At 67.0% G+C, this 57,671-nt stretch carries 47 protein-coding genes and 3 pseudogenes (1 of these 50 running past the window's edge); 24 read left to right on the plus strand and 26 right to left on the minus strand.

Annotated features, from left to right (window positions below; all coding sequences use genetic code 11):
* Positions 1 to 82: 82 nt before the first annotated feature.
* Positions 83 to 385 (minus strand): response regulator transcription factor, encoded by a 303-nt coding sequence (locus ASD90_RS21575; RefSeq protein ID WP_056761208.1) that lies wholly within the window; start codon positions 383 to 385, stop codon positions 83 to 85.
* 35 nt (positions 386 to 420) lie between these two features.
* Here ASD90_RS21575 and ASD90_RS21580 point away from each other — a divergent pair, with 35 nt between their 5' ends.
* Positions 421 to 975 carry a DUF4231 domain-containing protein gene (locus ASD90_RS21580; RefSeq protein ID WP_056761211.1) on the plus strand — a complete coding sequence of 185 codons (555 nt, stop codon included), beginning with the start codon at positions 421 to 423 and terminating at the stop codon, positions 973 to 975.
* An 803-nt stretch (positions 976 to 1,778) separates the two neighbouring features.
* Positions 1,779 to 4,883, plus strand: coding sequence for an NB-ARC domain-containing protein (locus ASD90_RS21585; protein ID WP_162260236.1), 3,105 nt, complete (start codon positions 1,779 to 1,781; stop codon positions 4,881 to 4,883).
* 1,129 nt (positions 4,884 to 6,012) lie between these two features.
* Here ASD90_RS21585 and ASD90_RS21590 read toward each other — a convergent pair.
* From ASD90_RS21590 to ASD90_RS21625, 8 genes are all read right to left on the minus strand, one after another.
* Entirely contained in the window at positions 6,013 to 8,061 is a 2,049-nt protein-coding gene (locus ASD90_RS21590; RefSeq protein ID WP_162260237.1) for an FRG domain-containing protein, read from the minus strand.
* A 377-nt stretch (positions 8,062 to 8,438) separates the two neighbouring features.
* The gene (locus ASD90_RS21595) at positions 8,439 to 9,815 is read right to left on the minus strand and encodes a helix-turn-helix domain-containing protein (protein ID WP_056761220.1); all 1,377 of its coding nucleotides are present in this window, start codon (positions 9,813 to 9,815) and stop codon (positions 8,439 to 8,441) included.
* Complete coding sequence (locus ASD90_RS21600; RefSeq protein WP_056761222.1) at positions 9,815 to 10,147, minus strand: hypothetical protein; 333 nt, start codon at positions 10,145 to 10,147, stop codon at positions 9,815 to 9,817. The genes ASD90_RS21595 and ASD90_RS21600 overlap by 1 nt, the downstream gene beginning before the upstream one ends.
* Before the next feature lie 28 nt (positions 10,148 to 10,175).
* Positions 10,176 to 11,624 carry a CHC2 zinc finger domain-containing protein gene (locus tag ASD90_RS23675; RefSeq protein WP_056761225.1) on the minus strand — a complete coding sequence of 483 codons (1,449 nt, stop codon included), beginning with the start codon at positions 11,622 to 11,624 and terminating at the stop codon, positions 10,176 to 10,178.
* On the minus strand, positions 11,621 to 12,286 hold the full coding sequence (locus ASD90_RS23680) for a hypothetical protein (RefSeq protein ID WP_056761228.1): 666 nt from the start codon (positions 12,284 to 12,286) through the stop codon (positions 11,621 to 11,623). Before ASD90_RS23680 ends, ASD90_RS23675 begins: the two co-directional genes overlap by 4 nt.
* 75 nt (positions 12,287 to 12,361) lie before the next feature.
* The gene (locus ASD90_RS21615) at positions 12,362 to 12,787 is read right to left on the minus strand and encodes a hypothetical protein (protein ID WP_056761231.1); all 426 of its coding nucleotides are present in this window, start codon (positions 12,785 to 12,787) and stop codon (positions 12,362 to 12,364) included.
* Entirely contained in the window at positions 12,784 to 13,203 is a 420-nt protein-coding gene (locus ASD90_RS21620) for a hypothetical protein (RefSeq protein ID WP_056761234.1), read from the minus strand. The genes ASD90_RS21615 and ASD90_RS21620 overlap by 4 nt, the downstream gene beginning before the upstream one ends.
* Entirely contained in the window at positions 13,181 to 14,938 is a 1,758-nt protein-coding gene (locus tag ASD90_RS21625) for a type IV secretory system conjugative DNA transfer family protein (RefSeq protein ID WP_056761238.1), read from the minus strand. The genes ASD90_RS21620 and ASD90_RS21625 overlap by 23 nt, the downstream gene beginning before the upstream one ends.
* 206 nt (positions 14,939 to 15,144) lie before the next feature.
* On the opposite strand from ASD90_RS21625, the gene ASD90_RS21630 reads away from it, so the two are divergent.
* From ASD90_RS21630 to ASD90_RS23210, 5 genes are all read left to right on the plus strand, one after another.
* Positions 15,145 to 16,098 (plus strand): hypothetical protein, encoded by a 954-nt coding sequence (locus tag ASD90_RS21630; RefSeq protein ID WP_056761241.1) that lies wholly within the window; start codon positions 15,145 to 15,147, stop codon positions 16,096 to 16,098.
* Positions 16,099 to 16,815: 717 nt separating this feature from the next.
* The gene (locus tag ASD90_RS23200; protein ID WP_162260238.1) at positions 16,816 to 17,748 is read left to right on the plus strand and encodes a RuBisCO large subunit C-terminal-like domain-containing protein; all 933 of its coding nucleotides are present in this window, start codon (positions 16,816 to 16,818) and stop codon (positions 17,746 to 17,748) included.
* Positions 17,745 to 18,413 (plus strand): histidine phosphatase family protein, encoded by a 669-nt coding sequence (locus tag ASD90_RS24795; protein WP_082588959.1) that lies wholly within the window; start codon positions 17,745 to 17,747, stop codon positions 18,411 to 18,413. Before ASD90_RS23200 ends, ASD90_RS24795 begins: the two co-directional genes overlap by 4 nt.
* Before the next feature lie 213 nt (positions 18,414 to 18,626).
* The gene (locus tag ASD90_RS23685) at positions 18,627 to 19,568 is read left to right on the plus strand and encodes a hypothetical protein (protein ID WP_157623251.1); all 942 of its coding nucleotides are present in this window, start codon (positions 18,627 to 18,629) and stop codon (positions 19,566 to 19,568) included.
* Between the two features lie 11 nt (positions 19,569 to 19,579).
* The gene (locus ASD90_RS23210) at positions 19,580 to 19,987 is read left to right on the plus strand and encodes an RpiB/LacA/LacB family sugar-phosphate isomerase (protein ID WP_369793645.1); all 408 of its coding nucleotides are present in this window, start codon (positions 19,580 to 19,582) and stop codon (positions 19,985 to 19,987) included.
* Between the two features lie 603 nt (positions 19,988 to 20,590).
* Here the strand turns inward: ASD90_RS23210 and ASD90_RS21640 are convergent.
* From ASD90_RS21640 to ASD90_RS21665, 6 genes are all read right to left on the minus strand, one after another.
* Positions 20,591 to 22,051 (minus strand): ATP-binding protein, encoded by a 1,461-nt coding sequence (locus ASD90_RS21640; RefSeq protein ID WP_235506868.1) that lies wholly within the window; start codon positions 22,049 to 22,051, stop codon positions 20,591 to 20,593.
* Complete coding sequence (locus tag ASD90_RS21645; protein WP_056761249.1) at positions 22,051 to 23,496, minus strand: SCO6880 family protein; 1,446 nt, start codon at positions 23,494 to 23,496, stop codon at positions 22,051 to 22,053. Before ASD90_RS21645 ends, ASD90_RS21640 begins: the two co-directional genes overlap by 1 nt.
* Positions 23,497 to 23,498: 2 nt before the next feature.
* Complete coding sequence (locus ASD90_RS21650; RefSeq protein ID WP_056761252.1) at positions 23,499 to 24,839, minus strand: type IV secretion system protein; 1,341 nt, start codon at positions 24,837 to 24,839, stop codon at positions 23,499 to 23,501.
* A complete protein-coding gene (locus ASD90_RS21655; protein WP_056761254.1) occupies positions 24,836 to 25,627 on the minus strand; it encodes a hypothetical protein in 792 nt (263 codons plus the stop codon). The genes ASD90_RS21650 and ASD90_RS21655 overlap by 4 nt, the downstream gene beginning before the upstream one ends.
* A gap of 1 nt (position 25,628) precedes the next feature.
* Positions 25,629 to 25,910 (minus strand): DUF6112 family protein, encoded by a 282-nt coding sequence (locus tag ASD90_RS21660; RefSeq protein WP_020145907.1) that lies wholly within the window; start codon positions 25,908 to 25,910, stop codon positions 25,629 to 25,631.
* A gap of 121 nt (positions 25,911 to 26,031) precedes the next feature.
* Complete coding sequence (locus ASD90_RS21665; RefSeq protein WP_056761257.1) at positions 26,032 to 27,111, minus strand: C40 family peptidase; 1,080 nt, start codon at positions 27,109 to 27,111, stop codon at positions 26,032 to 26,034.
* Positions 27,112 to 27,244: 133 nt separating this feature from the next.
* On the opposite strand from ASD90_RS21665, the gene ASD90_RS21670 reads away from it, so the two are divergent.
* On the plus strand, positions 27,245 to 27,685 hold the full coding sequence (locus tag ASD90_RS21670) for a hypothetical protein (RefSeq protein WP_157623252.1): 441 nt from the start codon (positions 27,245 to 27,247) through the stop codon (positions 27,683 to 27,685).
* On the opposite strand, the gene ASD90_RS21675 is transcribed toward ASD90_RS21670, so the two are convergent.
* Both ASD90_RS21675 and ASD90_RS21680 read right to left on the minus strand, forming a co-directional pair.
* Positions 27,625 to 28,050: a hypothetical protein gene (locus ASD90_RS21675; RefSeq protein ID WP_235506879.1), complete on the minus strand. Its 426-nt coding sequence runs from the start codon at positions 28,048 to 28,050 to the stop codon at positions 27,625 to 27,627. The genes ASD90_RS21670 and ASD90_RS21675 overlap by 61 nt on opposite strands.
* 5 nt (positions 28,051 to 28,055) lie before the next feature.
* Positions 28,056 to 28,466, minus strand: a complete 411-nt coding sequence (locus ASD90_RS21680) for a hypothetical protein (protein ID WP_020145911.1) — start codon at positions 28,464 to 28,466, stop codon at positions 28,056 to 28,058.
* A gap of 356 nt (positions 28,467 to 28,822) precedes the next feature.
* Between ASD90_RS21680 and ASD90_RS21685 the strand changes: the two genes are divergently transcribed.
* The 4 genes and pseudogenes from ASD90_RS21685 to ASD90_RS24800 all read left to right on the plus strand — a co-directional run.
* Positions 28,823 to 30,346 (plus strand): hypothetical protein, encoded by a 1,524-nt coding sequence (locus ASD90_RS21685; RefSeq protein WP_056761266.1) that lies wholly within the window; start codon positions 28,823 to 28,825, stop codon positions 30,344 to 30,346.
* Complete coding sequence (locus tag ASD90_RS21690; RefSeq protein WP_082588960.1) at positions 30,343 to 30,684, plus strand: signal peptidase I; 342 nt, start codon at positions 30,343 to 30,345, stop codon at positions 30,682 to 30,684. The genes ASD90_RS21685 and ASD90_RS21690 overlap by 4 nt, the downstream gene beginning before the upstream one ends.
* A gap of 1,002 nt (positions 30,685 to 31,686) precedes the next feature.
* Positions 31,687 to 34,638, plus strand: coding sequence for a MobF family relaxase (gene mobF / locus ASD90_RS21700; RefSeq protein ID WP_235506880.1), 2,952 nt, complete (start codon positions 31,687 to 31,689; stop codon positions 34,636 to 34,638).
* A 725-nt stretch (positions 34,639 to 35,363) separates the two neighbouring features.
* Positions 35,364 to 35,714: pseudogene (locus ASD90_RS24800) on the plus strand (SpvB/TcaC N-terminal domain-containing protein); the annotation flags it as partial.
* Positions 35,715 to 35,894: 180 nt separating this feature from the next.
* Here the strand turns inward: ASD90_RS24800 and ASD90_RS24485 are convergent.
* From ASD90_RS24485 to ASD90_RS23870, 6 genes and pseudogenes are all read right to left on the minus strand, one after another.
* A pseudogene (locus ASD90_RS24485) lies at positions 35,895 to 36,074 on the minus strand (transposase); the annotation flags it as partial.
* 385 nt (positions 36,075 to 36,459) lie between these two features.
* Positions 36,460 to 38,877, minus strand: a complete 2,418-nt coding sequence (locus ASD90_RS21710; RefSeq protein ID WP_157623255.1) for a caspase family protein — start codon at positions 38,875 to 38,877, stop codon at positions 36,460 to 36,462.
* Positions 38,874 to 39,989, minus strand: coding sequence for a hypothetical protein (locus ASD90_RS21715; RefSeq protein WP_056761282.1), 1,116 nt, complete (start codon positions 39,987 to 39,989; stop codon positions 38,874 to 38,876). Before ASD90_RS21715 ends, ASD90_RS21710 begins: the two co-directional genes overlap by 4 nt.
* Positions 39,986 to 40,894, minus strand: a complete 909-nt coding sequence (locus ASD90_RS21720; RefSeq protein WP_200958676.1) for a MoxR family ATPase — start codon at positions 40,892 to 40,894, stop codon at positions 39,986 to 39,988. The genes ASD90_RS21715 and ASD90_RS21720 overlap by 4 nt, the downstream gene beginning before the upstream one ends.
* On the minus strand, positions 40,891 to 41,820 hold the full coding sequence (locus ASD90_RS21725) for a hypothetical protein (protein WP_056761286.1): 930 nt from the start codon (positions 41,818 to 41,820) through the stop codon (positions 40,891 to 40,893). The genes ASD90_RS21720 and ASD90_RS21725 overlap by 4 nt, the downstream gene beginning before the upstream one ends.
* Complete coding sequence (locus ASD90_RS23870) at positions 41,813 to 42,874, minus strand: caspase family protein (protein ID WP_162260240.1); 1,062 nt, start codon at positions 42,872 to 42,874, stop codon at positions 41,813 to 41,815. The genes ASD90_RS21725 and ASD90_RS23870 overlap by 8 nt, the downstream gene beginning before the upstream one ends.
* 77 nt (positions 42,875 to 42,951) lie before the next feature.
* Here ASD90_RS23870 and ASD90_RS23875 point away from each other — a divergent pair, with 77 nt between their 5' ends.
* Positions 42,952 to 43,254 carry a hypothetical protein gene (locus ASD90_RS23875; RefSeq protein WP_162260241.1) on the plus strand — a complete coding sequence of 101 codons (303 nt, stop codon included), beginning with the start codon at positions 42,952 to 42,954 and terminating at the stop codon, positions 43,252 to 43,254.
* The gene (locus ASD90_RS23880) at positions 43,254 to 43,910 is read left to right on the plus strand and encodes a hypothetical protein (RefSeq protein ID WP_056761292.1); all 657 of its coding nucleotides are present in this window, start codon (positions 43,254 to 43,256) and stop codon (positions 43,908 to 43,910) included. Before ASD90_RS23875 ends, ASD90_RS23880 begins: the two co-directional genes overlap by 1 nt.
* A gap of 335 nt (positions 43,911 to 44,245) precedes the next feature.
* Here ASD90_RS23880 and ASD90_RS21745 read toward each other — a convergent pair whose 3' ends face one another.
* Both ASD90_RS21745 and ASD90_RS21750 read right to left on the minus strand, forming a co-directional pair.
* Positions 44,246 to 44,458 (minus strand): hypothetical protein, encoded by a 213-nt coding sequence (locus ASD90_RS21745; protein WP_056761299.1) that lies wholly within the window; start codon positions 44,456 to 44,458, stop codon positions 44,246 to 44,248.
* Between the two features lie 2 nt (positions 44,459 to 44,460).
* Entirely contained in the window at positions 44,461 to 44,718 is a 258-nt protein-coding gene (locus ASD90_RS21750) for a hypothetical protein (protein WP_157623256.1), read from the minus strand.
* A 449-nt stretch (positions 44,719 to 45,167) separates the two neighbouring features.
* Here ASD90_RS21750 and ASD90_RS23235 point away from each other — a divergent pair.
* A pseudogene (locus ASD90_RS23235) lies at positions 45,168 to 46,147 on the plus strand (IS481 family transposase).
* Positions 46,148 to 47,072: 925 nt separating this feature from the next.
* Positions 47,073 to 47,819 (plus strand): BTAD domain-containing putative transcriptional regulator, encoded by a 747-nt coding sequence (locus tag ASD90_RS21760; RefSeq protein WP_056761309.1) that lies wholly within the window; start codon positions 47,073 to 47,075, stop codon positions 47,817 to 47,819.
* A gap of 84 nt (positions 47,820 to 47,903) precedes the next feature.
* Here ASD90_RS21760 and ASD90_RS21765 read toward each other — a convergent pair whose 3' ends face one another.
* Entirely contained in the window at positions 47,904 to 49,397 is a 1,494-nt protein-coding gene (locus ASD90_RS21765; protein ID WP_157623257.1) for a hypothetical protein, read from the minus strand.
* Positions 49,398 to 49,865: 468 nt separating this feature from the next.
* Between ASD90_RS21765 and ASD90_RS21770 the strand changes: the two genes are divergently transcribed.
* The 8 genes in view from ASD90_RS21770 to ASD90_RS21805 are tightly spaced (at most 38 nt apart) and all read left to right on the plus strand, a layout consistent with a single transcriptional unit that may run on beyond the window.
* Positions 49,866 to 50,702 carry a BTAD domain-containing putative transcriptional regulator gene (locus ASD90_RS21770; protein ID WP_056761317.1) on the plus strand — a complete coding sequence of 279 codons (837 nt, stop codon included), beginning with the start codon at positions 49,866 to 49,868 and terminating at the stop codon, positions 50,700 to 50,702.
* A 16-nt stretch (positions 50,703 to 50,718) separates the two neighbouring features.
* Positions 50,719 to 51,321, plus strand: coding sequence for a DUF4255 domain-containing protein (locus tag ASD90_RS21775; protein ID WP_082588983.1), 603 nt, complete (start codon positions 50,719 to 50,721; stop codon positions 51,319 to 51,321).
* Entirely contained in the window at positions 51,318 to 52,202 is an 885-nt protein-coding gene (locus ASD90_RS21780; protein WP_157623258.1) for a hypothetical protein, read from the plus strand. Before ASD90_RS21775 ends, ASD90_RS21780 begins: the two co-directional genes overlap by 4 nt.
* 25 nt (positions 52,203 to 52,227) lie before the next feature.
* Complete coding sequence (locus ASD90_RS21785; protein WP_056761322.1) at positions 52,228 to 54,237, plus strand: phage tail sheath subtilisin-like domain-containing protein; 2,010 nt, start codon at positions 52,228 to 52,230, stop codon at positions 54,235 to 54,237.
* A gap of 12 nt (positions 54,238 to 54,249) precedes the next feature.
* Positions 54,250 to 54,708: a phage tail protein gene (locus ASD90_RS21790; RefSeq protein WP_056761325.1), complete on the plus strand. Its 459-nt coding sequence runs from the start codon at positions 54,250 to 54,252 to the stop codon at positions 54,706 to 54,708.
* Between the two features lie 38 nt (positions 54,709 to 54,746).
* On the plus strand, positions 54,747 to 56,843 hold the full coding sequence (locus ASD90_RS21795) for a phage tail sheath C-terminal domain-containing protein (RefSeq protein WP_056761327.1): 2,097 nt from the start codon (positions 54,747 to 54,749) through the stop codon (positions 56,841 to 56,843).
* Positions 56,836 to 57,342, plus strand: a complete 507-nt coding sequence (locus ASD90_RS21800) for a phage tail protein (protein ID WP_056761331.1) — start codon at positions 56,836 to 56,838, stop codon at positions 57,340 to 57,342. The genes ASD90_RS21795 and ASD90_RS21800 overlap by 8 nt, the downstream gene beginning before the upstream one ends.
* Positions 57,339 to 57,671, plus strand: partial view of a hypothetical protein gene (locus ASD90_RS21805; protein WP_056761334.1) — the beginning only. Its footprint extends 1,035 nt past the window's final position; the window shows 333 of its 1,368 coding nt (coding positions 1-333); it begins with the start codon at positions 57,339 to 57,341; its stop codon lies beyond the right edge, outside the window. The genes ASD90_RS21800 and ASD90_RS21805 overlap by 4 nt, the downstream gene beginning before the upstream one ends.

Consider the following 57,671-nt stretch of genomic DNA (forward strand, 5'->3'; position numbering starts at 1 on the left):
GTTAGGCAGCTTGGTCGCTACCGATCCTGAAGACCTCGACGCATCTATGCCCGGACCGCCACGCCGAACGCCTCACCCACGCTCAGATCCGAAGAGCCGGGATAGATCCCTCGGCGGCAGCGAGGTGATCGGCCGCGCGAGGAGTCCAGGCGGGCGCGAGCTCGACGGGGCGGCGACGAAGAACCGCGGCTGCGTCGGTTCGGGTAGGTGCGTCGAGCTTCGCCAGAATGCTGTGAACGTGGTTCTTCACCGTGGCCATCTGGATGGTCAGCCGGTTCGCGATCTGCTTGTTGGAGAGCCCTTCCTGCAGGAGCGCGGCGACCTCGAGCTCACGAGACGTCAGCCGTGAGCCATATTCGAGGGGTCCGAGGAGCGGCCCGATCATGCCGAGCCGGCGAAGCAAGCTGGCGGCGATGTGCGGTGGATGAATATGCCACGCTCGTCAACATGCGGAGCCAAGCTGAGGACAACCCAGGCAAGGGCGGCGGCGCCCACGGGTGGATGCGCGTGGGCGGTGCGTTGCCGGAGCCCCCGCGAGCAGAGGACCGCGACGATCCCCTGTGGCAAGAGTTGACGGCCGAGTTCAACTGGTATGACAGGGCCGCGACGCGAAGCCGAATCACCTATCAGATCCTCAAGTTGACAGCTCTGGTCGCAGGCGCCGCCGTGACCGTGCTTGCGGCCATCGCCGCGCCTCCAGCGCTCACCGCCTCGCTTGCCGGGGCCATCGTTGTCCTGGAGGGGGCTCAACAGATGTTCCAACTCCACTCGAACTGGATCTCGTATCGATCGACTTCAGAGGCCCTTCGCCGACACGCGTTCCTCTACGTTGCTGACGTCAGTCCGTTCAACGACCCGGCCACGCGCCGAGAGCGCTTGGCGGCCTTCCTCAAAGACCTCACAGCAAGGGAGAACACCAGCTGGACTGACACCATGAGGCAGATCGAGGCCCGCGGGAGCGGCCAGCAACGATAGAGCACCACTGGACGTCTCCTCGAGGGAGCGGGATCGGCACGGGCTTTCCGGGGCCGGGAAACGGCGGATGAACCAGATGATTCACATCGCCGCGATCAGTCAGATCTGACCCCACACCCGACGGATGGGCCTACCACCGGCGCAAGTGTGCTGAAGGCGAGAGACCTCTCGAGGACCTGCGGTGCCTCAAGCGCAGGATTTTCGATGCCCTCCACCGCCAGCCCGTGGCCGACACGACAGCCCCGATGACGGAGGCAGTGGAGGCCGGACCGGGAGGGCACTGCGGGGTCTCAAGAACTCAGCGCGGTTGACCTTGCCGCCGAGCCTCGACACTGCGGTTCAGCCAAATCCCGGGCGACCGCACAACCGGCGCTACGCCCGGCACCGACGCCAAGGGGACCGACATCGAGAAGACATCGAAGCGACCGCTTGACAACAGAAGGGGCCCGCATGCACGCAATCCTGGGACAGCTCGGGCGGCATGGCGGATGTCCTGTCAGGCCAGATTCGGTTCAAACGTCCCTGAGAGGATGCGGTCCATGTCAGGTGCGCTCGCCGAGTCGTGCTCCCAATGCCCGCGATAACGGCGACCTCGGCGTCGTCGATTCTCTCCCGCGGTCTACGTCTGGACCGCAGTTTGCGGCTTCAGAAGGGGCGCGGCACGGCGAACGGCTGCCTTGGACACCTGCCGCCAGGTGACTGCGCCGGCGGAGTTTCCTTGGTATAACGGGAAGTACGCGCTATCGCTGCCGCGCAAGGGGGCCCTCATGGGGAACGATGGAGCTGTACTGAACGACCTGCGCGTGCGTCTGCGCAAGAACCCAGAAAGTGTAGTATTTCTCGTGGGTGCCGGTGTCTCGATCCAGACATCCAAGCCCAAGAATGGCCCACCACTGCCGACCACGACTTGGCCCGGCCTGTTGGCCAGTGGAGTCACCTGGGCCCGCGACACACGCTTGGTATCCGATGGGGATGCAGACATCGCGCTGGCAATACTGGGCTCTGGCAAGGCTCCGACTACCAAAGGGCTTATGCGGGTCGCCGAGGACGTAAGCCAGTGGTTCAGCGGCGCCCCCGACGAGTACGGCGCCTGGCTGGAGGCGAGCGTCGGGCACTTGCCTATCCGGGACAAGGGGCCGATCCACGCCCTCGATGCGCTGGGAGGCATGCTCGTCACTACAAACTACGACGATTTGATCGAGCGGGTGTCGAGTCGACAGCGTGTCTTCACCTGGAAACAGGTACCCGATGTCAGGCAGACCTTCCTAGACGGCACTCCGTCGGTGCTGCATCTCCACGGGCATTTCGCGCAGCCGGACACCGTTGTTCTCGGCCCCAAGAGTTATGACCGCTTGCTTGCAGACAAGTCAGTGCGCCTGCTCCGCAATGCCCTGGCCTACGGCAAGCTGCTCGTCTTCGTCGGCTTTGGGGCCGGTATATCGGACCCCAATTTTGGTGACCTCCGCCGGTTGCTAACGGTTACGGACGCCGCTCGGGACATTACACACATTCGGCTGACCCTCGCCGATGACCTGCCAGCGCTTCGGCGCACGCACGCCAAGGACAACATCCATCCGGTGCCCTTTGGAACACGGTACTCAGATCTCGAGGTGTTCCTCAGAGGGCTCAAGCCCCATCGCAGCCCTGCAAAACGGCGGTGCAGCCCTGACATGCCGCCGGCCCAGCGCCTCGTCGGGACCGGGGGTATCGTGGACGACGTGGTGCAGCGGCTCCTCACCGGCACGGACATTGTGCTGTTGGGAGCGGTCGGCGGCTCGGGCAAAACGGCTGTTGCTCTCGCGGTGGCCGCGCGCCAAGAGGTCGCCGAGGCGTTTCCAGACGGGACGCTCTGGGCCTCACTTGGACAAGCGCCGGATCTCGGCGTGATCACCCGCTCGTGGGCTCGCGCGCTCGGCATGCCGGCGGGCCAGGTCAACGCCATGACGACCGTGGCCGGTGGGGCCATGACGGGCGAGGAGCTATTGCGCAAGTTCCTGCTTGACAAACGATGCCTCATCCTCATTGACGACGCCTGGTCCACCGAGGCGGCAAGGGCGCTGCGCGTCGGTGGGGTGCGGTGCGCTCATTTGGCGACGACGCGACGACTTTCAGTGGCGCAGGACTTGCGGGGTGCCAATGATCCTCCGGCTGTCAACATCGACGCACTGGACACTGCGCGCAGCATCGAGCTGCTGCGTGACCGCGCGCCAACAGCGGTCGGTTTGCGGGAGAGTGATATTAGAGACCTGGCCGAGGCGGTCTTTGGGCTGCCCGCGTCCCTTGTCGTCCTCGCTCGACTGCTTGAGAACGAAGCGCAGAATGGGATCGAAGGACTGGATGCGGAGATCGCGCTCTTGCGCGAAGGGCTCCACTCTGCCCATGCGTACGAACTTCCCCTTGAGGGCTTGAGCGCGGACGACACGCGCCGCGTCACGTCGTTCAGCGCAATTCTCGATCGAACGACTCAGGCACTGAGCGAACCAGCCCGCAAGGCTGCCCCGGACATCACGGCGCTACCGAAGAAGGCCGACACGTTTTCTAGTGACCTGGCTCGGGTCGCCGGCGACCTGGACGGTCCGCAGTTCAGCGAGATCCGGGAGTTTGGTCTCGTCGAGGCAACCGGCGCCCGGTATTGGATGCATCAGGTGCACTGGGACTACCTGCGGTTGCAGCAGCATCCAGCGGCGCGCGTTCGAGTTGCTGAGCATCTGATCCAGCTCATGAAAGCCGACGTTCGCGGTGCTGGGCGCACCGCATGGCTCGACTCCATCCGTGATGAGATGGGCAGCATTCGGTACTCGCTCGACAGCCTGGTCCAGGACGCCGACCGGGACCGAGCACTCCGTCTGGCCGGAGGTCTGGGGGACTATCTGTACGAACGCAGCCTTTTTCGGGACGGTATGGAATGCCTCGGATGCCTCGTGTCGGTGATCGCCCCCGGAGTCCTCGAAGGAGGCGCGGACTGGGTCAGCGAAGGGCCGATGCCCGAACAGGACCTTGCCATGCTCGCCAAGTGTGTCAATGATCTCGGCACATGCGCGTACAACCTCGGTGAGACCGGGCTCGCGGAACAGGCTTACACGCGCGGCAAGGAGCTGCGGACGGCGCTGAAGCATCGCGACCTCAGCGGATCCTTGAACAACGTAGGGCTGATCCACCGGGACCGGGGTGCCGTGGCTAAAGCCAAGCAGCTGTTCGGTCGCGCGCTGAAGATGAACACGAAGTTGATCGTGGCCGAGCCGGAGAACGATCGCCATCACAAGTGGGCAGGCATCAACCTCGACAACCTTGCAGTGAGCGGCTTCGAGTTCACACCCCTTACTTCCGATGGCATGCATGAGCGATCACTATTGAAAAGCGCTGGCGAGCATTTCACCAACGTGGGATGGTCATGGGGCCAAGCCATGGTGACCTGCGACCGGGGCAAGCTGCAGATCTGTCTCGGAAACCTCGACAAAGCTCGTCAGCTTATCCTCGAGAGCCTCCGGATGAGGACCATGATCGGGGATGAACGCGGACAGATCCTGAGCATGATGGCGCTGGCCCACGTGGAGCTGGTCTCGGAGGACGGTCGAGCGAGTGAGAGCAAGCTGGGGGCCGCCCTTGATGCAGCCCTGAAACTGGGCGAGGACCGGCTCACCTCCGAGTGCATGATCGCCCTCGCCGCGACCCAGGCGGGCGGCCAGCGCTCCGCCGCGGGCGGATACGCACTGGCATGGCGTTCAGAAAGGCGACTCGCCCCAACCCGCCTTGTCGCGTGGACCCAACACGCACAAAAGCCCTCTCGTGGGATCGACGCCGCCGACGTGCAGGGCTCGCAGTCGCTCCGCACGGCAGCGCGTGCACTGGCCTTGACAGTCCGGGCCGACTGGACCTCCGTGCTCGAAGCAACACTCCGGGCTGCCTGACTCTGATGTCTAAGGAGGTCGGTCACCTTACTCCGGTCTGGCGCCGAGGTCGAGCCCCACAGCTCGCCGGTCTGTGCGCAAGCATGCCGATGGACGTAACGGTCAGTATCCCGCCGCGCGGCGGTCGTTGTGTCGCGGCCAATCCAGCCGCGGGGTCTGCAAGATTCAGCATCTCCAGCCGTCAGTCCGGTCCCGGTCGATCGGGTTTGACGCCCGGGCTGTCCTCGAGCCAGGGCTCCGGCCAGGGCAGGGGGTCGGGATCCTGGTCCAGGAGCGTGGTGTAAGACGAGGTGACCCAGCCTGGCATCGACATGGTGCCGTTACCGCGGGATATCCTCGAAGGCGGATTCCAATGGTAATTGCAACACCCGTGTGAAGGGTGTCGTCCACGGCGGATTGAGTGTGGGGCGGCCGGGTCTTCCCCGGGCCCGCGCCGTGAGGTGTGGCGGCGGTTCTGGGCGTTGACCCGGTCCGCGGCCCCGGTCGAGGCAGCTGCGCTCGGGGTTGGGGTCACCCCGACGCCGGCGGACTGAATCCGCAGTAGCGGCCGTTGTCGGGACGGCACCTGTCGTTCGGGGAGCGGGACGGCCGAGGCGTCCGTCCACACGCAACTCGAACCCGACATAAACGCCCCGATCATCGACTACATTGAGCACGTCGTGGTGCTGGCCGAGCTGCCGTCACCGGCTTACTGCGCGGCCAAGAGCGACCTGCCGTCTGACTAGAGCCGCGCGATCGGATCGAGAGCATATGCTCTTCCAGCGGCTTTCGACCATCGGCGCCATTTACACGGGGTGGCCTTTGGCGCCACCCGCGCAGCTCGTTTGCCGCTGCTGGATCGATGGCGCGGTCAGTCTGCCTGTTCGTCGGGCGCCCGAAACGCGGCCACGGTCAGCAGCTCGGGTGGCCGTCGCGGCGTGGGGTCCAAACCGCGAGATTCATACCTTGCGTGACGAGGGTCGTACGGCGAAGCCATTTCAATCGTCGGCGAAGCCGCTGCCACCAGGCTCGCGCACCTTCTGACCTCGGATGAGGCCGACGTTGGGCGCCCGACGCCGGGGTCGGTGGAAGCGCCTCGCTTGATCCTGGATATGTCCAGCTCGGTGCTGTTGGCGAGGCAGACGGCGAGTCACGCGTCCGGCAACGCCTCCTGTGCAGCGGAAGCGAGGTAGCTCGCCTCCCAGCCCCGCACGTGCTGGAGCTTCTCCCAGGAGGCAAGGTAGAGCCCGACGGCGAGTGCCACCGCTTCACCTGACTCGTGGTCCGGTGGGCCGCCCCGGTAGTACTCGTCATCCAAGGTGCCGAGCGCACCATGGACCTGCTGTTCGAGTCGCCGCACGTCTACCGCGAAGAGCTCGGCGAGCCGCTCCAGCGCGATGGCCAGAGGAGTCAGCGCCGCGTCGCTCTCTGGCGTCGTTTCGGGCGAACCGTCGGCGGCCCGGTGACCTAGCGATGCGAGTTCCTCGCCGACCGCGGCGCGAGCATGGGCGAGTCGGAAGTAGTCGGACAGAATCCGGCCAACCCGCGGCCGTTCTTCATCGTCGAGTGCCGCCGAGAGCCGCGGAAAAAAGTCGCTGGCCGCGCGCACCTGCCGGAACAGGTTCGCTCCGGTCGAACCCGGCAGGCCGGCGCCGGGAAGGCGGGCCTCCGCTAGCTTCGGTGGCAGGGGGTACGTGAGTGCGTGGCTTCGACCAGCCTTGACCTTCTCGGCGAGCCGCTGAAGAACCGAGTCGGCCGGTAAGATGTCTGCCTCCGTCACGGCGGTCGCCGGGTCCTCGTAGACATCGCCCGCGTGCTGTTCGAACAGCATCACGTCGATCGACACCGAGCTGAGATCTCGTTCTTCGAACCCGCTGAGGAAGAGGGCTGACTGCCGGCCGATGCGGTCGTCCTCGGCCCCCAGCGCCGGCTCAATGACCTCGAAGAGACCAATCCTGATGTCGGCGGCGTCGAGCATCGAAAAACCCGGCAGGTCTTCGCCAGCGCCGGTGTCGACCTTGAGCTCGGCACGGTCCGTGTTCAGGTAGTAGATGACACCGACACAATCGGGCTCCACCAGCTGTCCTCGTGCGGGCATCGTGGCGAAGAGAGCCGCGACCGACAGGGACCTGGTGTAGTCGAGGAGCGGTGTAGGGAAGCCGTAGTGCTGGGCGACGGCGAGCAACTCGTCCTCACTGGGCGGCCCCCCGAAGAGGTCGCCCTGATGCTTCCTCAGGACCGTGATGAATCGACGAGTTGTGTCGACCCGCTTGCGAAGCGTCTCCACCGTCAGTGGGCGCCCGTCGGATTGCGGCCGGAAAAGGGTGGGAGTCAAGGGCCACAGGGCGCTCCACTGGCCGCGAAAGACGTGGTCTCTGCCTACCTGCTGACTCCACATGAGGTCCCAGATCGACGAGTAGACTCGGCCGCGATTGGCCGTGCGCCGGACATCGGAAGCCGCGTCGAGCAGGCCGGCGTCGAGGGCTTGAACCACGTCGGAACCCAACCGGTTGGCATGACGCAGCCCCGCCAGAAGTGGGGCCGCGCTGTTGGTTTGCCACCTCAACAGGGTTTGTAGGTCGGTCCAGGTGAACGGGTCGCTCGCGTTGAGTGCCGCGCCGAGGTCCCGGCGTACGGTCCCACGCGGGTCGCGCCCGTGCATCAGGCAGAGGTCGCGCAGCACCTGACCCCCCGCCGGTTTGGGCCCGCCCAGACGACGAGCTCGGCGAGCTCGGTCTCTATGCGAACCGTCAGCCACGACCACCGATACGTCGTCCGCTTGGAGCCAAACGCGGTCCGCCTTGCTGGCGACGGCGCGGCCTTCGGGACTGACCAGCACCAAGCGACCCAGATGGACCCCGCGGGGGACCGGACTGAACTGTATGTGCCGATCGGCGCTGCTCGACGTGTGCTGCGGGGCGTCGCAGAAGGCCGCCCAGGTGTCCACCAGACGGACCGACAGCTCCGTCCCGCCGGCGTCCGCGACGACTATCGTGCGCCCACCGAGCAGGGCCGAAGAGATCGACTCACCCTCCTCTGCCGTGAGCTGCTCCCCGTCCAGCACGACGACTTCGGCGTCGATCTGCAGTCGACTCGCGATGGCAACGGCGAGTCGCCCCGCATCGACGGAGCCGACGTAGGTCACCTGAATCGCCGAGGCGAAGCGAAGCGTGAGCGCCAGCAGCTCGACAGCGTCCACGCCAGCTCCCTCCTGCTCCCAAGGCACGTGCACTACATCGGTCATCGGAACCATGATCACGCACGCGGCGCTGCCCGACGAGGGCAAGAACCATCTTCCGGAACGGTAGCGGTCGGTGCGCCGACCCAACCATGTCGATCCAGTGGCACGAATTCCTGTTTTGTGGACCTGACCGGATAGCGCCGGTCCCCGACAACGGCGTTGGCGGGCTGTGCTCCACCGCCCTGCGGACTCGGCGTCGAAACGCCTCTCTGCCCCCGATCGAGCGGTTCCGGCCGCGCGTCACATTGGGCGGGATGGGCGCCCTCCGCGAGTGTGATGGTCGCTGGGGCTTCCGTACGGCAAACGCGGTGCGATGCGGCGGCTGGCACCTCAGTTCACAGGTCTGCAGTGCAGACCACGTCGGCCGTCAGCGGTTTCTGCCGCACGGTGGGTGGGAGTGCTCGCGCGACCTGCGTGGCGGCTGCTTGGGCTTCCCAAACGGCGCTTGGAAGGTCCGGAACGTCGCAGATCGTGGCGGTGACCATGCGTCCGGCGAGGGTGGCAGTCAGGCGTCGCGCGTCCGCGGTGGCGTGTCGCGCGTGGACGAAGAGAGCGTTGGAGTCGAGTAAACGGCTGGCCCATGTCGTAGCGGTGGGTGTCATACTCGCCAGGACGCTCGCGCCGCGCATCAGAGATTGGTACGTGGCTTCGGCATCCGGAGACGCTTGACGGGCCGGCCCGGTGATGGACGCCAGGCTCGAGTAGAGGTGGCGTGACGCGTCGACGTAGTCATGCGAGGGTGGCGCGCCTGTGGTGGTCTGCGACCATGCCTCGGCCGCACCCTGGAGGGCCACCGCCGATCGCCGGAGGCGTTCACGAACGTCTGACGTGGCAGACGTCGGCGTCGTGGCCCTCAGGACGGCGTTCAGCGCGGCGTAGAGATGCACGCCCTGCCTATTGATGTCTCTGAGTACTTCGACGCTGGGGACGCGAGCACGAAGCTCCGCGCGGGTAGCTTTCGCCCACTGGTGGATCGCGAGATCAAGCCCCTGCGCGTCGGTGAGGATCTCCCGCGCGGGGGAGGGGGCCGCGACGTTCTGCAGCCCACTCAAGGGTGCGCCGTTCGGAAGTCGCTGGACCAAGGACGACGCGTACCGCGCGATAGCTAGGGGCCGGTCAGCGATGGCAGGGTCGCATGTGCCCAGGACGTGCGTTGCAGCAGCGCTGGCCACATCGAGGCACTCCTTCGCGATCGTCGCCGCCGACGCCGCCTGCAGCTCAGGAACGGCGGGGACCATCCTGTTGAGGACGAGGAGGTCGGTGAGGGCGCCGACCGTACACGCGAGTCGCGCGAGTGGGTGATCGTCGTCGCTCGGTGAGGGGTGGACGGGCCCGTTGAGCCCGAGCTCGCCTCTAGGGATGCGGTAGCCGGTGTCCGTGGGGGCTGCCAGCAGTGCGCCGGCCCGGATGCATTTCCTCGCTGCGGCTTCGCTGATCCCCAGGAACCGCGCGGCCTCGCGTGGCGTGTAATCGGGTTGGTCGCCTACGGGCTGGAGCGGCTGGGGATAGTCGCGGAACGCCCTGTGCAGCGCGACGGTGTGGGCGTCGGCGGGCGACCATCCGACGCGTGCGCTCACGAGCTCATGCAGCAGCCTGTAGATGCTCTGGTCGAACGACTCCCACCGCTGCCTGGACACGGGCTGACGGGATCGTTCGAGGTCGGCGAGTGTGAGACGCGCTCTCTCGAGCAGGTCAGTAGCGGTCGTCGTCATCAGTGACGCGCCTTGACGGTGCTGTGCGGTCGCGCGTCGAGGTCTCGCGCGTTCTCCGCGAGGTCGAGGACGTGGGCGCGCCAGAACGCGAGGTCGCTGGGCGACTCTTCGGCAGTCAGCTGGTCAAGCGCCTCGCCGGCTGACATCAGGTGGGCGTGCAGGTCCCTCACGGGAACGTTCGCAGTCGGTGGCATGGGGTCGAGGCCCGAGGCGATGAGCCGGATCGTCCCGGCCATGGCTGACCACGGGTCGAGCGGATTCCCCTGAGCGCGGTCCGCGGCGAGGTCGGAGGCCGCTTGCAGCTCGGCGGCGGCGGTCTCGAGGAGTGTCATGGATGGCATGCTGTTCGAGGCTCCCGGTTCAGATCAGGGATGGGGTGACGGGGATAAGTGGGGTAGCCCGGGTAGCTGTTGGCGGCTGGCGCATCGCGTCCTCGAGGGCTTTGGCGTAGGCGTCGCGCGGGTTCCAGCCGTGGCGGGTCATCTCTGACGTCGAGTCGCGCAGGAGTTGAGCGCGCTCGGTCGGTGGCAGCTGAGCAGCGAGCGCAGCGATCGTGTCCACGGCATCCCGGATGGGGTCGTCGACGCGATCGAGCAACAGCTGGATCAGCTGTCGCCCAGGGACGACCGTGCTGAGGACTTCCAGATCGTGCGCGTTCCCGGGGCGAGCGAAGAGGTCGCCCAGTCCGTTCGGGCCTCGGGCGGCCAGCCAGTCGGCAGGATCGGACCCAGGCGGGAGTCGGCTGACCAGCACGGGGGCGCGCCGCTCGATGCAGGCGGCGTCGAGCCAACGAGTCGTGCCTTGCTGCCCGGCCGGGTCTCCGTCGAAAGCGATCCTCGGCGGCCTGTGTGTCATCGCCAGAACCTGCTCAACGTGGGTGGGCGACACCGCGACTCCGTTGGTGGAGCAGACCGCGACGCGCGACGAGGCCTCGACGGCGGCGGCAGCGGCCGCCACGGCCAGGGCGTCGAGCGCTCCTTCGACGACGAGCACCTGGGCGTCGGGAGCGAGTGGGGCGTGGGTCGGGCGGTAGAGGACCTCGGACTTGTCGAACACGGGCGTGTGCGTCGGGTTGCGGTACTTGGGCGCGGCGGGGTGGCCACTGATGTCCCGTCCGATGAAGCCGCGGATCTGGTTGCGGTCGTTCGTGATCGGGATGATGACTCGGTTGCGGTAGGTGTCGATGAGGCGCCCGCCTCGGGTGCGCATGGCGAGGTCCATGCCGAGGAGCTCGTCGTCGTCGACGCCCTGGGAGCGGAGGTGATCGGTCAGGGACGACCAGCCGTGCGTGGCGTGGCCGACGAAGATCTGTCCCCCGAACGTGCGGGTGAGCGGTTCGAGGTCGATTCCGCGGCGGTGCTGCAGGTAGTGCGTGGCGAAGCCGGCGCCCACGGGCGTGGCGAAGTGTTCCCAGGCCAGCTGGTTAATCTCGAACGCGCGGCTAGAGGGGATGTCGGCAATGGCCGGTTCGGGGACGGCGCGGAGGTGGGGTCGAGGTCGGACTACGGACAGCGACCGCTCCCGGTACCGGTCCCCGTCGAGCTCAGCCACGGCTTCGAGGAAGCCCAGGTTGCGGGTGCGGCAGACGAAGTCGATGACGTCGCCGCTGGCGCCGCACCCGAAGCAGTGGAACCGGTTCGGGACGCCGTCCACCGACAACGAGGGCGTCGCGTCGTCGTGGAAGGGGCAGCAGCCGACATAGCCGTGCCCGCGTTGGTGCAGCTCGATCCCGGCTGCCGCGACCACGTCCGCGAGTGGGTGCCGGGCGCGGACCTCCTCCACGTCGACGGAGCGTCGTTGGACGTTCACAGCTGCGCCTCGACGACGTGAACGGTGTCCCGGTCGGCGGAGTCGAGCGCGGCGCCGTAGCCGGCGACGAGCTGGGCGAACGACTCGATGGACATGTGGATGTCGGTGTCCGTGGCGTGCGCGAAGGCGCGGTCGACGGCGGCGCGGGCAGCGGTCGGGGAGAGGACGGCATACTCCTGCCACGTCGGGTCGTAGGCGTAGAGCAGGCCGTGGGTGGCCGTGTCGCCGTCGAGCCGCAGGGAGATCCGCTGGTTGCTGCGCGGCCCCCAGCGCATGCCGTAGTCGCGGTCGATGCCTCGGATGTTGCGGTGCTGGGAGTCGAACGCCTTCGGCCCCGTCCATTCGATGGCCCACTTCGGGGGTGGCGCCGCAACCCCGTGGGCGTATCCCGCCGCGCGAAGGTCCGAGATCTCGCTGGCTCCGGCGTCCAGTGCCGTCGTGATGCGTTCGGCGATGGCGAAAGGGTCGTGCCCGACGACCGGGGCCAGGAGCTGCCCGATGGCGTGGGCGTAGGCGTTGCGCTGACCGAGTCGGTACCAGTAGTCGATCGGGTCGTGCTCCTCGACGTTGCGGCTCGCGTTGCGAGCCAGGGCCAGGAGCTGGTCGACGGCTGCGTCCGACGTGGGCTCGATGGTTGGCGTGGGGTGCGCGTTGGCTGACATGGCGGCCCTCCCGTGCGCGGGGCCCTCCCGCGCATCTGGAGGGAGGACAGTCCGCGGGGGACACCATGTGTCCGGTCAATCGGAGTGCCGCGCAGTGACTTTCGTTGCAGGCCATGGTGCGATGAGATCGTCGCGGTGGCCGGCGACTGAGCACTGGGTCTTGCCCACGTGCTCGATCAGGATGATCTGCGCGTCGTGGAGGGCTCGGACGAAGTCCATGGCCGCGGCGGGGGAGGCGGTGTCGGCGTAGTCGGCGCGCTCGTGGTCGCGGAGCGCGGAGAGGATCTCGATGAGGGCGCCGTGCTGCGCCCAGCACGGAGGGATGATGCGTGGCTCGACGGCGAAGCGGCGCACGAGGTGTCGCACCCACTCGTCGAGCTCCTGCATCCGGTCGCGGGATTCGTCCTCTGTGAGGGATGGCCAGTGCACGGGTCCCCGGAGTTGGCCGAAGGTCCGCTCGAACGGATCGGCACCGAAGTCCAGCGCTTCGTCGGTCGTCACGGAGCAGGACTGTGCGGGTGAGTGGGGTTGTCGTCGGCGCGGGCGGCCCGGGCCTGCCTCATGGAGGCGATGATCGCGGCCGTTGCCGTCGTGCGGTCTGAGCGCAGCCACGTCGGGTGGGCGTCGATGAGGGCGTGCAGCCTCTGGTGGTCGGGACGGCACAGGGGCACCAGGTCCTCGACCAGCTCGATGCCGAGACGTGCGTAGGTGGCGTGGTGCAGGTGCCCGGCTTTCAGGGTCCAGCGTCGACCGCAGACCAGGCACGATGGCTCCACGCCGGTGGCGGTCAGCCAAGCGGCATACCACTGCTTGCGCTTGTCGCTCCACACGCGGGAGTTGAGGTACGCGTCGTAGGCGGCTCGGCGGGCGCGCCGGGTCCGCCGGGCGGTGGGGTCAGGGACGGACGATGCTCGCATCTCGAATCCTCTGCTCGAGGTCCTTGCGGGCAGCAGTGAGGCTCTTGGCATCCTTGCGCTTGGTCCACGGGCTCATGGTTAGCGCGATCGGTGGCGCCGAGCGCATGAGGAGCACAGCGGACCCGAAGGGAAGGGTCCGGAGCTCGGCCGGCGTGAGGATCGGCACTTCGCTCGTGGAGGTCGACGTCGAGCGGCGCCCGTCATGGCCGGTGCTGCGGCTCGTGACGTCCTTGGGTCGGGTGCCGATGAGCTTGGACAGGTCGTCGAGGTCGCGTGCGTTGGACCCGCCGCCGAGGATGAGCTTGACGATGGCGGCGTCCCAGATGGCCGACGCCGCGTGCTCGCCCCACACGGCTCGTGCTTGCGCCAGGGACTGGAGCACGACTGTCGTGGCGATGCCGGAGCCGCCACCGTCGGACATGAGCGAGGTGAGCGAGGGGAGTGGGTAGTTCGCGGCCTCGTCGAGGATCATCGACAGGGGAGGGTCGAGGCGTGAGCCGGGCGAGCCGGCGGCCTTGCGCCGTGCGACCTCGAGGACGTCCTCGAGGAACGCGCCGACCAAGCCGGCGGTGGCGGCGGCGCCGGTGGAGGTGCCGAGCAGGTAGACGGTGCCGTTGTTGTCGAGGATGTGTGCCGGGTCGAGGTGCTCGCCCTGGGCGGGGGAGACGGCGTCGAGGACGCGAGGGTCGGCGAGTGCGGCGAAGGCGATGGAGACCATGGCCCAGACGGAGTCGCGCTGTCTGGGGTCGGCGCTGATGATGGAGTCGAGGCCTTGGTGCCACGCCTGTGCCGCCTTTGGGCTCGTGCTGAGGATCATGACCGCTTCGCGGGCATGGACCGCGGACAGCGACCACCGGTAGAGATCCGCCGCGTCGCACTCGCCCAGCGCAGCGGCGTGAAGAAGCGCGCGCACGGCCTGCTCGGCAGAGGACTGCCAGAAGTTCGCGTCCGTGGTGCCGGACGCCGCGCCTTTCGTCAGCGCCTTGGCGCGAATCATCGCGACGTGCGGGTCCTCACAGCCGCGGATCGGTGACCATCGAGCTGTCGAAGGAACCCCGGGCGCGAGGCCTTGCGGATCAAAGACGGCCACCGGCCCGGCAGATTGCCGGGCGCGCAGTGTCGCTGTGATGTTGTCGGGACGGGTGCTCGTCGTCACCACCGCCCCAAGTGCGTCCAGGATGGCCGGGATGACGAGGTGCAGCCCCTTGCCGGAGCGAGGCGGCCCCAAGACGACGGTGGAGTCCTCGACCGTGACAAAGCACTTGATGCCGCTGCTGAGCCCGACCGCATGCGCGACGTGATTGATGGATGCCGCGGCGATCGAGGGCCGCAGTGTCTGGATGCGAGCTTTGAGCCGACCTGCTCCCGCGGTACGAGCGATGTCCGAGTGGGTCGCCATACCGGTGCGGTGGTGCCACGCCACCCGCTGAGTTCGGGCCCGGCTGGCCCGATGGATGGCGTAGGCCGCGCCTCCAGCCGCCAAACCGAGTGCGAACGCCAAGCACCAGAACTCAGGCGTGGAACCACCGCTATGGCCCCACGCGGCGCCTGGTTGATCGGGGTGCAGCAGAACAGATATGACTCCACCTGCGGAGAACAGGGGAACCGGGCTGCTGTGGATCCACGCTTGCAGGGTGGCGGCCAGCCACAGCAGCCCGCTCATACCAAGAGCCGTCGCCAAGGCGCCGAGCGCAGCGGAGTCGCGCGCCGGCAAGGGCCGTGATGCGTCGGTCATGAATCGCGTAGAGGCGGCAGGGGGGCACGATCGAAGGTGCGCCGTCGGCTGACGTAGTCGGCGAGCCGGTTTGGCGCAGTTCCACGCCTGCTGTCAGCCCGGGCGACTGACACCATCGCTGTCACGGGTAGGACTTGGAAGGGCGGCCTGTTGGCGTCACACGAATTGCGGCCGGGCGCCGGGCGGCATGGGGCAGGCTGGATGACATGCCTGTCGTGTCGTTGCGTGCACCGGTCGCGTTGGCCCGCCCCATTGATGACCTCACACCGCAGGGGGCTCAGAATCTGGTGTGGGAACCGAAGTGGGACGGCTATCGCGCGCTGGTAGGAGCAGGTCGCATCTATAGCCGGAACGGCACCAACCTCACGCCCCTGTTCCCGGACCTCGCGCCAGTCCTGGCCGCGCGACTGCCCCAGGACCTGGTCTTGGACGGAGAGGTGATCGCGTGGGACCCGGTTGCCGGTCGCCTGGACTTCGAGGGGCTCCAGGCTCGGATGACAGCCGGTCGGCGGATCCGCGCCGTCGCCGCCCGTCGGCCGGCGCAGCTGGTTGTCTTCGACGTCCTCGCTGCCGGCGGAGAGGACCTGCGCGGCCGTCCGTTGCAGGAGCGGCGTGCTGTGCTCGAACATGCGCTAGGCACCATTGCCTCGCCCATCGTGCTGTGCCAGCAGACAGACGACCTGCTTCTGGCACGTGAATGGTTCGGCACACTGACCGCTGGTGGCGTTGAAGGTCTCGTCATCAAGGACGTCCTCAGCAGCTATCCGACCACGGCGGGTCAACGAGTCTGGTGGAAGGTCAAGGCCAGGCGGACGCTTGACATGCTCGCGATCGGGTTCACTGGCGACGCGGCGTCACCCACGGCATTGGTACTGGCCTTCCCAGGTGTCGTCGACGACGAGGACCAGCCAGCCACGGCCGGGTCGACGACCACATTGTCCAAAACCGTGGGCAGAGCCCTCATGCCCTTGTTGCACCCGACTGGGGAGACGTTTCAGCGCACCTTCGCTTGGGGCTCAGCCGGACCCACGAGGGTGACGATCGTCGAACCATTCGTCGTCGAGGTAGAAGCAGACGCGTCCGCCGCCGAGGGCGTGCTCCGGCACGCGGTGCGGCTACACCGAGCCAGACCAGACATTGATCCCGCAGAAGCGATGTGACCGGGGCAAGGCAAACTTCATGAGCCGGCTCCCTGCAGCGCAGCAAATGTTCGCCGTAAATGCGCCATGAAGGGGCGAGCGCAGCCGCCTTCAACGCCGGCATGAGCGCATTTAGGCCGTGGCAGCCGATGCGGCATCGGCGACGGCATCCCGGTACTGGGTCTCGTCGAGAGTGACAACCAGAAGGAGCCAGCCCACATACGCAGCGAATCACTGGGCAGGATCCGGCCCCGCCTGACGCGCGAGTGTCCTTGGTCTGCATGGAGCACATTCTGTGGAGCCGGGTTGACATAATGCCTAGACCGTCCGAAGTCTTCGGGCTCACGATGGCGGGACAAGAAAGAGAGAATTCGTGCGGTCGGGACCCCAGACGATGCAGCCACGCTTGGCGTCGTAGGCGGGTAGAGCCGCCAAGGGGGGCAATAGAGCTAAAGATCCTGTATAACCGATCCAACTCGTCACAACGGCAGGGGTGTGATCGTGCAAGCAAAGTACTACGTCGAGTCCGACCTTGAAGGCGACCAAATAGGACAAAGTATAGCAATTGAGCAGAGTGCAGGAAAGTCACGCAATTGGGATGGGATCTCCAAGTCTAGCCAGCGCTCCGGGTCAGCTCACGTGACGTCCGTCGTCGAAGTGGAACCCCTACCACACCCACTCCCTGTGTATACGGACCCAGTAGCCCACGGTGCGGTTCGGCGAGCATATGAGATCCAAGTGCGCTATAACAATTGGATACCCCAGTGTGGTATCGGAAATTTGCTTAACGTGGTTCTTGGTGAGCCCCAACACCTAGCGACGGTTCGCGCCCTTCGCTTGAAGGAGATCAGGCTCGATGCAGCAGAGATTTCCAGCTTCGGTGGGCCTCGATATGGCAGAAACGTTCTCACTCAGGGGCATGATCTCGTCGTCGCTCCAATCAAACCATCAGCTGGGCTCTCGCCAGAGGAAGCGTCCGCGCTGGCTTTTGAAGCGGCCATGGGGGGTGTCGACATCGTTAAGGATGATGAATTGGCGTTTCCGGGTCTGCGGGGTGCCCCTGAAGAGCGATACCGACAGGTCGCCAGCGCAGTTAGGCGGGCTGAGCAGGAGACGGGAACACGCAGAGCGTACTGGGCCAACGTAATTACTAGCCCGGCGAAGGCTCTTAAGGCCGCGGAAATGGCTGTGAACGCTGGCGCCGACGCGCTTCTGCTTGCGCCAGCCCTGCAGGGCTTGGACGTTTGTGCCGACGTCAGCGCTTCCATCGGCCTGCCGGTGGTGGCACATAATGTCGGCGTGACGTCCATGACGCGCGTAGACGGGTTCGGCATCGATTTATCCGTTTGGATGTATCTGCAGCGGTTGGCTGGGGCGGATGCTGTACTTGCGCCCTCCCCTTTTGGAAGCTTCGGTATCTCGCCTCAGTCGGCGCGTGACGCGATTCGCGCGACCAACGATGAGGTGCCCGGAGTTTCGGCAACGCTATTCAGTCACTCCGGAGGGGTGGGTCCTGAGAATGTTCGTCGGCTGAAGTCTTTGGCCCCTGAAATTGCCGTCGCGTTCACTGCGGGAAGTGCCATCTTTGATCATCCTTTCGGGCCGCGATCAGGTGCAGAGGCTCTGGTGCTGGCCGTGAGGGCCCTTGGATCCCAGGGGCCGTCAGCATGAAAGCGAGACAAGATGGACTCGACTCGGCATGCACAATCTGCCGTGACTTCCAGGAGCCAAATGCAGTGATACTGCGGCATGCCTCCACCTCCCTTAACGAACGAGGAGAATGGCAAGGCCGCGATACCAACGCTCCTTTGAGCGCCTCTGGACGCCACGATGCCGCCGAGGTAGGTCTTGAAATATGTCGAATATACCCGGAGGTAGAATGGACAATTTTGACCTCCCCTTTGCTGCGCGCGCAGCAGACCGCGTTAGCTTTCTCAAAAGCGGGAGTGAAGTGTCAGGAGTTGCTTGTCTGTGACGAACTGATCGAAGCGGACGTGGGTCGCATGACGGGACGGACTTGGGGTGAGTTTGCGCGTATGGCTCCGTCTGAATTCGCAGCTTGGAAGCGAGGGCTTACGCCGAGCTTTCGTGAGGGTGAAAATCGGGATCAGTTACTAGAACGTGCCCGTGACGCCCTCGCGAAGGCAAGAGGGTTTGATCGCGTCATCGTAGTCACTCATCTGATGCTAATGACAGCGGTCAGAGAGATGTTGCCGCTGTCTCGCGACACACCGATCTCGAATCTAGGTGGATTTATGGGCTGGTACGCGTCAAGCGATAGACCCCGAGAAACCTGGTGCGCCGTTGGCGACGACCATTGCGATCCTAGGGGTTGAAGTCTTATGGCGAATAATCGACCTGCTGGAGTGCACCGACCGTATACGACACAAGGCAAGCTGCGCATCGCTATTTCGTGTGCGGTGCTTGCGCTTGGGCTCTTGCTCATCAGTACGCCAGGATGGCTGTTCGCAAATCAGTCCAACCCTGTTTTGACTAACGCAGTTGTTGGTTTAGCCGGTGCGCTTATTGGCTTCGCCGTAACGAGCTTCGTGAACGAGATCCTCGACCCTACCTACGACGCGGTCATGGAGGCCTTTGACCTGCAGGGAGATGTTCTGAATCCTCATGGGTTCAGAGCTGCAATCCGTGAGGAAGTTTCGACATCCGTTTCGCGGGTCATTGCTGCGCCGACAGAGTTCGGTCCACGGGCTCAAATGGTCCAGAAGTTGGCCCTTAGGGACGCGAAGACTCATGCAATCATACAATCGATATCGCTCTCCCAGAAATGGCAGACAGCCCAAACACTGGAGGACCTCTTTCGGCGCAATCCCGCTTTCTCTTTGAGAATACTCCTCATTCACCCGTACTCCAAGAACTCTCTTGCAAGAGAGACGGACCTTGGATTCGCATCCGGAACAATCAGACAATTGGTTCAGGAGAGCCTCATACCGTTAGCCAGTCTACGGAACCAGGAGGCTATCGGTCAGCGCCTGCAAGTGCGTGGCTACTGGTCAATGCCGTATTTTGGTATTTCCAGCGTCGATTCCGTGAGATCGCTGATCACGCTTTCGCGTGAGGGTCGCGGCGGTGACCAGAACTACGCCTGCCTGATACACGGATCAACCCCGTCCACGTTAGCGATGATCGCTGATCTGGAGCAAGGGTTTGAAGAGCGATGGATGGCATCGCATGACCTGATGGTTCCTCTGGAATTAACCGTCAAGTCGGTCGCCTCCCAAGTTGCCGGAGACACTGAACTCAAGGTGGCGGTCGAGTCTAAGTCCGACGTGCTGGCCAAGTCCCTCGTGTTCAAGGTAGACAATGGGAAGGTGCAAGAAGTCGCGCAATCGGATCCCAGGCGGGTGCTCGTTTCCGTGTTGCCTATCAGTGGAGGCGTGGTCCGGGTCCAAGTCACAGAGGCCCTTTCGCACGACAAGAATCAGTGGTTGGCGTCCCCGGTCGAATTGTCGATTACTGGTGGTGGCGGGTGACAAGGCTGGTTGTGGCATCCGACGCAGTTGGCGGCGCCATGCTCGATGCGACGCTTGCGCTCCTTCCCGATTCGATTGTTTATGAACGGGCTGCGCCACCTTCTGAGAATTACGCCTGGGTAGCGCGAGAGGTTTGCCACCTTGTGAAAGAGTCCGAAGGCGTCCGTGGGTTTCTCGTATGCGGAACCGGGATTGGAATGGCGATAACAGCGAACAGGATCTCTGGCGTGCGCGCTGCGGTCTGTCACGACATTTACTCCGTCGAGCGATCAATTCTATCCAACGACTGCCAGGTTCTGTGCATGGGTGCTCGCGTCATCGCCCCCGAGTCGGCGGCGCGACTCTTACAGCATTGGATGACTCTCACCTTCCAAGGAGACGGACCATCAGCGTGGAAGGTGGGTCAAATCGACGCATAGGCGTCTCCGGGTGTCCTTAGCCGATCGCTACACATGTGGAGCGAGTCGATCTTGTTGCCGCCTCCGTCGCTACACTCTGCTCAGATCGCAAATGACCAGCTATTTCCGTGGGTTTGGCGATTGCCACCGTGATCCTCGGCAGCTGCTCGCAGGTTCGGTGGGAGGCAATGGGTCAGCCGAGGGTGGTAAGCAGCGATTGGTGACGGTGGTGCTGAAGGGCTGCTCAGCGGGCGCGTCTGGCGGGCGCCACGATCGCTCGCCGTCGCGATTCCGTGATTCACCGTGGCCGCTCGAGGGCGGTCGCATTTGAGGATACCGATAGGGTCGTGGTCGGTCGCACGATCCGGGCCTCGTCCGCGACCTCGAACGCGAGGATGGCGTCGTCGGCGTGAACGGTGGCGCCCTGCCTAGGCTGTGAAGCAATGGTGGTGAGCCGCGACCCCGGAGCTGCTGACTTGACTTCAGCGCTTGACGACGCTCGCTTTCGGCGCCACTGCGAGTACTACACGGCCTGATCAGGCCGGCCTGACAACGGCCTCCAGCAACGTCCGATGCTCGGCAGAACGGTAGGTCATGAACGTCTGCGCTGAGTGCTGATGGGACTCATATGGCCGACCTCTGGAGCTCCATACGCGAGTTGGTGTCGAAGAGCGTTAGCTCGTCGTCCGTTGCCACGTGACGGACGACGAATGCCCTCTGGCCGACGCGCCACAGTCCCTCGCCGCGTTGCAGATCCGGGAGTTGGGCTCGCTCCGCCGTGGACAGTCCCAGTTCGAGTGCGGTCTGAGGAGCCTCACTGACCTCTTGCTGGTAGATGACCTTCGTCGAGCAGTCGCCGAGCAGACCTCGAGCCAGCGCACGTGACTCGGAGCCAGCGTTTCCCACGGCGTCGAGGTCCGACAGCCGGTGCACGATCAGCAGGTTCGCGATGCCCAGACCGCGCGACAGCTTCCACTGAGACTGCATGCGGGCGAGCAAGGCGGGCTGGCGCATGAGCCGCCAGGCCTCGTCGTAGATGACCCACCTCTGGCCCCCGTCAGGTGCCGATAGTGCCGCCTCCATCCATGCTGAGGCGCACGTCATCACCATCGCGATGAGCTGATCGGAGCCCTGAATCTGCGAAAGGTCCAACGAGACCATCGGCAGAGTCGGGTCGAAGGTGAGGGTCGAAGGTCCGTCGAAGAGGCCGCTGAGGTCACCAGCGACCAATCGGCGCATGGCATGGGCCAGGTCGCGGCCGTCGCGTGCGAGCTCAGCGGCACTCGAGCCGGGAAGTGCAGACTGAGGCTCCAGGAGCAGATCGACGACCATCGGCAATGTTGGTTCGACCGCCGCCGCGGCAGCGCCGGCCAGCGAAACGTCCAGAGCGGTGTGCTCAACAGACACCAGAGGCCGCCCGAGTGCCGACTGAGCCAACGAACCGACAAGGGCGCGTCGCCGGTTGGCGACCAGCAACTGCCACTGGGAGTCGGGGAGTGCCGGGTCGCGCGGCCCGGGGTCCAGCGGGTTCAGACGGTTGCGTGAGCCGCCGCCGAGTTGGATAGCGGCGCCACCGACAGCCTTGGCGACGACGGACCATTCACCCTTCGGGTCGCCGGGCACGTAGACCCGCCGCCCGAAGGCGATCGACCGAGTCGCCAACGACTTGGCGAGGCAGGACTTCCCCTTCCCGACGACCCCGGCGAGCAAGCAGTTCGGATTCGTGATGATGCCTTGGCTATAGAGCACCCAGGGGTCGAAGCAGAAGCCACCTCCTGACCAGGCGTCCTGCCCGACGTAGACGCCTTCGCTCCCAAGACCAGCCTCCGCAAGGAAGGGGTACGCGCCGGCGACCACGTCGGAGGTGGCGCGGTGTCCCGGCAGCCGAAGCCGGCGATAGGACCGCCCAGCCTCAGGGCCGTTCTCTCCCTCGGCAGGAAGGAACTGCGGCGAGTCATCGTCACCACTGCGTCTGCCCCGTGCCGCTTCACCCGAGCGAGCAGCCGGTGGCTTCTCATGCCGACCACGTCGACGCTTGGTGCCCTGTGGCGCGTAGAAGGTCCCTGACGCTCCTGCCGACGACATCAGCTCACCTTCCGCGCGAGTGGAAGTGAAGCAGACACGAAGGCTCGGGCCTGCTGCCCATAGAGCCGTCGCGTCTCGCAGCCGCACTGGATGGCGGCGCGCGAGATCTCCGCGACTGACGCTTCGAGTTCATCCCGCGAGGGCGCGGTGATGGAGATGAGGCCGGTGAGCTTGACGTCCGCGTGGCCGCTGATGAGCGCCCGTTCGCGTTCGAGGACGTCGTCGCGTTCCGCGCCGTCGGAAAGGTCGGCGATGGCGCCGATCTTGGCCTTCTGCGCCGCCTCCGTGGCGTACTCGACCTTCGCCTTCCTGATGTCGCGCATCGCCGCGTCGGCCGGGATCGGCTGGATTGTCATGGAGAGGGTCTTGCGGATGCCCGGTTGGAAGACCAGGGAGTGCAGGAAGTATGGCGGCGCCCCGACGCGCGGCCATTCGCTGATCCAGAGCACGGCGGAGTATGCCGTGTCGTGGCGGACGTGGTCCCACTCCTCGTCCATGGCCACGGGGCCAGCGCTCGCCAGCGTCTGAGTCTCGCGGTCGCCAGTCTCGTGTCCGGGCTCGAAGGCCTCCCGCAGCGTCGCTGCGAGCTCGCTCTCGTTGAACCATGTCGCCAGCGACAAGTCCGCGGCGCGGAGCCCGGCCTCGAGGGACGTCATCTCCTGCCGGAGGAACGCGGCCGCTCCGCGGAGTCCTCGCCCGGCCTGCTTGATGTGCGCCCGCGCGCTGCGGAGGTCGAGCGAGAGCGCGAGGACCGTGCGGTGCGTCGATGCCGCGGGCGCGGCTGTCTTCATGAGCGACTCGTACTGCTGCACGGCCCACTGGCCGGGTTGCTTGACGCCGTTGACCTCCCACCAACCAGTGATGCCGCGGCCCGCGTCGGGTAGCGACACCTCGAGCGCCTGCAGCCGGCAGCCAGTCCCGGAAGCGGCCAGGCTGGCCAACGCCCGACCCCATCCGTGGACGCGCCTCGCCTGCTCGTCGCTCGACAGGAGCACGTATGCCGGGTGGCGCACGAGTGCGACCGCGGTGAGCGTGTGCCCGTGTGGGTCGTGCAGCATCGCTGCGCCGGACTCCTCGTCGATGAGGAAGCGCAGGGCAGCAGCGTCGCCGGGGAGGGCGAGCGTGCCGCCTGGTCGTGGGGCTGATGGGCGCGCTCGGAACTTGGTCTGACCGTTCAGCTTCCGCACGGCGTAGTGCCCTGCCGTGGGGAGTGACTCGACGGCGGGGCGCCCATGCCAGCGCACAAAGGCGAGCGCGATGAGTCCGGCCCAGAGGGGTGCCGTCAGGCCGGCGCCGGTCGAGCTGCCGAGGAAGATCGCGGGCACGAAGACGAGCGCGGCGACGCAGAGGCAGAGGATGCGTGATGACGAGAGCCCGAGGAGCAGGCCGCGCCGGGGGAGGCGTCCGAAACGGACGGTCATCGGGGTGGTCGTGGCGTCGGTCATGGTCAGCTCCTCGAGCCGTGGGTGAGTGGCTGCTTCATGGGCGTTTCCTGGACAGCGGCGCCAGGGCCTCCGCCGGCGGGCGAGGAGACCCCGGGTGGGTTGGTCGCGACGTCGCCGGCCTTCATGGCGACGGCCTTGGCGCCGAGGGCGACCCCGGCGACTGTGGCAGCCGGAGCAGCCAGCGAGGCGGCGGCTGCGGCGCCCCCTCCGCTGGCTGCTCCAGCCGGTCCTGTGGCACCACCGGCAAGGCCGGATCCCACGTCGGGCGGTGGTGGGCCCACTGGCCCGGAGGATCCCGGTCGCGGGGGAGGCGGCGGCGGACCGCCGCTGCCCTTGGTGCCGCGGCTGTGGCCGGACGACCCGACGGAGGCGAGCGCCCGTCCCTGGGCCTGGATCGCGCTGACCTTCTGGGGTGCGCTGACCAGAGTCTGCGCGCCGACCGAGGCCTGCCGGGCCGTGGCATGTGCCGAGTGAAGGGTGTCGCCGGCGAAGTGGAACATGCGGATCGCCACCCAGGGAGCCAGCCCGCCCAGCAACAGGATCAAGGACCCGCCGGCGAGCTGCGTGACGGTCTGACCCACGCTGGAGCCTGACTGTCCGGCGCCGTTGAGGACGGCGACGCCGATGCTCAGGATGATGACGAGGAGCAGCTTCGAGACGATCATGGCTGCGACGAACTCGATCCACCGGCGGACCCAGGCGCGGGTGAAGTCGGCCGTCGCGCCGGCAAAGGCCAATGGGGCGAGCACCGCGGCCACGATGAGCATCAGCTTGCGGATCATCATGGCTGCCCACACGACGACCGCCGCGACGATGATGACGACAGCCAGGAGGATCATGACCGCTGGGTTCTGCATCTGGGCCAGACCGACGAAGGAGAGCTTGCCGCCGAGGGCGCCCATCTGTGTGCCCATTGTGTAGCGGACGACTCCGTCGCTGAGGGCGTCGACCGCTCCGAGCAGGACGCGCGTCGTTGCCAGGGCGAGCGCGGACCCGACGAAACTGATGAGGAGCCCGCTGAAGGCGCGGCCCAGAGCGACGGGATGCCCGCGGAGAGCGGCTGAGGTCACCTGGATGATGAAGAGTCCCAGGCAGAGGGTGGCCGCAATTGCGCCGGTGATCGTCATCTCCCGCGCCAGAGCCGGCGATGCCAGGTCCAGCGTGGTCGCCTCGCCGATCTGCTGCCACAGCCAGGTGGTGGCGTTCTGGGCTGCGAGCCCGAAGTAGCCGGCGATGTTGCTGAAGGCGCCATCGACGACGTTGGACGCAGCCCCGGCGGTGCCCGCTGCGGCTTGGCCGATGAGACACATCGGGTTGGCGGCCATGATGCCGTCGCAGCTCATGACGTGCTCACCGCCAGAGACGAGTAGGTGACCGCGGTGACGAAGCCCCACGAGCCTCGCGTGGGAGGTCCCTCGATGTTGAGCGTCAGGGCTACGGACGACGTCGAGGTCACGGCCTTCCCCTGCTTCCGGTAGTGGAGGGTGACAGATGCGGCGACCTCACGACCGGTGATGCCCGGGTCGCTGATCCTCCCGCTCGAGACGGCGGTGCTCCACGCCATCGGTTCAGTCACTCGTTCGATGCGGACGGTGGTGTACGCGTCCTGCAGGCCAAGGGCGGTCCACGCGTTCCGCACCGGTACAGCCGGGGTCTGACCCGCAGCGTCCGTCACCGAGTAGACGGCAAGGTGGTCGCGCAGCTCTTTGGGCACCAGTCCCACGACGAGGGGCTCGGAGGTCTGGGCGGCCTCCGACTGCACCCAGGCGAGGTGCTCGGCTCTCGACATCCGGTAGTCCTGCGTCAGGAGCCGGCGGACGAACTCCGCGGCATACAGGTCAGGCTGTTGGGAGAAGTCGCCGGTGATGCGTCGCCCCGGCGGCCCTGGTGCGACTCGTGCCGCCGCGCGGAGGCGGTCGAGCTCGGTCGCCACCGGGTCCTTGGTCGGCGCTGGCGACTGAGCGGTCGACGACTCCGGCGTCGGTGCGGCATCTGGCGTCGGCGAGCCCGAGACCTGAGGCGAGCCCCCGACGGGCGCCTCGGAGTGTGACAGCGCGACGACTCCAGCCACGAAGAGCAGGACGACGACGCTCGCAGCAGTCAGGTACGGGCGGAGAGCTCTCCAGTTCATGTCACTGGACCGCAGAGCCCGCAGCGCTGAAGAAGGTCACGAGTGTGTTCGCCGCGCCGATGAGCATCGCCGCCCCCGCGGAGACGAGGACGCCGGTCTTGCCGCGGCCGGCCACGTGGGGGTTCGACGAGTGTGAACCGATGGCCCAGGCGATCGCCGAGATGGCGATGCCGGCCACGGACGCGATCAGACCGAAGGTGAGCAGCGCGCCGACGATCTTCTCGATGGCGGCGATGCCGGGCAGGCCGTTCTGGTTGGGCGGGACGTCGACGGAGGGGATCATCCAAGTCTTCATCGTGGTGCCTTTCGCAGCTCGCGCGGACCGGTTCCGCACATGGCTGCGATAGAGGACCGGTCGGGGCACTATTCGTCGAGCCATGGCAGATAGGGCCCAGATCGCTCCGTCAGGAGATGTGGCGAAGCCCCGAAACGCCCTGTGACACAAAGGACTTGTAGGAGACAACCCGGACGACGTCACCAGTTCGAGGAGCGTTGACGACGAGTCCGCGTCCGATGTACATGCCGACGTGGCCCGGCGAGGCGAGCGTCCCCGCTGATCCCGGGATCATCACGAGGTCTCCCGGGGCAAGGCTGCTCGAGGTCGTCGCCGTGCCGTCGCGCAGCTGCTGGCTGACGACGCGTCCGATGGGGATCCCCGCTCGGCGCCACGCCTGTTGGGTCAGGCCCGAGCAGTCGAAGGCACTCGGCCCCTTGCCGCCCCAGACGTACGGCTTCCCGAGCTGGGCGAGGGCAAAGGCCACTGCCGTACGCGCCTCGGGAGATGTCGTGGGCGGCAGCCCGAACCCTGCTGGGAGCCCGTGCGTGCCGGATCCGCCCGGCGCGAGGGCGTCAGGCGGCGCACCTCCGCAGTCGAGGTTCGCAGCATCATGTTCGATGAAGGCGAGGACCGCTGATGAGCGTGCGGTCTGCCGCTGGTAGTTGCCTCCGACGACGCTCGAGCCACCGTTCGCACCGCTGGGGCGCCCGGTGAAGGCTGACCGCTGGACCATCTGGGCGGCATACCAAGGCGTCATGGACTGCCAGTCCTCGAGGCGGAGGAGCGCGTCGACGAAGAGGTGAGTCGACTCGGCCGCGTCCATGCGTTTGGCCGCGCTGCCCCACCCCGGACGCTGCTGGAAGAGGCCCAAGGAGTCGTGGTCGAAGCCCACGCCCTGGCTCGGGAACGCTGAGCCCGTCGGGTCATTCGGGTTGGCGAGGACACGCAGGTCCGACTCGGCCAGAGCAGCCGTGAGAGCGATGAAGGCACCGGCCCTGCCAGCCCGCTGTTCGGCAGCCGCGACGATCGTGCGGGCGTTCTGCGCCTGGGTCGGCGAGAGTCCTGGCACCGGGCCGCTCGACACGCAGGCGGGAGGGCGGGACGGGAGCGCACCGCTCTGCGCGGCGGCGATCGTTACGACGCCCAGGCCACCGAGCACTGCGACTCCGCCCGCGGCAACGACGGTGGCTGCACGGGTGAGCGACATGCTGCGCGAACCGCGGGATCGGGGCACTACCGGCACGCCGTGCGCCGATGGTGCCCCTCGGCGGCAAGTTGTCCTCGCCGAGGAGGTATGCCGTATGAACCGACTGAGATCACGGCCACGTCGCGTTCACGTGATGTCGGACGAGTGGGCGGACGCTCGACAGCTTGCGCTCGAGCTGGCTGGGCTGGCGCCGCCGCTGAATGTCGATGTCATGTCGATGGGCCTCGTCCTGGAGCCCGGCGAACGCGCGCTGCGCCAGGTTCCGGTCGAGGTTCGTCACGCTGACCGGGCCCGCTGGACGGGGGAATCGCGAGGCATGGGTCTGCTGACCGACCGCCGCGTTCTGCTCAATCTCGATACAGGACAGTCGGTTTCGTTCTGGTGGGGATCCTTGGTCGGGTTCCGGCCGTGCGTCGAAGACGGCTATGCGGTATTCGACTACGGCGACGGAGTCGCTCGGCTCATGTCGAGTCGTGCCATGGCATCGATCGCCGTGGCCGGCATCGCTGCGCTCTACGGCACCGCCGGACTCGTCGAGCACCCGGCGCTGGCCACGCTGCGAGACGCGACGTGACTGCGCAGCGTCTGCACCTGACGGCGCGCGTACTGGCGCTGCCCACCCGTGAGGTCTTGCGACACGGCATACAGCCGGAGCAGTCCGGGCCACCCCGAAGGGGAGCCGGCGAGGAGCCGGTGGACGGCGCGCCGCTGAGCGGCGGTGAAGCCGAGCTGCTCGAGCATCCGCTTGGTGCATGCGCGCGAGTTTCCGCCGGCGCGCTTGGTCGTGATCGTGGTCAGTGGGTCTGCTGCGCCACGTCGTCTGGCTTCCTCGATCCTGGAGATGAAGAGGTCGAAGACGGGGGTCAGGTTGATGTCGGCGAGCTCCTCCGCCGTGAGGTGGAGCTGAGCCGCCGTCCAGTCGTTGAAGTTGGTCTGCATGCTGGTCACGCCACTTCCGACATCTCGAGGTCGGCGAACACGACCGGTTCACCCGGGCTCACGTGGGTCATCCCGTGAAGCGCGTCGGCCTGCGCTGCGCGTGCCGAACCGAGCGCGCCGCGGGTGGCGACGCCGCGGAGCATGATGAAGAGCTCTCGAGGCGCCATCGCTCTCGCGTGAGCCTCGTGGGCAACGAGCCACTCCATGGCCGCAAGGAGCTCGTCGGTGGAGTGCTCCGGCGTCACCGACACGGGGGAGGTGGACCCCATCGGCACGATGTGACACGTGCTGCGGGTGCAGACCACGTCTTGAACCGTGAGCCACAGCTCGTCCCTTCCATCAGACTCCCGGGCCAACGGCCCGCACTGGCGCAGGCTCTCAGCGAGCTGCTCGGCCTTGACATCGCGAGTGGTCATGCCCTGCTCCTTCGTGAGATCAGCGGGGCCCCGGCAGCAGCCCGCTCCCTACCATTTGTCCCGCTTGTCGCCATCCGGCGCTGGCTCGGTCTCACCCAGTTGTGGACAAGTCTCAGGACCCGACACGTTGTCCACACGGGCGTCGCGGTCGAGTTGCGGTCCGGCGAGATCGGCGAACAATGCGCCGGGCGGCGGACGCGGATCGCCTGGACCATGGACGACGCTGTGCCTGCTTGTGGTGATGACTTCATGCGATCCAGTCAGCCAGCGCGCGCGGCATCACCCCATGACCCGCAGATGCACTGGCAATGCACTCAGGTGCACAGCCGAGTGCCGGGGCGCTCCGGGGGTGGCTCATGACGTCCGTCGTGGTGCCGACGTGGCGGCCGGCCGACGCGGTCTGTCTGCAGCAAGCCCTGAGGCTGACGAACGAAGCCTTCGCTGAGACTCTGGGCTCAGCCGCTCGCACGGTCGCGAAGTGGCATGCGAATCCGGCTATGAAGCTCACGACTGAGATGCAGGCCGCGCTCGACACTCTCCTCAGCCGAGCCGCCGAGGATGCGCGAGAACGCTTTGCCCAGCTTCGTTTCGCCGGGGTCGCCGAACCGGCGGCGGTGACTGAGTCCGCGACGGCGCTGCAGGGCGCAGAGCACCTCCACTCTGCTCTGGAGTTCCTCGACGAGCTGCGAGGGTGCGCTCCGGGCACATCCTTCGAAGCAGTTGCCAAACGGGCGATCACGTTGAGTCGCGACGACCCGATCGCTCACGTCGACAGACAGGATGTCGCTGACCGCCTCGTGGATTTCTACAGCACCGAGAGCGGCCTCGCGGGAGCGATGCACCTTCAGTCCAGCGAGGGCGTCATGACGACAACTCTGGTCACCCCGCACGGGGGCCTCGCCCCTCGGAACATGGGAGTGCCGTCCTCCGGATTCGCTCGCCGTACAGCGGCTGCGCCGCTATTGGCTACGCCAGCCTTACTTGCGGCCGCCGAGACGCGGCTGGCGCGTTGTCTCTTGGGTGGCACGCGTTTCTCGGATCAACCGACCTACCGTCTTGTGGACGTCGATCACGAGTCGGGTGGCATACGTACGCAGTTCGCCATGACCACGTTCGCGCGCTACGCGCTCACGTGGGATCTGCTCGAGGCCGAGGTCCTCACGGCGCTCGCTGCTGGTACGTCGGTGCTTCCGCTCCGAGAGCAGCTGTTGCCCACCGCACGAGCGGTGCTGACCCCAAGCGCCCGAGAGTGTGTCGGGGGAGCGCTCGCACTGTCGGCCTTCGCTCGTCCGGCATCGGGCAACCGGCCTGCCGACTACGTCCTGCTCATCCAGCAGCGCAGCAGCAGGGTCCTCAACGGAGCTGGACGCATCGCCGTGATCCCCAAGTGCTTTCACCAGCCGACCAACGAGGCGACTGCTGAGGTGGACGTGCGACTCACTCTCCTGCGGGAGACGGAGGAGGAACTGTTCGGGCGGGCGGAGACGGACAACAGCCTCGGGCCGTCATCGGTCGCCGACCTCCTGCACCCGAGCCGCATGACGCCGGCCATGCGTTGGCTGACGGAGTCCTCGGCTCTCGACGTGCACCTCAACGGCTTCGCGTACAACCTCGTGGCTGGGAGCTTCGAGTTCCCCGCCCTGCTCGCCGTGCACGATGAGACCTTCTGGCAGCGCTTCGGAGGCGACGTCGAGGCGAACTGGGAGGCCTCTGGACTGCTGCGCTACTCGAGCGCCGACGCTGACGGGCTCGAGGCCTTGCTGCACGACCCGCAATGGACCGATGAAGGACTCGTCGCCTTTGCCCTAGGTTTGAAGCGGCTCGCCCAGCTCAATCCGGAGCGAGTGAAATTGCCGGCCCTCCAGATCGGAGTCTCGTGAGCATCGCCACCGGTAACGCCTTCGACGACGGCCCTGCGCACCGCGGGTGGCTCGTCGGGAACTTCATCGCGCCACCGGACAGCGTGGCGAACACCACCGATGTTGAGATCAAGTGGGGCACGCATGCCGCGGGGGAGGAGCGCGCCGACTGGACCACCGGTGAGACCCGCACCTCGATGATGGTGCTGATCTCCGGGCGCTTTCTCCAGCGTTTGCCTGACCGCGAGGTTGAGCTGAGCAGGCAAGGCGACTACGTGATGTGGGGCCCAGGCGTCGTTCACGCTTGGCGCGCCATCGAGGACTCGGTGATGCTGACCGTGCGGTGGCCGTCGGTCTGAGCAACTCGCTATTAGGCGGTCGCCGACGTGTCCGATGTTGCAATGGCCTGCTCGGCACGTCGCAGGTCGCGCCGTAGCATCGCCTCGTCGGTGCCGAGCAGCACAGCGGCGCGAGTGGCGCCGGACGTGCGCACGAGACTGCGCTGGGCCTCGAGCAACTTGGCATCCGCCGCCCGCATGCGGTCTCGGGCGATGGCGCAGCCCCCGGCGGCCGTCTCGACCCTCCGCAGCGCCTCGGTTTCTGCGCGCTGAGCCTCAAGGAGGCGCTGTCGTGCTCCCGCGTCCACTGGGTGTCCCATGGGCAATCCTTCCGTTCGCTTCGATGTAGGTGCATGACGGGACGATTGGGTCACCGTCGGTGTGACACGGTCGGGGTCAGCAGCCTCGCCGGCAGCCACTGCTGCACGACAGCGGCGTCGGCCTCGATGACATAGGTGACGAACGCCCACCACCCGTCGTCGCGACGGGACCACTCAACGATCAGCCCTGGATGGGGTCCCCGCGACGCCTCCGGGCCAGTGACCCAGCAGTGCCGGCGAGCTGGAGGCGGCACCGGGATGGGGTGCTCATGCCCTCGTCCCGACCCACCAGCCATCCGCCCAGTATCCCGCATCGTCGAATGTCTGTTCGAACGTGCGTGGGGATTCCAGGTGGCGACGAAGTTTGAGAAGCCGGCGCCCGCACAGGGGGAGCGAGCGCCGGCTCCACGAGCATAGGGCCCGTGGCGCCGCCGACTACATACCGTGCGCAAGCACCCTCGCGGTCCGCGATCGCCAACCAGGCACGCTGACGTCCCACGTTGTCGCCACCACCGGCGCACCTCGCCGTCCTTGATCGCCCCCTAACTCCGCCTCGACCACTCGTCTCCCGATGTCGCCCGACGCCGTCGAAGCCCCAGTCGCAACTCGGCTCGACTGCGCCCCTTTCCGCTCCACACGTCTGGCACCAAGGTGGTCGCGGCGCCGTCGGGTGCCCCGTGGGCCGGGTTCGCTGCGGGTGACGATGTCGATCCGCCGGATGACGCTGGGCTCGGGCTACCGCTACCTGATGGCTTCGGTCGTGCGAGGCGACGCCGCTGGGCCGGCGTCGCCTCCGCTGACCGCGTACTACAGCGAGCCCGGCTGTCCGCCGGGACGGTTCCTGGGCGCCGGCCTCGCCGGTCTCGGCGACGGCCGGGGCATCCCGGCAGGCTCGAAGGTGAGCGAGGAGCACCTGTGGCGGATGCTCGGGATGCTGCAGGACCCGGTCACCGGGCAGCCGCTGGGCCGGCCCCCGGGAGCCGAGCGGACGGCATACGTCGACGCGTTGAAGCGGCCACGGAAGGCGCCGCAGACGGTGGCGGGCTTCGACCTCACGTTCAGCGCGCCGAAGTCGGTGTCCGTGGCGTGGGGCCTGGCCGACGAGGCCACCCGGCAGCGGATCTACGCGGCGCATGTGGCCGCGACGGAGTTCGTCATCCGGTACGCGGAGCAGACGGTGTTCGCGACCCGCACCGGACGCGGAGGTGTCGTGTCGGAGGATGTGCGCGGGGTGGTCGCGGCGGCATTCGACCACTGGGACTCGCGGTCCGGTGACCCGCAGTTGCACACCCACGTCGTCGTGTTGAACCGGGTGCAGGCGGTCTCGGACGGGGGGTGGCGCACGCTCGACAGCAAGGCGCTGTTCCGGGCCGCGGTGGGTCTGTCGGAGCTGTACAACGGCGTCCTCGCGGACCTTGTGACGGCGGATCTGGGGTACGAGTGGGAGCCGCAGCGGCGTCGTCATTCGCCGGTGGAGAAGTGGGAGGTCGCCGGGGTGGGGGAGGCTCTGCGGGCGGAGTTCTCGCAGCGCACCACCGAGATCGACGCCGTGAAGGACGCCCTCGTGAGCGAGTTCGTCGCCGGGCACGGGCGGCAGCCGACGCCGCGGGAGGTGCTTCAGATGCGTCAGCGGGCGACGCTGGAGACGCGCCCGGCGAAGGAGCTGCGGCCGTTCGGGGAGCTGGTGGCGGGGTGGCGGAGGCGGGCGCAGCCGTTCGTCGGGGAGGACTTGCAGGCGTGGGTCGCGACCCTCGCCGAGCGGAACGACCTGCCCCTGCTGCGCGCTGGTGACCTGGCCGAGGCGATGCTCGAGGAGGCGGCGCGGGTGTCGCTCGAGGTCGTGTCCGGCAAGCGGTCGACCTTCACCCGCGCGAACGTCTTCGCCGAGTCGCTGCGTCAGATCCAGGGTGTCCGCTTCGCGGCACCGCACGAGCGCACGGTGGTCGCGGAGCGGATCACGGCCCTCGCGATGAGCCATGCGGTTGATTTGACGCCGCCCGAGGTGGGCTTCGTCCCGGACGAGCTGCGCCGCCCGGACGGCACTTCCCGGTTCCGTCCACGCGACTCGGAGGTGTTCACGACGCAGGCGCTGCTTGATGCCGAGGAGCGGCTCCTGGCCGCGGGTCGGGCGGTCGACGCGCCCAATGTCGACGAGGGTGTGGCGGCGGCGGTGTGCGCCGCGGAGCTGCCGGCTCGTGACCATCCGCTGTCGGCCGAGCAGGCCGCTGCCGTATGCCGGGTGGCCGGTTCGGGTCGCTCGCTCGACGTGCTTGTGGGCCCCGCGGGGACCGGCAAGTCGACGACGATGGCCGGCGTCCGGGCCGTCTGGGAGTCGCGGTACGGGCCCGGGTCGGTGGTGGGGCTGGCGCCGTCGGCGGCGGCCGCCGAAGTGCTGTCCGATGCGGTCGGGGCGCCGACGGAGAACACCGCGAAGTGGCTCGCCGAGGCCGCTCGGCAACCTGCCCGGCTGGCCGAACTGGACGAATTGAGAGCGGCTTTGGACCGGGCGAGCCCGTCGCTGCGGACGCGCGCCCTGACATGTCGCGCCCGGGAGCTCTCAGCGGAGGTGGTGCGGTGGGGCCTGCGCGCGGGGCAGCTCGTGATCGTCGACGAGGCGTCCATGGCTGGCACGTTCGAGCTCGACTCGCTCACGGCATACGCCCGCACCGCGGGAGCGAAGGTGCTTCTGGTCGGGGACTGGGCGCAGCTGTCACCGGTCGCCGCGGGCGGCGCGTTCAAGCTCGTGGCCACGGACCGCGACGACGCGCCTTCGCTGCATGATGTGCGCCGGTTCCGGCACGAGTGGGAACGCGACGCATCGCTGAAGCTGCGGACGGGCTCGAAGGGTGCGTCGGGGGAGTACGCGCGCCGAGGTCGCGTGCGTGGGGGCGATCGGGAGTCGATGTTGGACGAGCTGTTCGCGAACTGGACCGACGACATCCGGGCTGGCCGGAGGACCCTGATGGTCGCTTCCGACACTGCCACCGTGGCCGATCTGAACAGTCGGGCCCGGGCTCATCGCGTCGCGCAGGGCGCGGTGGAGGAGGGTGGGGTCACTGTGGCTGACGGGTCGGTGATCGGGGTCGGCGATGTCGTGGTGACGCGCCAGAACCAGCGCGGGCTGGGCTCTTCGACGGGGTGGGTGAAGAACGGTGACCAGTGGCTTGTCGCCGCTGTCGGAGCCGACGGGGCGCTGACGGTGCGACGTGAGACGGGTGGGGGAGTGGCCCGCCTTCCGGCCGAGTACGTCTCTGCGCACGTCGAGCTCGGGTATGCCACGACGGCGCATCGGTCCCAGGGCAGAACGGTCGACACGACCCACGCATTCGTCACGGCGACCACGATGCGCGAACCGCTCTACGTGATGGCCACCCGCGGCAGGGAGCGCAACATGCTCTACGTCGACACTCACTACGAGCCCGACGCGGCGACGTCGCACGACGAGGTGGTGGCGACAGAACCGACGGTGGTACTTGAGCGAGTGCTGGCACGATCCGGCGCCGACGTCAGCGCCACCGAGACCCGAGCCCTGGAGCTCTCGAACAGCACCAAACCGGCCCGTCTCGAAGCCGAAGGCGCAGCGATCTTGGCCTCTCATGCCCTCCGGCGGGTGCAAAGGTACAGTGACGGTGAGTCGTCCCGACGGGAGATCTAGCGAGACAAGTCGCCCGGCCAAGAGCGGATTAACCCGCCCAGACGGGCGACGAGCAGATCGATGCCGGCCACAACCATCTTCAGTCTCCGGGCGGGGCGGAGCCCTGCCACATCGATGTGCGGGGCACGAGCCGATGGGACCCGGAGTGGTTCAGACAGCGGTGCCGCGCTTGCACGCGGAGCTCGAATCCGAGCCCGTGCATTGCGGGACAGGGGCCCGGTGAGACGCGGGCGATCGCTCATCGTGACGCGGCACCGTGGCGGGCGTAACCGCGTCATACCCACGTACGCATAAATACGTACTTACTGACGACCGCCTGCGCAGACCCGCTCAGCCGGAGCAGAGTTTTCGTCTGGACAATGCCATGGTGAGTCTCTCTCTCAATGGTGACTCCTCGGGGCCTGGCAGCTTCGCGTTGAGTACGACCGCCTTCGCGGCGGCGGAGGCGGCTGCATCATGCCTGCACGGGTTGCCTTTATGGGGCGTCGGCGTCGTGGGTCCGCATTCGTAGGAATCTTGGCCTTATCGGTTGTGGTGACGATGGCCGCGCCGGCGGCTCTGACGCCGGTGGGTCTGGCGGCGAGCCTTGCGAAGTCGGCCGTTACGCCACCTGATCACCCGAGCGTCTTCGCCGAGGAGCCGAACACTTTGGCGGGCATGGAACCCGCGAGCCCAGCTGCAGGTGTGAGCCTGGTAGAGCCGCCGTCGGCGACGTCAATGGCGACGCAGCGCTGTCGTATCCGATCGAGGTGCCAAAGGGACGGCTGGGCATGCAGCCCGACCTGAACGTCACATACTCCTCGGGAAACGGTTCGAGCTGGGTTGGCCAGGGATGGGACCTGTCGGTCGGGCTGGTGTCCGTCGATACCCGTTTTGGCGCGCCTCGATACAACCCAACGAAGGAGAGCGAGTCCTACCTGCTCAACGGCGCCCGTCTGGTTCCCGTGGCCGGCGCGCTCGTCGGCGGAGATCGCGTCACAGAACGGACGTTCCGGCCCTTGGTCGAGGGCGCGTTCTCCAGGATCGTCCGGCACGGTGACTCCCCCCAGAACTACTGGTGGGAGGTCACGGACAAGTCGGGAAAGCGATCGGACTGTTCCGCGACATCGACTCACCGATCACGCTGGCGTTCCTCAACCGCTTCCCGACCCAGACCAAGGTCGACTGGCTCAGCCCGGCCCGCCTGCAGTCCTGGCTACACGGCCAGCGCTACCCCAACCCGCCGTGCCGAGCAGCTCCACGCGCACCTGGCCGCCGCCGCCCGTGGCGAAAAACGCGGACGCCGTCCGCAGGATCTCGTTCGCCGTGCGCGGCTCCTTGACCTCACGCTCAAGCTCGGCGATCCGCATCGCCTCCGTCGTGCTCACGCCCGGGCGGTGGCACTCGTCGACCTCGGCCTGATGGACCCAATTGCGCAACGTCTCCGGCTTGCTCCCGAGCTGCTCGCCGACCCGCCGGAGCGCACCCGACTTCGTGTCCCGGTCACGCCGCAGATCGACAGCGATCCTGATCGCCCACATCCGAAGCTTCTCTGGGTAATTCCTCGGTGCCGCCATGTCTCTCATCCTTCAGTGGAATGAGAGCCTCCATCACGCCCGGAACGGGACAGTCGGGCAGGCTGCCGGCGTCTCTTGCCGAGCTCGGGCAGAATCAGCGACCGGAATGCCGGAGTTCCTGTTCCTCGACGATGGCGACATCGACTTCGCTGAGATGGCGCACATCGTTGCTGCCACAACCGGCGGCGCTCGGCGTCCCCAAGCAGCAGATGTCAGAGGCGGACCGGGCCAATCGACCCAACATCGCGGTCTTGTGCCGATTGGCCTACGGCGGCTGTGAGATCGACAGAGAAGGCGCGCCGATTAGCCCGTACGCCAGTCCTGCCGCGTGGCCCCGTCGGAGCAGCTGCATCCTGGCGTATCGGAGGGCGCTATCCGCGCGCGCGCCCTGAAGGTACTGATCGAGCACCAGGCGTCGCACCTCGGCTGCCAGGGTGAACTCGACTGGAACCTCGCTGTAGAGCAGCCCGTGGCGGGCCAATTGGGAGACCTCCTCCAGCAGCTTCTCTGGTGCTCGGTCGCTGCGCACGCCTCCGGCCTGGTCCACCGCCAGCAGGGATGGCGGCTCAGTTATCTCACTCTCGCCCAGCGCGCGCAAGGACGAGTGCGGCATGACGTCGTGCAGCCATACCACGTGTGGCGAAGTCCCTTGGATCCGGGCGATGAGCTCGGTAATGCTGCCGGAGAGGACGTCTGGATCGGTCGCCTGGGTGGGATCCATCTTGCCGTCGACCCACACCAGACGCTGAGGAGCGCCGAAGACCATCATCATTCGCGGACGGAGCGGACCGACGCTCATGGTTGTCACGTCGGACAGGCCCAAAAAGCCGCTGGGACACACGACCGTCTCGTCGTCGAGACTCGGGCAATGCCCCTCGAAGCAGGGTGTCGCCTCGATCGGAATGCCGTCGTGAAGCGCCTGCCTCACCTCGGAGCACAACTTGGTTGGGCCAATGCCAATGCGTCGCCTGTACGCGGTTTGGAGTGGAATCAAGGGCGTGCTCGGGCCGAGCTCGATCCTGGTCGACCGATAGGGAGTGACCTGTTCGATCAGGCGACCCTCCGCGGCCAGTTCTTCGTGCAAGCGCGCGCCTTCGACGGCGAGGCCGCGCAATTGGTCCTCGAGGCTTGCCACCTCCCGCGCGTCGAGGCCGAGATCGACCGGCGTGCGCTTGTACGGCGTTCGAGCCACGTTGCCCATAAGCTCGCGCAGCTTACCGACGCGGATGGTGAACGATGGCGTCCGCGGCGTGCGTGGACGCCGATCGACGAAGGCGAACGGCTCACCTGATAAGACGAAGAGAAGCTTCTCCGAGCCAGAGCCGTGCAAGTCGCTCTTATTCATCTCCGAAGTGAGGAACTGGACCAACTCCTCGACCGTGACGACGCCGTCGCGGTTCGCATCGGCCGCCCCCTCGATGCCGTTAACGAGGTGGACCGTGAACGTTCCCTGCTCACTGGTGCTGGACTCGTAGCTCACTTCGGGCATCAGGAGGCTGACCGATGAGCTGCTGCGGAGGTTTGCGAGTGAGGCGCCCGCATTGACGGAGTTCACCTCGATCTGGCCGCCCGAGGTGTCGAGCAGAAGCACGATCCGGCCGGCGCCGCCGCTCACCAGGACGTCCTCGATCGTGGTGAGGGGCACCATGTCTTCGGGCTTCTCGAAGTCGTTGAGTGCAAGGAGGAGCTCGCCGCCCTTGCGAGTCCCGTGCCCGCTGTAGTAGAAGACCACGACGTCGTCCGGCGAGAGGCCTCTTGCCCTGTCCAGCCTGGCCCTCATCTCAGGTCCCGTGGCGGCACTTTGGACGAGCACGTCGACGTCATAGCCGACCTTGGTCAGGACGTCGTGGATGCTCCAAGCATCGCGCTCACAGTAAAGGAGCTGCGCGCCACCTCCCCAGCCGTTGGCGCCGACCGCGATCGCCACCCGGCGGCCGACCCGCCAGGGCAGCGGCTCGTCGGTGCGAGGCGGCGACGACACCTGCACCGAGGCGGGCGCGCTGACGGTCACCCCAGCGACGGTGAGACGCCCGTGGTCATCGACCAGCGTGTTCAGGGCCGCCTCTGCCTTCTGTACGTCTCCGCGCGCCGCGGCACCATGGGCGCGCGCGAAGGTGAGCAGGTCCGGCTGCTGCTCGAGCGGTTTGCTCAGGTGATCGACGACCGACACCAGCCGCAGCACTTCGTGACGGTCAGCACGCGCGGCGCCGTCGATGGCCAGCGCCAGGTCCGCCGCCGCTCGCGCTGGCGCGACCTGTGCCTCGGCTGCCCACACCTGCGCCTGGGCGTAGCTCCTTGAGTCGACATCCTCGCTGTCTAGGGCGGGGCGCACATGCTGGCTCAGCAACCGGGCGACCTGTGCGGCGCGCTCGGCACCGAAGCGAGGGTCGGCCACCAACTGATCGATGAGGCGCTGGCGAACTCCTGCGGACATCGCATAGAGCTCCTCGCTGATCTGCTCGCATAGGGGGGAGAGCAGGAGATCTGGCACGGCTACCCAGGGCGCACCGATCGGCTGGCCGTCAACATCGTGTGGGAACGTTCCCCAGATGCGGTAGGCGAGGTCGGGCGTCAACGCCAGAGGGATCGCGCAGTGTGAGGCCAACGCCAAATGCGGCTCACCGAAACGTCGCACGAACGATGTGATCCTTCGCTCCGTCGCACGTTCGTCGGGACTGGTCACCGCGGGTTGACCCTCCCTCGGAGCGAGAGCACCGCGTCGCGGAACCCGCCACGACTTAGCTCGAACATCGCCACCTGGGTGGCGATGTCGGCGGCGGTGGTGCCCCTCCAGCGCTCTTTCGGCATAGGGTTGATCCACGCGATCCTGTCGATGCGCTGGCGCAGCCGGGTGAGAGACGAGACGGTCTCGCCGAACCGCTCGAGTGATCGGCCACCGCGCGCCGCGCCGCCGTCGCTGAAGAAGAGGACCCCGGTGCGGTCGCTGACCCACGGCGCGATCGCTTCGTCGAACGGCACAGCCCACTGACGATGACTGTCCGTGTAGAGGTGCACGCCGGGGCAGTTGTGGAAGTAGAAGACGCCGGACTGTCCGAACCGTCCGCCGCGGCGGGCGGTCTCGATGAGCCGGTCCGCGATCCCGCGGAACGGCACCATGGAACCGCCGTCGTCGACCAGCACCAGCAGGCGCGCGAGGTTCACACGGCGCGCGACCTTAACGGGCTCGACGAGCACGCCGGTGTCTCCGACCAGGCGCACGGTGGCCTCGACGTCCAGCTCGACCATAGGCCCTGAGCGCGCAGCGTGGCGGAAGGAGCGCCAACTCTGCTTCATCTGACGCTTGGTGACCGGTACGTAGTCGCTGGTCGGTCCCGTGGGCCGCGGTTCCCCCGCGGTCGTCACAGCGGACAGCACCGCGCGTGCCGCCTGCACCTCGTCGTCGATCGCCGCGGGGATCTCTGCCGCGGTGGCCGGCGCGGACGTGCCTAAATCTTCCAGTCCGGGCAACGAGCGGCGCGTCGACTCGACCGGGGGGGACTGACCCGCCGACTCACCCGTGTCCGAAGCCGCCGCGTCGGCCGCCGTGCCTGACCCCATCACCCGGTCGAAGTGCAGGTCGAAGACGCGTTGCTCCTCGACGTCCTTGATCCACAGCGCCGACAGCAGCCGTCGCAGGGCAGCGGCGTCCGGCAGACCGAACCCCGCCTGTAGGGCACGGAGCGCGAGGCGGTACTCGTCGATGCCGAGCGGGAGCCCAGCATCTCGGAGCGAGAGAAAGACGTCGAGGAGCCACGACGCCCGTGGTCGCGCCGGTGGGGAGAGGGTGATTGTCATGCTGGCTGGCTGACGTACCGCCGGTGGTCCTCGAGGGCCTTCAGCAGCACGGCGGGATAGGGCAACTGGCCGTCGAGCTTGCTCAGAGCCTCGTCGGTGGGGTGGCTGCTGAGCACGCGGAACCAGTCGACCAGCTCGCTGGTGCTGACGCGTTTGCCTGCCTCGCCCTTGTCACGCACCATATCGGAGCGAAGCTTCTCGAACCGCTCAACCGCCGCCCGAACCAGGGATGTTGGAGCCGTTGGGAAGTGGGCGCTGACGATGCGGATGAGCTCATCGGGGTCCGGGAACTCGATGTAGTGGAAGATGCAGCGGCGCAGGAAGGCGTCGGGCAGGTCCTTCTCGTCGTTGCTCGTCACGATGACGATAGGTGGGTGCCTGGCGATGACCTCACGTTCCTCCCTGTCTTCCAGCTCATCGATGGTGAACCTGCGCTCGTCCAGCTCGAGCAGCAAGTCGTTCGGGAAGTCGATGTCGGCCTTGTCGATCTCGTCGATGAGGAGCACGGTCCGCGAGTCATCGCGGAATGCGCGTCCGAGCGGTCCCCAACGGACGTAATTCGCGGCATCGGCGGCTCGGGCAACACCTTCTCCGACTCCTTGCTGCCCTAGGTTGGCATCACGGAGCCGGCCGATGGTGTCGTAGGTGTAGAGACCGTCGCGCGCACGGCTCGTCGATTTGACCGACCAGATCTCCAACGGCAGTCGCAGCCGAGCCGCCACGGCCTCGGCGAGCCGCGTCTTGCCAGCCCCCGGCTCGCCCTTGATCAACAGGGGGCGCTCCAGGTAGATCGCCAGGTTGACCACCTCGACCAGGGCCTTGCTCGGGAGGTACGGCGCCAGGGGGACGCTGCGTCCGGGTGGCGGTCGCCTGACCCGTTTGCGGTCGTAGCGGAGCGGTGTCATGCCTCCAGCCATCTCTCCAACTCCCATCCGTGACACTGCCACAGGTCATAGATGGCCCACAGGACGTCGTCGGGGCTCATCTCCTCACCGACCACCGAGCCCGCGATCTCCTGCATGTCGCCCACCACCAAGTGGTCGGGCAGGTGGTCGATGGACTCGGTCAACCACGCCTCGACGATGTCGGCCGGGAAACCGTCGACCTCCACGTCCACCAGCACGCCAAGGCTAGCCGGGAGTACGACCGGCGTCGCGGGTCGGAAGTCGACCAGGAGCAGGACTAGCTTGTGCTCAGGCGTCGCGGCTCGGACCGCCGCGACCAGTGGCTGCCACAACTGGGCCAAGCACTCGTCCACGTTGATCCGGTCGAGGTCGGACATGATGATCACGACGTGCTGGTTGGCCAGCCTGGTGACGACCTGGTCGGCCACCTGGTCCCGGGATGCGCTGTGCGGCAGCGCCATGGAGTGGCCGAGCTCACGCCAGAACGCATCGGGTGAGGAGCTAAGGACGGGAGATCCGAACCCCATCCGGATGGGGGCTGACGGCGCCACCTGATGGCTTCCGAGAAAACGCTTCAGCAAGAGGCGGACGGCGATTTGAACGGGGCCGGGTATGCCCGGCGCGGGCACGATGCGGACCGCGACCGGATCGCCTGCCACGACGTGCTTGACGAACGTCTGCACCTGGACGGTGTAGTCGAGCCGCAGCAGCGCGGTGCCGAGGCGTTGGCCGGGCTCAGCATTCAACTGACGTTGGATGTCCGCGCTTTCGCGATCTAGGTCGGCCAGCTGCTTCTGAAATTCCACAGATCTCACAGGGTCCGTGGTGAGTGCCAACGCCCGCTGCACCGCGTCGATCTTGCGGCGGATAAGTGCCAGACTTTCGAGAAGGGCGCTCCCAGAAGAGACGACGGCGACCTCAGTCATCACTGCCGCCGCCCAGCAAGGCATCGATGGTCTCGATATCGGTGGCCGCCTGGCTGTGCAGGGCCATGCGTTCCAGCAACTGCTGGTCGTACTTGAACCGGGTCAGGGGGTCGTTCTCGATCACCTGCGCGTTGCGCAGTGCGTCGATCTGGAGACCGAAGACCTGGAGGTTGGCCTGCAGCGTCTGGCGCCGTGCCGCCAGGTCGGCCTTCTGCCAGTGCGGCATCGGCAGCGGAGACGCGACCGGCGACCCGCCACCGGGGATGGCCTTGGAGCCACCCGCGTAGTAGCAGACCGGAAAGTTCTCGTCGAGGCCGTCGATTCGGTTGACGAACGGGTGTTGGACGCCGCCCAGTGCACCAGCGCGCTTCGGCACCTGTCCCAGGACGTAGGCCAGCACGTCGAGAATCCGCGCGAAGCCGTCGGCCGAGTGTGCGCCCCGTCCGGCGAACGCCTCGAGGACGCACTCGGTAAAGGTGCTGAAGGTATTGCCGACATAGGACATCTCGTCATCACGCGACGATGCGACGATGACCCGACCAGTGCCCTGCGAGAGGACCAAGTGCAGCTCAGGCGGCATAGCTGCCTTGGTGATGGTCTGGGCGCCATCAGCCTTGGCGGTGGGCAGACCCGCAGCGAAGCAGCAGTCAAGCAAGACGAGGAGCCGTCTAGCATGGATCGCCTCGATGAGCGCAGTCAACTCATGGTCGGAGACCCCGGTCTCATGAGGACGGGCAAGGTCGAATCCGTGCGGGACCAGAAAGAACTGTTCGCTCCTGCCTTCCTGCACCTTACAGCCATGGCCCGAGTAGTAGAGGACCACCATCGAATCCTCGTCGGCACTATTCGCGAGAGTTTCGAGGCCGGAAATGATTCCGTCCCGGGTCGACTGCCCCTCTGTCAAGAGTCGCGCCTGGCCCGATGGGTAGGCACCTCGTACCGGGTCCACCAGGATTTCACGCATCGCCGTGGCGTCGTCAACAGTGACCGGGAGGTTGCCACCAACCCCGATCAATAGCGCATGTCCGTCGACGAAAACGTTCTGGTTCGCCATTCTCTCGCCGCTCTTGCCAGTCCCGAACTCAATGTGCAAACTACTACCACTTGCTCGTTTCCGAAAGTGAGGCTGAGGTGCCCGAGATCCCTTGGGCCGAGATCGGCATGCCCGGCTGGCACCGGACCGATCGCATCGAGGCCCCGGACCGATCGGTGACCGTCGACGGCCCGTGCCCGCGTTGCCATCACGAGACGAGCTTCCGCATCGAAGTGGGGCTGCCAGGTGGCGTCGGAACGAAGACGCAGACCACATCTGGCGCCCCGGGTGCTTCCTTGCCCGTGACGGTAATCTGCGGATGCGGCTATGTTCACCCGGATCGGCCTGCAGAGAGCGGCGAGTCCGGATGCGGCGCGTACTGGTACGACCAGGAGAGCTGATGGCGGACCCCGACGCACAGGGCCCCCGGCCGGAGAAGCGAGCTCTGCCTCGGCCGAGCATCAGCGATAAACGATGGGCACAGCTGGGCCAGGATCTCCGCCTTCGCCAGTTGCGCGACCTGCGCGCCACCGCCGAGCAGTGGCGGAATGGCTTGGCGGGGCTAACGGCCATCGTGACGGTGGTCCTTATCGTCAAGGGCACGGAGACGGTTGCTGACCTCAGCCCCTGGGCTCGCATTGCGACCGGCTTGCTAGTTGCGGGAGCGCTTGCGTTCCTCCTGCTGGGCGCGTGGAGCGCGATGGAAGCGGCTTTCGGAGTGCCGGGTGACGCGATCCTTCTCTCCGGACCAGAGTTGCGGTCCTGGTCAGAAGAGCAGGTGCGCGCCGGCGTCAAGCAACTCACTCGCGCCCGGTGGTCGTTCTTCGCCGGGCTCGTCCTGCTCGCTGCCGCCATCGGCGTGACATGGGTCGACGCTGCCTCGACTGCCGACCCCCTGCTCAACGTCCATGTCGGAAGTCAGGTCTTCTGCGGCGCGCCTGTCGAATCGGCGAGTGGGGAGATCGTGCTCGACACCGCCGAGCGGGGCGGCAAGCAGCAGACGGTGCTGCGTCTGAGGGACGTGACAGAGGTCGAGGTCGTCGGGACCTGCGACTAGTCAGGACCTCACTCGTGCCAATGGGCCTATTGACCATTTTCGGTGAAGGCGGCGAGGATGTCTCGCGCCCAAAGCGGACCGCGGGTTCGAGGGCGAGCGTCTCCCACCGGGGGCTATGGTGGGCCGAGCGGACCGCGCGCAGCGTGTTGATGAGCTTCTTGATCGATAGCCCGGTCGCCTCCTGGAGGTATCGGCTGACGGCGAAAGCGGCGAACACGATGGTCAGGTGCGCCTCGATGCAGTCCTGCCGGTGATGGAAGATCGGCCTGGCGGCAGGTCGGACTTGGCCATTCGGAGGCTCTTCTCGACCTGCCACAGGTCGTGGTATCCGCCCATCACCCGCCGGACACGCTCACCTTCTGCGGGTCGATGTCTGTCACGTCGCACTTCAGCCCGGCGAGCTGCCGAGCTCGCCGCTCCCAGACCACGCCCTTGGTGGCGCCCTCGATCTTCACGAACCGATCCTTCTTGACCGGCCTATGGCCGGCGGCGACCTTCTCGGCCCGGTCGACCATCGCGTTGAGCGAGTCCTTGGTCGTGGCAAACACAACTACACGGCAACGATCGACTGGGGTGACGGCAGCGCCTCGAGCGCCGCCATCACGCTGGAGGGCAGCACCCTCACCGTCTCAGGCGACCACACGTACGCCGAGGAGGGCAGCTTCACCGTCACCACCAACGTGGACCACGAGGGAATCCCCAGCAGCTCGACGAGCACGGCCACCGTCGCCGACGCGCCCCTGACCGCTGCTGCGGCGGTACCGCCGGTCTCACCGCAGGCCTTCACCGGCAACAGTGCGACCTTCACCGACGCCGACCCCCAGGGCACCGCCACCGACTACACGGGCCGCGGTCGAACCCTAAGGTCATGCCCAGCTGTTCACCCAACGCGTTCCGGAAAGGACGCCCATGCGTCCAAGCGAGCCCCTCGGAAACCTTGGAACGGCGACTCATCCGTGGCGTCTCGTATCGCACACCTGCTGCCCTCGATCTCGCAGCGGTAGGGCAAGAGCCACGGATTCGCCGCCGGCTCGGGTAGGCAGGACGCAGAGTGTCCAATCTCACTCCCCGCCGAGGAATGTGCCCCGACCTCCGTCGAAGTGCCTGTGAACGGGCCCAACGCGTGCATTGCTCGGCCCGGTCATCTCCACCTAGGTGTACTCAGCCAGGACGTTGGTGACAGTCAGGCGTTGACGACGAGGAGAACCTCCGGGTGGGGTGGGGAGTGTCTACGTCCCGCACCGCCCGGAGGTTCTCGTGTCCCACGCTAACGCCCGTCTGAATGTCCATGGCCGCCGACTGCTGGTCGACCGGGTCCGACGGCAGGGCTGGGCCGTGGCCCACGCCGCGAAGGCGATGGGCATCTCCAGACAGTGCGCCCACCGGTGGGTGGCCCGGTTCGATGCAGAGGGCGAGGCCGGGCTGGCCGACCGGTCCTCACGACCGCACGCCAGCCCAACCCGCACTCCAGCCGCGGTGGAGGCCGCCGTGGTCGCGGCCCGGTGCGAACACCGGCGCGGACAGGACTGGCTCGGACCCGAGCTCGGGCTCGCGCCCCGGACCGCGGGCCGGGTCCTGCGCCTCCACCACGTGCCATACCTGCGCCACTGCGACCCGCTCACCGGCGCGGTGATCCGATCGAGTCGCAGCACTGCGGTCCGCTACGAACGCGAGCGTCCCGGCGAGCTGGTCCACGTCGACGTCAAGAAGATCGGACGGATCCCGGACGGCGGCGGGTGGAAGGCCCACGGCCGCGCCGCCACCAACGCCGCGAAACGCAAACGCCCCCGGATCGGCTACGACTACGTCCACTCGATGGTCGATGACCACTGCCGCCTGGCCTACAGCGAGATCCACCCGGACGAGACCGCCATAACCTGCGCCGCGTTCCTGACCCGGGCCATCGCCTACTTCGCCGAGCACGGCATCCCCCGCATCGAGCGGGTCATGACCGACAACGCTTTCGCCTACCGCCACGAAGCCGCGCTTTCCGTGAGGTCGTGGCCGCGGCCGGCGCGCGGCAGAAGTTCATCAAGCCGCACTGCCCGTGGCAGAACGGGAAGGTCGAACGGTTCAACCGGACCCTGGCCAGCGAGTGGGCCTGCCGGCAGGTGTTCACCAGCAACGCCGAACGAGCCGCCGCACTTGCACCCTGGCTCGAGCACTACAACACTCGACGGCGCCACACCGCACTCGAGGGCCTCCCACCAACGAGCCGACTGTCACCAACGTCCTGACCGGATACACCTAGGACGGCCGCTCGACCGCGACGAGCCTTCGACCCACCAAGTCATCCACGAGTCCATCTTCGTGGGACAGACTCCGGCCGCGCCGGCCGAAACGCAGTCTCATGCCGCCGACAGGAACCTCGGTTGGGTGGGCGGTATCACACCTGGTCTCAAGGGTCTCGGCTGGCTGTGCCGTTGCGCGCCGAGAGCCCAAGCTCGGGCTGGAGATTCAAGAGAGCGTAAAGAAGTGCGCAAACTGCCCGTCGACTCGTCGACGAACCCCCATGCTCTAGGGGTCGAGCATTTTCCGTAATCCTTGGATGCTGAACCTGACACGACTCGGACACGCGTTTTCGGCTGGATCGGAATCGCCTTTGAGTGCGCCTACCGCTAAAGAGACCTGAGAGCCGCGCTCAGAAGGATGATTAGTCGCGACCCTCTCCGCTCGACGATCAAATCGGTCAAAAGGGACTCAAGATGGTCTATTCGACATTGTCTACAGAACAATACATGCATGGACAAATCGCTTCCGATTCGCGTAAGTCATTCAGGTGCGCTCCCCTTCCGTCGCTGACGCCACTCGCCGAAAGATGTCCTGACGATGTCCACGACGTCATCCACGGACCTGCAGACCTGCGTCGTCGGCATGCTCGGGCGATCGCGCGTCACGCGTGCGCGGATTCCGTCGTCGTCGGACCACGCACTGATTACAATCACGAGGGAATCGCTGTCGACCCCCCGCGGTCCATCGACAGTTCCATGGCTCATCGCAGCACGATATGCGCCTACCGTCACTGCTTCGTGGTCACCGCAAGGCGCTGGCGTGGGGCTGTGCACGGGTCGCCGGATGGGAACGTGCAGCGGCCCAGCCGAACACGAGACTTGCCCTACCGGCAAGAATGGCCTGCACCCTGACAAGCCCGCGGGAGAACTGATGTCCCCGAAAGGCAAGAGGGCGGCCGCCAGCCTGAGGTTGCTGCGCGGTTTCGAAATGCGCCTAGAAGGAGAGCTAGTGGTGCTACCGGCGCATGCCGAACGCCTGGTCGCGTTGCTGGCCATTCGCGTCCGGCCACAGCATCGGCGCAATCTTGCCGCGACCCTCTGGACGTACAGCACTGAGAGCCGAGCTGCCGCCAGTCTACGTACGACCTTGTGGCGGACACGGCAGACCTTGGGGGACTGCGTTGAAGTGCATGGGGCAATGCTCGCGCTAGCGCCTCATGTGAGTGTCGACCTAAATGATCTGGTGACTCAGTGCCGGCAGTTGCTGGATGATGATACGGGCATGTCGGCGGAGGACGTCGATCCGGTCGATCTGGATGGTGAGCTTCTGCCTGACTGGGACGAAGATTGGATCCTGCTCGAGCGCGAGAGAACGCACCAGCTTCGCATTCACGCGCTGGAGGCGATGTGCCACGAGCTAAGTCTCGCCGGCCGGCCGGGTCCGGCCATAGACGCCGGACTCGCGGCCGTGGCCGCAGAGCCGTTACGGGAGACCGCCCAGCGCACCCTCATCGCCGCCTACTTACGCGAAGGCAACGTGTGTGAGGCCCGACGCCAGTACCACGCCTACATCGAGCTGCTGGGCGACGCCCTGGGAATCGAACCCTCCGAGCCCTTGCGGGCCCTCCTCGAGTCCGCCGGCGCGAGACAGGACGGACGGACGAATCCTGCCCGATGACCGAACGGCCCCCGGGCAGGATCAAATGCCTCGTGCCCACGCACTGATCGGGCACTGGGTCCTCCTACGTCTCCACTGACGGGTTCACCGGGACGTGCTGCGTCGGGACACTCCGGACGAACTACCCCGGCGCGGGGGACCGTCGTAGCGTTCGGACCCGCGGTCGCTGCCCTCGCGACGCGACGAGCGCTCGTCACGGTCATCCTCCGGGCGGCGCCTGGCTGGCCGGCGCTCGTATCGGTCGTCGTCCTGCTCGTCCTCCAGCTCCTCGTCGTCCTCGTCGTCCTCGTCGTCCTCGTCGTCCTCGTCGTCCTCGTCGTCCTCGTCGTCCTCGTCGTCCTCGTCGTCGTCGCGCGGCTCGTCTTCATAGCGCCGAGCCCGACCGTCTTCCGTACGGCCCCCGCCATGGTGCCGATGGTCGCCATCCCGGCAGTCCTGGCAGTCACACCCGCAGACGTCGTCGACATCCGGGTCCGTGCCGGGAACTTGGCGCACATAGCCCTGGATGATCTCGTCCACCGCGTTGTCTCGAATTCGACGACAACAGGCGTTCCGCTCCTCCCACCGAGCTTCGCGAACTCGCAGTTCGCCGTCCAGCGTGGCGATCGCCCGATGCCCGGCCATGGAGACCTTCATGGCCCGGCAGAGACATGAGACGTATGTTGCGACGTCCCCGAAACCCGCCCACACGTCGTCAAGGTGCCACTCGGCGACGAGCGCCCGCGCGTAGAGCCGGATGTAGTCGACCGGACCGGGGTCCGCCGTCTCGACGACCGGCATGGCCATCGCAGTCGAGCCCGTGCCGGACGGTGACTCTGCGGCGCCGGCCGCCGACTCCTCCGTGTCACTCGCGACCGCTGGCTTGGTGGGCGGCGCCGGCGCTGGAGTGGGCACCTTGCTCGGGAGGACCACCGCGAGGATCGCGTAGATCTCCTCGCGAGCGGCGGCGACCCTGGCCTGGAGCAGATCGGGCTCGAGGGCGAGCCTGGCGAAGCAATCGTCAGCCACAGACGTCAGATAGCCGAATCGCGCCACCTGCGCCTCGAGATCGTCGACCCCGCAATCATGCAGCTCGACGTCGAACGTCGACTCCACACAGCAGCATTGAACGCGGCAGCGCCGAAGTCGTCTGTGAACCCTCTGCCACGACCGCTGGAGACGCTCGATCGTGTCGCGATCGTCGACGTGGCATCGGATCTCATGCTTGGCGTCGTTGAGCTGGTCCCTGAGGTCCTCGACGACGGGAATGACCTTGTAGCGAGCTTGCCCGTAGGCGAGTCGGGCCGACTCGTACGACTGCGGAGCCGGAGCATCTTTGTGCTCGTCGGCGTACTTGGCTCTGGCCTTGTCGCCTTCCGACTGGCAGTGCATCTCGACCGACTCGGTGTCGCAGGCATTGCATCCGCATCGCGTGAAGGCGCGATCGTCCTTCGGACTGCGCGGCAGGCAGTCGGTGCACGGCGCTTCCTCAGCGTCATTCGCGACGGAGGGGTCCGGCTGGGAAGGCGGCACTGCCGCAGCTGCGCCTCCATTCGCCTGGCCGTTCGCGGAGCTCTCAGTTTCCGGTTGTGTTGACATGGGCCCTCCTCAAGAGCGAACGCCAGAATTGTTTCCGTGCACCGTCACCGCAGCGTTGCGCCCACGAGCCCATGTGGAAGGCGCCCCGGACGGAGATCGCGGCTGTCACGCGCCGGTGACGGGCGGCCCGTCATGGTGGCTGCATGGGGCCGAGCCTCGAACCACGCGGGGTGTGCATCGTGCGTGTCACCAAGGACTCAACTGGCATGATCCTCACGATCGTCAGCCGGCTTGACGTCAGCCGGACGAGTCTGCCCGTCTAGCAGACGTGCTCAGGCGTCGATGAGAGCCTGGCCGTGGTCCGGTGCTTCCTCGACGACTTCGATCGCGGGAACCGCGCCGGCTGACAGGGCGGACGGGCCGAGCGCCGTAGCGGTTTCCACGAGTGCGGTGACGCCACCGTGACGGCCCGATGACGCCGTGGCGGCACGCTGTGGGCCTGAGTTCCGTAAGGCAGGGGGACCCACTATGCGCGCGCAGCTGCAGCAACCGTGTCGAGGTTCGCTGATTCAGAGCAGGCTGTGTCTGCTCGGGGAGGTGCGCATCGACGTCGGCGGCTGGACCCCGCGGATTCCCGAGAGCAGCAAGCCGCTTCTTGTGCTGCTCGCCCTGCACAGCCGACAGGTCGAGCGTCGTTGGGCGGCGGGCGTCCTGTGGCCCGACGGAAATGACGAGCGTGCTGCAGGAAACCTGCGCTCGGCAATCTGGCGGCTGCGCGGCGCGGGGCTGGACATCCTGGAGTCCACCAAGGTCAGCGTCCGACTTGCCGACCACGTCAGCGTGGACGTCGACTCGGTCGACGAATGGGCCGGCAGCATCATGGCTGGCACGACGGGCGACAGCGATCTACGAGTCCATCCCGAGTGCGTCGAGGCACTTGACCTTCTGCCTGGCTGGTATGAGAACGACTACGTCATCATGGCGCGAGAGCGCTTGAGGCACAGGGTCCTTCACGCCTTGGAGGCATTGAGCCGCGCGCTCTCGCAGCGTGGCCGACACGACGAAGCCGTAGACGCGGCTCTGCTTGCGGCTCGGCTGGAGCCCTTCCGGGACAGCGCGCAACGGGTTCTGATCGCCGCCCATCTCGCCGAAGGGAACTGGATCGAGGCGCAGCGCAGCTGCAGGCTCTACGTCGATCTACTCCAGTCAGAGCTCGGGATCGACGCGCCAACCGATCTTCGCGACTTCATGTGCCGGCCATGGGACTTTGCCGCGGGACCGGGCGGCGGCGCGCCGCAGCAACGGTCCGATTCCGGCGCCACCGCGGTGCGCAACGGGCACCGTGACGCTCGGGTGACGACCTGACAGGAGTATGACGGCTGTGGCGAACTTCCGAAGCATCGCGGCAGTGGGCAAGAGTTTGGCGACTATGCTCAACTCACGCTTTGCACTGGTCCCGCCCGTGCCGAACGCCACGGCGAAGCTGATCCAGACCGACGATCTGGACAACGCCAAGGCCATGCTGCCGCTTCCCGTCGTCTCGATCCTGTTGTACCGGGTGGACTTCAACAAGGCGATGAGAGCCTCGTGGTCGGGAGTCGGTGCCCTGGATGGCCGGGCGCACCTTCCCGTCGACCTGCACTACCTCATGACTGCATGGGCGGACAACGCCGAGTCGGAGCACCTCCTGCTCGGGCGCACGATGCAGATCATCGAGGAGGTCGGCGCCCTCAGCGGCCCGTTGCTGTGGCCGGACGCCGAGTGGCTGTCGGGCGAAGCCGTCCAGCTGTACCTCGAGGATGTCGCGACCGATGACCTAATGCGCACGTTCGAAAGCCTCACGTGCGACTTCCGTCTCAGCATCCCGTACTTGGCACGCATCGTCGTGGTGTCGACCGACGAAGGCAATGCGGTGCCGGACGTCCTCACGCACATCCAGGGACTGCGACCGCACCTCGCACCAGCCGGGGCAGCAGGGCCATGAACGAGGTGCTGCCAGATGTGTGGCTCGAGCGGATCGTCCGGCTCCAGGTCGGCGTGCTCCCCGTGGACGCTGTCGGCGGCGCCCGCCGTCTCACGTCCGTGGAGGTGTTCAGCGAGAACGTCCCCCGGCCACACGGCATACCGCCTGGGCGTGGACTCGCACCGGTCGCCTCGATCGGCCTGCCCCGGCTGCGCCGGACCCCATCGGGCCGGTATGCCGTGGTGTTCGGCACGCCCGCGGCGCGCGTCGGCATGGGCGTGCTCCGCGTGACCGTGCGGATCGTCGATCGTTTCGGCATGTTCGTGCCGCGGCGACTGTCCATACCCGTGCACGACCTGGCCCGAATACTCGAGAATGAGGCGGTGGTCGAGGCCGACCCCACGCGGAGCCGGTTGGTCCGCTCCTGCCAGCCTTGGCTCTACCCGTCGTCGCGCTGCGCCTTGCCTGCCGGTGGGACGGTCGTGCGTGGACGAGTGGTGTCGGGAGCCTCCCGTGCTGCCGTTCCGTGGCCGCGTGTGTCGGCCAGCCTCGTAGGACAGCCGACACCCAGGTGGCACGGCCACGGCGACCAGAACGGCGAGTTCGTCATCGTCGTCGGAGCCGTCCCTCCCGCCGTCGTGAAGGAGCTGAGCGATCGGCTCGAGCTGCGCGTGACCGTGCGCGGCCGCCCGATGCCGGCCCCCACAGACCCGGTCGACTCACCAGCCGAGTCTCGCGACGACCCGCTCTGGCTCCTGCCGGTCGAGCGGGTGCCGTCTCAACCCGTCACCGACGACGTCCTGACCGGCGTGCGGACTCCACCCGGATACAGCCGATCGGCCGCAGCGCGGATCACGTGCCGCAGGGGCCATTTCACCGCCATGCACCAGATCGTCCTGTGACGATCGCAACCCGAGAGGAGACCCCATGGAGTACCTCGCCCCAGGCGTCTACGTCGAGGAGGTCTCGTATCGGTCGAAGTCGATCCAGGGCGTGCCCACATCGACGACCGGCTTCGTCGGGCTGACGCACTACGGCCCTGTGCGCTACGACGGTGGCCCGCGCAACTGCGAGCCCCGCCTCGTAACCAGTTACGCCGAGTTCGAGCGGGTGTACGGCGGGCTGACGGCGCTGCAGATCGCCGGCAACCGAGTCCCCTACCTGGCCCATGCCGCACGCGCCTTCTTCCTCAACGGCGGTCGGAGGCTCTACGTCTCGCGTGTCTTCACACCGAATGCCGGTGGCCCCGGGGGCGTCGCCTCGATGCCCGTCGCCGCGCCAACGGCCGCAGCCGGAGGCAATCCTGCGCTGGACGGTGCCCGGCTCAGGGCGCGGTGGCCCGGCAAGGACGGCAACGTCACCGTCGAGGCCGTCGCGGTCCGGGGCGGAAACCTCGCGAAGCCCAAGCCGGCAGGGACCGCGGGCGAGACGCCGACGGCCATCGGCGACCTGGTCTCGGACGCGGCGACCCACGGGATCGTCGTCGAGCTAGTCCAGGGCGCTGGGCAGGGCCAGAGCCGCGTCCCGCCGGCGGTTCCGAGCCCTGACACGTCGCCGGCCGCGCCACAGCGGCTGCTACGCATGCTCTGGATCAGCCGCGACCGCAAGACCGTGCAGCTGATCGACGACAGCGGCCAGCTGGACCCGGTGTCGTATCCGGCCGACACGCTGATCCTGCCGGTCACGGTCACCGTCATCGTGCACGGCGAGTACGGGCGGGTGGACACGTACCCCCGGCTGAACGTCGCTGCGGCGGCATCGGGGTCGATCGATCGCGTGCTGGGCTGGAACTCCGCGGTCGACGACGACGCCCTCATCGCGTTCGAGTTCACCGGTCTGGACGCGCAGGGAGCGACCATCGCCCGCTCGCCCGCCGTCCCACCGGATCCACCGCCGGTCGGCGGTGCGCCGCAGCCGGCCGCCTGGATCGGCAACTGGATCAAGGTCCTCCGGGCACTCGTGGGCCCGCTGGGCACACCCAAGTCGTGGACCTTGAACGGTGGCGATGACGGTGCGATGCCGGGACCGGACGACCTGAACGGGATGGACGCCGACCCTGACGACGCGACCAGGAAGGCCACCGGCCTCAAGGCGCTCGCCGAGGTCGAGGACATCGCCATCGTCGCGATGCCGGACGCGGCCGACCAGGACGAGGACGACAAGGTCTTCGTTGCGACCCAGTACCTCATCCGTCACGCCGAGGAATGCCGCTACCGGATAGCCGTGGTCGACGGGCCGAAGAGCGCGTCACTGAACAGGATCCGCAGCTTCCGCGGCAACTTCGACTCGAAGTATGCGGCGCTCTATCACCCATGGATAGAAATACTGGACCCGAACGGTCCACCAGCGCCGGGAGTGCCCACTCCTCGTCTGCTCCTGCCGCCATCCGGATTCGTCACGGGGATCTATGCGCGAAACGACATCACGCGCGGCGTATACAAGGCGCCCGCGAACGAGGTCGTCTACGGCCTCACGCGATTCGAGATGAACATCAACCAAGGGCGCAACGAGATGCTCAACCCCGAGCACATCAACGCCCTGCGCTTCTTCCCCGGGCGGGGAAACCGGGTGTGGGGTGCACGAACCTTGAGCTCGGACCCGGAGTGGCTATACGTCAGCGTGCGTCGATACTTTGCCTTCCTTGAACATTCAATCGACAAAGCCACCCAATGGGCTGTCTTCGAGCCCAACGGAGAAGCCTTGTGGCGCAACATAACCCGTACGGTGTCGGACTTCCTCGAAGTGCAATGGCGAGATGGTGCTCTCTTGGGATCCACGCCGGACGAGGCATTCTTCGTGCTTTGCGACCGCAGCAGTATGAGCCAGAACGATTTGGACAACGGGCGTCTTATCTGCCTTATCGGGGTGGCCGTGGTGAAGCCGGCCGAATTCGTCATCTTCCGCATCGGGCAGTGGACCGCTGCCGCCAAGGGATAGCGAGGCAGCGCAATGGCCACAGAACGACTCAACCCGTACGGCGCATTCAGCTACATGGTCGAGTTCGGTGAGCCGCTGAACGGCGGCGGGCACCCGATCCAAGCCGGCTTCTCCGACGTGTCCGGGCTCGGCAACGAAGTGAACTACTCCGAGTACCGCACGGGAGTCGATGCAGAGAACACGGTGCGCAAGATTCCGAACACCTTCAAGATCGACGAGATCACCCTCAAGCGCGGTCTGATCGGGTCGACCGACATCTTCCAGTGGATCACCGACGTCCGGAACGGCGCCTACCAGCCGCGAAGCGTGACGATCGTGATGCTCGATGAAGCGCGCAACGACGTGCTGCACATCGTGCTGACAAACGCGCAGCCGAAGAAGTGGGTGGGTCCGACCCTGGCGGCCAAGGGTGGTGGCGAGGTCGCCATGGAGGAGCTCCACCTCGTCGCCGAGCGGATCGACTTCGAGTAGGGCCGGCCATGACTCTGCCTCCCGGATTCTCCGAGTTGATGAACGAGGCCACGACGGCCTCGCCACGGCTCGGAGCCCCCGGCGTGTACTTCACGTCGGGGCTGCCGATCGGGGCCTTGGCGCCCGAGGCGATGGATGTCGCGGCGTTCGTCGGTGTGACTGCCCGCGGGCCGGCGTGGGAGGTGACCAGCGATCCGGACGTGGAGGAAGGAGAACCGTTTCGGGCCCGGTCGGTCGCCGTCCCCGTGACGAGCTGGGATGACTACGTCGAGCTCTTCGGCGGATTCGAGGGACCCGGACTGCTGCCGTATGCGGTCTCCGCATACTTCGCCCAGGGCGGTGCGCTCGCTTACGTGGTTCGGGTCGTCGCATGGCAGCGTTGCCGCCCCGTCCCGGACCTCACGCCGCCCGGTTGCACCGAGCTCCGGATCGGGCCCGAGGAGGCGCAGCGCGGGGCCCAGTCCTCGGGGTGGCTTCGCGTGGCAGCGCGGAACGAGGGGACCTGGGGAAACCACCTGTCGATGAGCGTGCGGTTCACGCGGCGCAGGTTGACCGACATCTCGGCGAGAGTCGACAGCGCCGAGGAGCTGAAGCTGCCCCCGGGGGCGCTCGTCACGCCGGGCGCGACCCTGGTGCTGACGGCCCCGAGTCCCGACCGCCAGGCGGACCCGATGAACCTCGCGCCGGCGCGCACGGAGTACCGCACGGTCGACGAGATCCAGCGGCGGCCGCACCTCGACATGCCCGGGTCCGACCTGTCCGTGGTGCTCGAACCCCCGGTGGACCTCACCGTCGCGATGACGGTCGACGTGGTTGAGGCCGACGTCGTCGTGACCGACCTGGGCGACCCCGACCGGCCGAGGGTGGAGACGCTCCGAGCGGTGGGCTTCGACGAGCGGCATCCCCGCTTCGTGAAGCGAGTGATCGGGGAGGAGTCCCGGCTGATCCAGTTCGTCTCGATCGAGAACACCCAGCTCGGCGATGCAGTGCGTCGAGGACGGGTCAGCTCGGAACTCGAGCAGCCCGGGGTGGACCTTTGGGACTCACTCGTGCCCGAGGACGTCTTCCAGGTCCGCGGTGCATCGCGGACAACGGAGTCGAGATTTCAGTGGAACGAGCCGGAGGCCCACGCTGGGGTGGGAGCGATCACGCTGATCGACGACGTGGCATCGATCGTGGTTCCGGACCTCTATGCACCCTGGGCTCGCCTGGCACCCCCGACCGTGACCGAGACCGACACCCGGCCGCCGACCTTCGCGCGCTGCACTCCACCTGATTCGCCACAGCCGCCGCCACCCGCGTCGCCGCCCGGCCTGCGCCTCGACCCGACCGACCCGGTCGATCGGGCGCACATACTCACGTTGCAGCAGGCCCTCGTGTCCTGGGCCGAGGCTGCGCAACGCGTAGTCCTGCTCGACGTCCCACCCGGGTTGACGATGGGTCAGGTGCTCGCGTGGCGCGCGCAGCTCGACTCGGGCTTCGCCGCCGCATACCACCCCTGGCTGCGTACCCCGGCTCCGCCCAGCACGGTGCGACCGGTGCCGCCATCGGCCGTCGCTGCTGGAGTCATCGCGCGCAGCGAGCGAGCATACGGAATCGCCCGGGGCCCCGCCAACGAGATCGGCGTCAGCATCGTCGATGTCGAGACGGCCGTCTCGCCGGCCGACCACACGACGCTGCATCGGCTCGGGGTGAACGTCTTCCTGGTGGACATCGACGGCATACGGCTCACCGCTGCCCGCACGCTCTCCTCCGACGCGCAATGGCGTCAGCTCAGCGTGCGGCGCCTGCTGCTGTCCATCGAAAGGGCCTGCCGGGCACGGCTCGCGTGGGCGGTCTTCGAGCCGAACGATTCTCGGCTGCGTGACGCTCTGCGACGACAGCTGGACAGCATGCTGCACGCGCTGTTCGAGCAGGGCTCCTTCGCCGGGTCCACCGCCGATGAGTCGTGGTTCGTGCACATCGCCGAGCCGGATGACTCGAAGGCACAGGTCGACGCCGCTCGGGTCATCGTCGAGATCGGTGTGGCACCGGCGGAGCCGCTGGAGTTCATCATCGTCCAGGTGGCGCTGCAACCCGAAGGCGACATCAAGGTCGCGCTCAGAAGCGGAGCGGGGGTGGGCGTCGGTGCCTGACCTTCTCGCTCGGACCTTTCAGTTCAGGGTCACCCTCACGCAGTCACCGGCGGTCCCACCCGTCGGCGGGACGGATCAACCCTCGCAGTCCGGTGTGTTCACCGACGGGGCGTTCGCGGAGTGCACCGGCCTCGACATGGAGATGGACGTCGGTGAGTACGTCGAGGGCGGTCGCAACAACGGAATCCTCCAACACCTTGGCCGCACCAAGACGTCGCGGATCACGCTTCGCCGCGGCATGCTCTTCCCGATCGGCGGCAGGGTCAATGCCGAGCTGTGGCAGTGGTTCCAGGACGTCGTCGACGGAGTCCGGCCGTTGCGACGCTACGACGGCACGATCAGCATCCTCGACGACGGTGACCGGGCGGTCGCGACCTGGAGGTTCGTCCGCGGACTGCCTGCGAAGCTCGTCGGTCCCCAACTGAACGCCGCCACCGGAGCGGTTGCCATCGAAGAGCTCCAGATCGCCCATGAAGGACTCCGCTGGGAGGCCCGATGAGCGACAAGAAGTTCGAGAAGGCCGTCCTCACAGAGGTCGAGCAGAAGCCGTCCAACCCGCCTCGAGAGATCAAGAGAATCGAGGTCCAGATCAATCCGGCGACCCTGCGTCTGCAGACCACGGCCAGCGTCGACAGCGGCAAGGACACCGGTCGACAGCGCACGCAATACCAGGGCACGACGTCGACGCTGTCATTCGACCTGACCTTCGACACCTCCGACGAGGGCACCACAGACGTGCCGATCGACGTCCGCAAGCGGACCGCTGAGATCGAACGGTTCGTGTGGCCCGTCACAAAGAAGGCGGCGCCGCCTCGGGTCCAGTTCACC

This window comes from Terrabacter sp. Root181 (assembly GCF_001428505.1).
In the GTDB taxonomy this organism is placed as follows: Bacteria; Actinomycetota; Actinomycetes; order Actinomycetales; family Dermatophilaceae; genus Terrabacter.

Excerpts from the sequence above, each read along its gene's own strand:
- ASD90_RS21760 (WP_056761309.1), top strand. The coding sequence starts at position 47,073 with ATGTCCCCGAAAGGCAAGAGGGCGGCCGCCAGCCTGAGGTTGCTGCGC.
- ASD90_RS21780 (WP_157623258.1), top strand. The coding sequence starts at position 51,318 with ATGAACGAGGTGCTGCCAGATGTGTGGCTCGAGCGGATCGTCCGGCTC.
- ASD90_RS23870 (WP_162260240.1), bottom strand. The coding sequence starts at position 42,874 with ATGGCGAACCAGAACGTTTTCGTCGACGGACATGCGCTATTGATCGGG.
- ASD90_RS21685 (WP_056761266.1), top strand. The coding sequence starts at position 28,823 with ATGACGTCCGTCGTGGTGCCGACGTGGCGGCCGGCCGACGCGGTCTGT.
- ASD90_RS24795 (WP_082588959.1), top strand. The coding sequence starts at position 17,745 with ATGAAAGCGAGACAAGATGGACTCGACTCGGCATGCACAATCTGCCGT.
- ASD90_RS21770 (WP_056761317.1), top strand. The coding sequence starts at position 49,866 with ATGCGCGCGCAGCTGCAGCAACCGTGTCGAGGTTCGCTGATTCAGAGC.
- ASD90_RS21790 (WP_056761325.1), top strand. The coding sequence starts at position 54,250 with ATGGCCACAGAACGACTCAACCCGTACGGCGCATTCAGCTACATGGTC.
- ASD90_RS21720 (WP_200958676.1), bottom strand. The coding sequence starts at position 40,894 with ATGACACCGCTCCGCTACGACCGCAAACGGGTCAGGCGACCGCCACCC.
- ASD90_RS21785 (WP_056761322.1), top strand. The coding sequence starts at position 52,228 with ATGGAGTACCTCGCCCCAGGCGTCTACGTCGAGGAGGTCTCGTATCGG.
- ASD90_RS21600 (WP_056761222.1), bottom strand. The coding sequence starts at position 10,147 with ATGACACTCCTCGAGACCGCCGCCGCCGAGCTGCAAGCGGCCTCCGAC.
- ASD90_RS21630 (WP_056761241.1), top strand. The coding sequence starts at position 15,145 with ATGCCTGTCGTGTCGTTGCGTGCACCGGTCGCGTTGGCCCGCCCCATT.
- ASD90_RS21660 (WP_020145907.1), bottom strand. The coding sequence starts at position 25,910 with ATGATCCCCTCCGTCGACGTCCCGCCCAACCAGAACGGCCTGCCCGGC.
- ASD90_RS21620 (WP_056761234.1), bottom strand. The coding sequence starts at position 13,203 with ATGCGAGCATCGTCCGTCCCTGACCCCACCGCCCGGCGGACCCGGCGC.
- ASD90_RS21665 (WP_056761257.1), bottom strand. The coding sequence starts at position 27,111 with ATGTCGCTCACCCGTGCAGCCACCGTCGTTGCCGCGGGCGGAGTCGCA.
- ASD90_RS21675 (WP_235506879.1), bottom strand. The coding sequence starts at position 28,050 with ATGCAGACCAACTTCAACGACTGGACGGCGGCTCAGCTCCACCTCACG.
- ASD90_RS21645 (WP_056761249.1), bottom strand. The coding sequence starts at position 23,496 with ATGACCGACGCCACGACCACCCCGATGACCGTCCGTTTCGGACGCCTC.
- ASD90_RS21595 (WP_056761220.1), bottom strand. The coding sequence starts at position 9,815 with ATGACGACGACCGCTACTGACCTGCTCGAGAGAGCGCGTCTCACACTC.
- ASD90_RS23880 (WP_056761292.1), top strand. The coding sequence starts at position 43,254 with ATGGCGGACCCCGACGCACAGGGCCCCCGGCCGGAGAAGCGAGCTCTG.
- ASD90_RS21575 (WP_056761208.1), bottom strand. The coding sequence starts at position 385 with ATGATCGGGCCGCTCCTCGGACCCCTCGAATATGGCTCACGGCTGACG.
- ASD90_RS21680 (WP_020145911.1), bottom strand. The coding sequence starts at position 28,466 with ATGACCACTCGCGATGTCAAGGCCGAGCAGCTCGCTGAGAGCCTGCGC.
- ASD90_RS21640 (WP_235506868.1), bottom strand. The coding sequence starts at position 22,051 with ATGTCGTCGGCAGGAGCGTCAGGGACCTTCTACGCGCCACAGGGCACC.
- ASD90_RS21795 (WP_056761327.1), top strand. The coding sequence starts at position 54,747 with ATGAACGAGGCCACGACGGCCTCGCCACGGCTCGGAGCCCCCGGCGTG.
- ASD90_RS21765 (WP_157623257.1), bottom strand. The coding sequence starts at position 49,397 with ATGTCAACACAACCGGAAACTGAGAGCTCCGCGAACGGCCAGGCGAAT.
- ASD90_RS23680 (WP_056761228.1), bottom strand. The coding sequence starts at position 12,286 with ATGTCAGCCAACGCGCACCCCACGCCAACCATCGAGCCCACGTCGGAC.
- ASD90_RS21625 (WP_056761238.1), bottom strand. The coding sequence starts at position 14,938 with ATGACCGACGCATCACGGCCCTTGCCGGCGCGCGACTCCGCTGCGCTC.
- ASD90_RS21725 (WP_056761286.1), bottom strand. The coding sequence starts at position 41,820 with ATGACTGAGGTCGCCGTCGTCTCTTCTGGGAGCGCCCTTCTCGAAAGT.
- ASD90_RS21655 (WP_056761254.1), bottom strand. The coding sequence starts at position 25,627 with ATGAACTGGAGAGCTCTCCGCCCGTACCTGACTGCTGCGAGCGTCGTC.
- ASD90_RS21650 (WP_056761252.1), bottom strand. The coding sequence starts at position 24,839 with ATGAGCTGCGACGGCATCATGGCCGCCAACCCGATGTGTCTCATCGGC.
- ASD90_RS21670 (WP_157623252.1), top strand. The coding sequence starts at position 27,245 with ATGTCGGACGAGTGGGCGGACGCTCGACAGCTTGCGCTCGAGCTGGCT.
- ASD90_RS21715 (WP_056761282.1), bottom strand. The coding sequence starts at position 39,989 with ATGACAATCACCCTCTCCCCACCGGCGCGACCACGGGCGTCGTGGCTC.
- mobF (WP_235506880.1), top strand. The coding sequence starts at position 31,687 with ATGTCGATCCGCCGGATGACGCTGGGCTCGGGCTACCGCTACCTGATG.